Annotated in this window: 56 protein-coding genes, 3 tRNA genes and 1 riboswitch (1 of these 60 only partly in view); of the genes, 28 read left to right on the forward strand and 31 right to left on the reverse strand. The window is 50.8% G+C overall.

The features are described from left to right. Positions 1-69: 69 nt before the first annotated feature. Complete coding sequence (locus NeNHUV3_RS00005; protein ID WP_391481658.1) at positions 70-417, forward strand: hypothetical protein; 348 nt, start codon at positions 70-72, stop codon at positions 415-417. A 27-nt stretch (positions 418-444) separates the two neighbouring features. Here NeNHUV3_RS00005 and NeNHUV3_RS00010 read toward each other — a convergent pair whose 3' ends face one another. The 4 genes from NeNHUV3_RS00010 to NeNHUV3_RS00025 form a co-directional block, all read right to left on the reverse strand. Next, positions 445-825: a hypothetical protein gene (locus NeNHUV3_RS00010; protein WP_048599123.1), complete on the reverse strand. Its 381-nt coding sequence runs from the start codon at positions 823-825 to the stop codon at positions 445-447. A gap of 303 nt (positions 826-1,128) precedes the next feature. After that, on the reverse strand, positions 1,129-2,436 hold the full coding sequence (locus NeNHUV3_RS00015) for an HlyD family type I secretion periplasmic adaptor subunit (protein ID WP_391481660.1): 1,308 nt from the start codon (positions 2,434-2,436) through the stop codon (positions 1,129-1,131). 6 nt (positions 2,437-2,442) lie between these two features. Then, positions 2,443-4,686, reverse strand: coding sequence for a type I secretion system permease/ATPase (locus NeNHUV3_RS00020; protein ID WP_391481661.1), 2,244 nt, complete (start codon positions 4,684-4,686; stop codon positions 2,443-2,445). Then, on the reverse strand, positions 4,683-6,065 hold the full coding sequence (locus tag NeNHUV3_RS00025; protein WP_391481663.1) for a TolC family protein: 1,383 nt from the start codon (positions 6,063-6,065) through the stop codon (positions 4,683-4,685). Before NeNHUV3_RS00025 ends, NeNHUV3_RS00020 begins: the two co-directional genes overlap by 4 nt. Before the next feature lie 277 nt (positions 6,066-6,342). Here NeNHUV3_RS00025 and NeNHUV3_RS00030 point away from each other — a divergent pair, with 277 nt between their 5' ends. The 4 genes from NeNHUV3_RS00030 to NeNHUV3_RS00045 all read left to right on the forward strand — a co-directional run bounded on the left by NeNHUV3_RS00030 (position 6,343) and on the right by NeNHUV3_RS00045 (position 15,537). Next, the gene (locus NeNHUV3_RS00030; protein ID WP_391481664.1) at positions 6,343-9,567 is read left to right on the forward strand and encodes a beta strand repeat-containing protein; all 3,225 of its coding nucleotides are present in this window, start codon (positions 6,343-6,345) and stop codon (positions 9,565-9,567) included. Between the two features lie 64 nt (positions 9,568-9,631). Continuing rightward, complete coding sequence (locus tag NeNHUV3_RS00035) at positions 9,632-10,792, forward strand: glycosyltransferase (protein WP_391481666.1); 1,161 nt, start codon at positions 9,632-9,634, stop codon at positions 10,790-10,792. Positions 10,793-10,881: 89 nt separating this feature from the next. After that, positions 10,882-13,743, forward strand: coding sequence for an FkbM family methyltransferase (locus NeNHUV3_RS00040; protein ID WP_391481668.1), 2,862 nt, complete (start codon positions 10,882-10,884; stop codon positions 13,741-13,743). A gap of 489 nt (positions 13,744-14,232) precedes the next feature. Beyond that, on the forward strand, positions 14,233-15,537 hold the full coding sequence (locus NeNHUV3_RS00045; protein ID WP_391481669.1) for a UDP-glucose dehydrogenase family protein: 1,305 nt from the start codon (positions 14,233-14,235) through the stop codon (positions 15,535-15,537). Between the two features lie 25 nt (positions 15,538-15,562). Here NeNHUV3_RS00045 and NeNHUV3_RS00050 read toward each other — a convergent pair whose 3' ends face one another. Beyond that, the gene (locus NeNHUV3_RS00050) at positions 15,563-16,384 is read right to left on the reverse strand and encodes a UTP--glucose-1-phosphate uridylyltransferase (RefSeq protein ID WP_391481671.1); all 822 of its coding nucleotides are present in this window, start codon (positions 16,382-16,384) and stop codon (positions 15,563-15,565) included. A gap of 175 nt (positions 16,385-16,559) precedes the next feature. Next, the gene (locus NeNHUV3_RS00055) at positions 16,560-17,573 is read right to left on the reverse strand and encodes an NAD-dependent epimerase/dehydratase family protein (RefSeq protein ID WP_391481672.1); all 1,014 of its coding nucleotides are present in this window, start codon (positions 17,571-17,573) and stop codon (positions 16,560-16,562) included. 324 nt (positions 17,574-17,897) lie between these two features. Here NeNHUV3_RS00055 and NeNHUV3_RS00060 point away from each other — a divergent pair, with 324 nt between their 5' ends. After that, complete coding sequence (locus tag NeNHUV3_RS00060) at positions 17,898-18,164, forward strand: hypothetical protein (protein ID WP_391481674.1); 267 nt, start codon at positions 17,898-17,900, stop codon at positions 18,162-18,164. Positions 18,165-18,377: 213 nt separating this feature from the next. Here NeNHUV3_RS00060 and NeNHUV3_RS00065 read toward each other — a convergent pair whose 3' ends face one another. Together NeNHUV3_RS00065 and NeNHUV3_RS00070 are read right to left on the reverse strand one after the other, a co-directional pair. Then, entirely contained in the window at positions 18,378-19,049 is a 672-nt protein-coding gene (locus NeNHUV3_RS00065; protein ID WP_391481676.1) for an ATP-binding protein, read from the reverse strand. Further along, positions 19,049-19,780 carry a hypothetical protein gene (locus tag NeNHUV3_RS00070; RefSeq protein ID WP_391481677.1) on the reverse strand — a complete coding sequence of 244 codons (732 nt, stop codon included), beginning with the start codon at positions 19,778-19,780 and terminating at the stop codon, positions 19,049-19,051. Before NeNHUV3_RS00070 ends, NeNHUV3_RS00065 begins: the two co-directional genes overlap by 1 nt. Before the next feature lie 123 nt (positions 19,781-19,903). Between NeNHUV3_RS00070 and NeNHUV3_RS00075 the strand changes: the two genes are divergently transcribed. The 3 genes from NeNHUV3_RS00075 (at position 19,904) to NeNHUV3_RS00085 (ending at position 21,339) form a co-directional block, all read left to right on the forward strand. After that, entirely contained in the window at positions 19,904-20,734 is an 831-nt protein-coding gene (locus tag NeNHUV3_RS00075; RefSeq protein ID WP_391481678.1) for a hypothetical protein, read from the forward strand. A gap of 66 nt (positions 20,735-20,800) precedes the next feature. Beyond that, complete coding sequence (locus NeNHUV3_RS00080) at positions 20,801-21,040, forward strand: type II toxin-antitoxin system ParD family antitoxin (protein WP_391481680.1); 240 nt, start codon at positions 20,801-20,803, stop codon at positions 21,038-21,040. After that, on the forward strand, positions 21,037-21,339 hold the full coding sequence (locus tag NeNHUV3_RS00085) for a type II toxin-antitoxin system RelE/ParE family toxin (RefSeq protein WP_391481681.1): 303 nt from the start codon (positions 21,037-21,039) through the stop codon (positions 21,337-21,339). The genes NeNHUV3_RS00080 and NeNHUV3_RS00085 overlap by 4 nt, the downstream gene beginning before the upstream one ends. A gap of 610 nt (positions 21,340-21,949) precedes the next feature. Here the strand turns inward: NeNHUV3_RS00085 and NeNHUV3_RS00090 are convergent. Both NeNHUV3_RS00090 and NeNHUV3_RS00095 read right to left on the reverse strand, forming a co-directional pair. Beyond that, positions 21,950-22,264 (reverse strand): DUF6626 family protein, encoded by a 315-nt coding sequence (locus tag NeNHUV3_RS00090; RefSeq protein WP_391481683.1) that lies wholly within the window; start codon positions 22,262-22,264, stop codon positions 21,950-21,952. A 758-nt stretch (positions 22,265-23,022) separates the two neighbouring features. Beyond that, a complete protein-coding gene (locus NeNHUV3_RS00095; protein ID WP_391481685.1) occupies positions 23,023-23,742 on the reverse strand; it encodes a hypothetical protein in 720 nt (239 codons plus the stop codon). Positions 23,743-23,956: 214 nt separating this feature from the next. Here NeNHUV3_RS00095 and NeNHUV3_RS00100 point away from each other — a divergent pair, with 214 nt between their 5' ends. The 3 genes from NeNHUV3_RS00100 to NeNHUV3_RS00110 all read left to right on the forward strand — a co-directional run bounded on the left by NeNHUV3_RS00100 (position 23,957) and on the right by NeNHUV3_RS00110 (position 25,102). After that, complete coding sequence (locus tag NeNHUV3_RS00100; protein WP_391481686.1) at positions 23,957-24,523, forward strand: tyrosine-type recombinase/integrase; 567 nt, start codon at positions 23,957-23,959, stop codon at positions 24,521-24,523. Between the two features lie 73 nt (positions 24,524-24,596). Beyond that, entirely contained in the window at positions 24,597-24,839 is a 243-nt protein-coding gene (locus NeNHUV3_RS00105) for a type II toxin-antitoxin system Phd/YefM family antitoxin (protein WP_391483261.1), read from the forward strand. Then, positions 24,836-25,102, forward strand: a complete 267-nt coding sequence (locus NeNHUV3_RS00110; RefSeq protein WP_391481688.1) for a Txe/YoeB family addiction module toxin — start codon at positions 24,836-24,838, stop codon at positions 25,100-25,102. Before NeNHUV3_RS00105 ends, NeNHUV3_RS00110 begins: the two co-directional genes overlap by 4 nt. Before the next feature lie 75 nt (positions 25,103-25,177). Here NeNHUV3_RS00110 and NeNHUV3_RS00115 read toward each other — a convergent pair whose 3' ends face one another. The 6 genes from NeNHUV3_RS00115 to NeNHUV3_RS00140 all read right to left on the reverse strand — a co-directional run bounded on the left by NeNHUV3_RS00115 (position 25,178) and on the right by NeNHUV3_RS00140 (position 28,227). Continuing rightward, complete coding sequence (locus tag NeNHUV3_RS00115) at positions 25,178-25,480, reverse strand: type II toxin-antitoxin system RelE/ParE family toxin (protein ID WP_391481690.1); 303 nt, start codon at positions 25,478-25,480, stop codon at positions 25,178-25,180. Beyond that, positions 25,480-25,719, reverse strand: coding sequence for a type II toxin-antitoxin system ParD family antitoxin (locus tag NeNHUV3_RS00120; RefSeq protein ID WP_391481691.1), 240 nt, complete (start codon positions 25,717-25,719; stop codon positions 25,480-25,482). Before NeNHUV3_RS00120 ends, NeNHUV3_RS00115 begins: the two co-directional genes overlap by 1 nt. A 272-nt stretch (positions 25,720-25,991) precedes the next feature. Further along, complete coding sequence (locus NeNHUV3_RS00125; RefSeq protein ID WP_391481693.1) at positions 25,992-26,216, reverse strand: toxin-antitoxin system HicB family antitoxin; 225 nt, start codon at positions 26,214-26,216, stop codon at positions 25,992-25,994. A 163-nt stretch (positions 26,217-26,379) separates the two neighbouring features. Beyond that, positions 26,380-26,721 carry a helix-turn-helix transcriptional regulator gene (locus tag NeNHUV3_RS00130; RefSeq protein WP_391481694.1) on the reverse strand — a complete coding sequence of 114 codons (342 nt, stop codon included), beginning with the start codon at positions 26,719-26,721 and terminating at the stop codon, positions 26,380-26,382. A gap of 11 nt (positions 26,722-26,732) precedes the next feature. Continuing rightward, positions 26,733-26,984: a type II toxin-antitoxin system RelE/ParE family toxin gene (locus NeNHUV3_RS00135; RefSeq protein ID WP_391481696.1), complete on the reverse strand. Its 252-nt coding sequence runs from the start codon at positions 26,982-26,984 to the stop codon at positions 26,733-26,735. An 88-nt stretch (positions 26,985-27,072) separates the two neighbouring features. Next, the gene (locus NeNHUV3_RS00140) at positions 27,073-28,227 is read right to left on the reverse strand and encodes a tyrosine-type recombinase/integrase (RefSeq protein ID WP_391481697.1); all 1,155 of its coding nucleotides are present in this window, start codon (positions 28,225-28,227) and stop codon (positions 27,073-27,075) included. Between the two features lie 265 nt (positions 28,228-28,492). Here NeNHUV3_RS00140 and NeNHUV3_RS00145 point away from each other — a divergent pair, with 265 nt between their 5' ends. Beyond that, positions 28,493-30,271, forward strand: coding sequence for a hypothetical protein (locus NeNHUV3_RS00145; RefSeq protein WP_391481699.1), 1,779 nt, complete (start codon positions 28,493-28,495; stop codon positions 30,269-30,271). After that, positions 30,237-30,728, forward strand: coding sequence for a hypothetical protein (locus tag NeNHUV3_RS00150; RefSeq protein ID WP_391481701.1), 492 nt, complete (start codon positions 30,237-30,239; stop codon positions 30,726-30,728). Before NeNHUV3_RS00145 ends, NeNHUV3_RS00150 begins: the two co-directional genes overlap by 35 nt. A gap of 533 nt (positions 30,729-31,261) precedes the next feature. Here the strand turns inward: NeNHUV3_RS00150 and NeNHUV3_RS00155 are convergent. Next, positions 31,262-33,049 carry a M10 family metallopeptidase C-terminal domain-containing protein gene (locus NeNHUV3_RS00155; RefSeq protein ID WP_391481702.1) on the reverse strand — a complete coding sequence of 596 codons (1,788 nt, stop codon included), beginning with the start codon at positions 33,047-33,049 and terminating at the stop codon, positions 31,262-31,264. Positions 33,050-33,708: 659 nt separating this feature from the next. On the opposite strand from NeNHUV3_RS00155, the gene NeNHUV3_RS00160 reads away from it, so the two are divergent. From NeNHUV3_RS00160 to NeNHUV3_RS00170, 3 genes are read left to right on the forward strand one after another with little or no spacing between them, the layout of a single operon-like run. Then, complete coding sequence (locus NeNHUV3_RS00160) at positions 33,709-33,924, forward strand: DUF6447 family protein (RefSeq protein ID WP_391481704.1); 216 nt, start codon at positions 33,709-33,711, stop codon at positions 33,922-33,924. Positions 33,925-33,932: 8 nt separating this feature from the next. Further along, positions 33,933-34,151 (forward strand): hypothetical protein, encoded by a 219-nt coding sequence (locus NeNHUV3_RS00165; protein WP_391481705.1) that lies wholly within the window; start codon positions 33,933-33,935, stop codon positions 34,149-34,151. A gap of 21 nt (positions 34,152-34,172) precedes the next feature. Continuing rightward, positions 34,173-34,364, forward strand: a complete 192-nt coding sequence (locus tag NeNHUV3_RS00170; protein WP_391481707.1) for a hypothetical protein — start codon at positions 34,173-34,175, stop codon at positions 34,362-34,364. A gap of 78 nt (positions 34,365-34,442) precedes the next feature. Here NeNHUV3_RS00170 and NeNHUV3_RS00175 read toward each other — a convergent pair whose 3' ends face one another. The 10 genes from NeNHUV3_RS00175 to thiD all read right to left on the reverse strand — a co-directional run bounded on the left by NeNHUV3_RS00175 (position 34,443) and on the right by thiD (position 42,076). Beyond that, a complete protein-coding gene (locus NeNHUV3_RS00175) occupies positions 34,443-35,180 on the reverse strand; it encodes an ABC transporter permease (protein ID WP_391481708.1) in 738 nt (245 codons plus the stop codon). Then, positions 35,177-35,971: an ABC transporter ATP-binding protein gene (locus NeNHUV3_RS00180; protein ID WP_391481710.1), complete on the reverse strand. Its 795-nt coding sequence runs from the start codon at positions 35,969-35,971 to the stop codon at positions 35,177-35,179. Before NeNHUV3_RS00180 ends, NeNHUV3_RS00175 begins: the two co-directional genes overlap by 4 nt. Next, a complete protein-coding gene (tenA, locus tag NeNHUV3_RS00185; protein ID WP_391481712.1) occupies positions 35,968-36,660 on the reverse strand; it encodes a thiaminase II in 693 nt (230 codons plus the stop codon). Before tenA ends, NeNHUV3_RS00180 begins: the two co-directional genes overlap by 4 nt. After that, entirely contained in the window at positions 36,657-37,595 is a 939-nt protein-coding gene (locus NeNHUV3_RS00190) for an ABC transporter substrate-binding protein (protein ID WP_391481714.1), read from the reverse strand. Before NeNHUV3_RS00190 ends, tenA begins: the two co-directional genes overlap by 4 nt. A 64-nt stretch (positions 37,596-37,659) precedes the next feature. Continuing rightward, on the reverse strand, positions 37,660-38,655 hold the full coding sequence (locus NeNHUV3_RS00195) for a ThiF family adenylyltransferase (RefSeq protein ID WP_391481716.1): 996 nt from the start codon (positions 38,653-38,655) through the stop codon (positions 37,660-37,662). Continuing rightward, positions 38,652-39,281 carry a thiamine phosphate synthase gene (locus NeNHUV3_RS00200; RefSeq protein WP_391481718.1) on the reverse strand — a complete coding sequence of 210 codons (630 nt, stop codon included), beginning with the start codon at positions 39,279-39,281 and terminating at the stop codon, positions 38,652-38,654. The genes NeNHUV3_RS00195 and NeNHUV3_RS00200 overlap by 4 nt, the downstream gene beginning before the upstream one ends. Then, the gene (locus NeNHUV3_RS00205; protein WP_391481720.1) at positions 39,278-40,051 is read right to left on the reverse strand and encodes a thiazole synthase; all 774 of its coding nucleotides are present in this window, start codon (positions 40,049-40,051) and stop codon (positions 39,278-39,280) included. Before NeNHUV3_RS00205 ends, NeNHUV3_RS00200 begins: the two co-directional genes overlap by 4 nt. Positions 40,052-40,054: 3 nt before the next feature. Beyond that, positions 40,055-40,252 (reverse strand): sulfur carrier protein ThiS, encoded by a 198-nt coding sequence (thiS, locus tag NeNHUV3_RS00210; RefSeq protein WP_391481722.1) that lies wholly within the window; start codon positions 40,250-40,252, stop codon positions 40,055-40,057. Next, positions 40,242-41,225, reverse strand: coding sequence for an FAD-dependent oxidoreductase (locus tag NeNHUV3_RS00215; protein ID WP_391481723.1), 984 nt, complete (start codon positions 41,223-41,225; stop codon positions 40,242-40,244). Before NeNHUV3_RS00215 ends, thiS begins: the two co-directional genes overlap by 11 nt. Then, positions 41,222-42,076 carry a bifunctional hydroxymethylpyrimidine kinase/phosphomethylpyrimidine kinase gene (gene thiD / locus NeNHUV3_RS00220; protein ID WP_391481725.1) on the reverse strand — a complete coding sequence of 285 codons (855 nt, stop codon included), beginning with the start codon at positions 42,074-42,076 and terminating at the stop codon, positions 41,222-41,224. The genes NeNHUV3_RS00215 and thiD overlap by 4 nt, the downstream gene beginning before the upstream one ends. Positions 42,077-42,140: 64 nt before the next feature. Continuing rightward, positions 42,141-42,243, reverse strand: a riboswitch (TPP riboswitch). 152 nt (positions 42,244-42,395) lie between these two features. Here thiD and NeNHUV3_RS00225 point away from each other — a divergent pair. Beyond that, a complete protein-coding gene (locus tag NeNHUV3_RS00225; RefSeq protein ID WP_391483151.1) occupies positions 42,396-43,217 on the forward strand; it encodes an NAD-dependent epimerase/dehydratase family protein in 822 nt (273 codons plus the stop codon). Between the two features lie 104 nt (positions 43,218-43,321). Here the strand turns inward: NeNHUV3_RS00225 and NeNHUV3_RS00230 are convergent, their stop codons facing one another. After that, positions 43,322-44,335 (reverse strand): nuclear transport factor 2 family protein, encoded by a 1,014-nt coding sequence (locus NeNHUV3_RS00230; RefSeq protein WP_391481726.1) that lies wholly within the window; start codon positions 44,333-44,335, stop codon positions 43,322-43,324. Further along, positions 44,328-45,599, reverse strand: coding sequence for a cytochrome-c peroxidase (locus NeNHUV3_RS00235; protein WP_391481728.1), 1,272 nt, complete (start codon positions 45,597-45,599; stop codon positions 44,328-44,330). The genes NeNHUV3_RS00230 and NeNHUV3_RS00235 overlap by 8 nt, the downstream gene beginning before the upstream one ends. 117 nt (positions 45,600-45,716) lie before the next feature. Between NeNHUV3_RS00235 and NeNHUV3_RS00240 the strand changes: the two genes are divergently transcribed. Both NeNHUV3_RS00240 and lon read left to right on the forward strand, forming a co-directional pair. After that, entirely contained in the window at positions 45,717-46,112 is a 396-nt protein-coding gene (locus NeNHUV3_RS00240; protein ID WP_341247188.1) for a tetratricopeptide repeat protein, read from the forward strand. A gap of 277 nt (positions 46,113-46,389) precedes the next feature. After that, positions 46,390-48,795 (forward strand): endopeptidase La, encoded by a 2,406-nt coding sequence (lon, locus tag NeNHUV3_RS00245; protein WP_391481730.1) that lies wholly within the window; start codon positions 46,390-46,392, stop codon positions 48,793-48,795. A 200-nt stretch (positions 48,796-48,995) separates the two neighbouring features. Here the strand turns inward: lon and NeNHUV3_RS00250 are convergent, their stop codons facing one another. After that, the gene (locus NeNHUV3_RS00250) at positions 48,996-49,175 is read right to left on the reverse strand and encodes a hypothetical protein (protein WP_143081941.1); all 180 of its coding nucleotides are present in this window, start codon (positions 49,173-49,175) and stop codon (positions 48,996-48,998) included. Positions 49,176-49,424: 249 nt separating this feature from the next. On the opposite strand from NeNHUV3_RS00250, the gene NeNHUV3_RS00255 reads away from it, so the two are divergent. The 5 genes from NeNHUV3_RS00255 (at position 49,425) to NeNHUV3_RS00275 (ending at position 50,973) form a co-directional block, all read left to right on the forward strand. Beyond that, positions 49,425-49,811 carry an HU family DNA-binding protein gene (locus tag NeNHUV3_RS00255; protein WP_391481731.1) on the forward strand — a complete coding sequence of 129 codons (387 nt, stop codon included), beginning with the start codon at positions 49,425-49,427 and terminating at the stop codon, positions 49,809-49,811. A gap of 60 nt (positions 49,812-49,871) precedes the next feature. Continuing rightward, a complete protein-coding gene (locus NeNHUV3_RS00260; protein WP_391481732.1) occupies positions 49,872-50,459 on the forward strand; it encodes a histidine phosphatase family protein in 588 nt (195 codons plus the stop codon). 55 nt (positions 50,460-50,514) lie between these two features. Beyond that, positions 50,515-50,590: transfer RNA gene (locus tag NeNHUV3_RS00265), tRNA-Val, on the forward strand. A gap of 195 nt (positions 50,591-50,785) precedes the next feature. Continuing rightward, positions 50,786-50,862: transfer RNA gene (locus NeNHUV3_RS00270), tRNA-Asp, on the forward strand. 34 nt (positions 50,863-50,896) lie between these two features. Next, positions 50,897-50,973: transfer RNA gene (locus NeNHUV3_RS00275), tRNA-Asp, on the forward strand. Positions 50,974-51,118: 145 nt separating this feature from the next. Here the strand turns inward: NeNHUV3_RS00275 and NeNHUV3_RS00280 are convergent. Further along, positions 51,119-52,495: a M20/M25/M40 family metallo-hydrolase gene (locus tag NeNHUV3_RS00280; RefSeq protein ID WP_391481734.1), complete on the reverse strand. Its 1,377-nt coding sequence runs from the start codon at positions 52,493-52,495 to the stop codon at positions 51,119-51,121. A 109-nt stretch (positions 52,496-52,604) separates the two neighbouring features. Here NeNHUV3_RS00280 and NeNHUV3_RS00285 point away from each other — a divergent pair, with 109 nt between their 5' ends. The 3 genes from NeNHUV3_RS00285 to NeNHUV3_RS00295 all read left to right on the forward strand — a co-directional run. Then, positions 52,605-53,183, forward strand: a complete 579-nt coding sequence (locus NeNHUV3_RS00285) for a 5-aminolevulic acid synthase (RefSeq protein ID WP_391481735.1) — start codon at positions 52,605-52,607, stop codon at positions 53,181-53,183. Between the two features lie 85 nt (positions 53,184-53,268). Further along, positions 53,269-54,492, forward strand: a complete 1,224-nt coding sequence (gene hemA / locus NeNHUV3_RS00290; RefSeq protein ID WP_391481737.1) for a 5-aminolevulinate synthase — start codon at positions 53,269-53,271, stop codon at positions 54,490-54,492. A gap of 105 nt (positions 54,493-54,597) precedes the next feature. Beyond that, positions 54,598-55,869, forward strand: partial view of a helix-turn-helix domain-containing protein gene (locus tag NeNHUV3_RS00295; protein ID WP_391481739.1) — the 5' portion only. Its footprint extends 270 nt past the window's final position; 1,272 of the gene's 1,542 nt are visible here — the first part of the coding sequence; its start codon is at positions 54,598-54,600; its stop codon lies beyond the right edge, outside the window.

The raw sequence follows: 55,869 nt of genomic DNA on the forward strand, positions 1-55,869 counted from the left end.
ATTCTGGCGATCTACACTCTTGGCTGGCGGGGCTTTTTGTATCTGCTTCCCGTTGCTGTGGGGCACTTCATGACGCTCAGTGATTGGAACAGTAACTTTGACGAATTAATCACGATGGCTGTGCTATCGCTTTTGGCGCCGTTTGTTTCATTCAATATATTGCGTTGGTCACGGGTGATCGCGCCACAGCCTCCGACATTGCGTCTTAATTGGCGCGAGCTTTTGTGTGTGGGGCTGCTGTCAGGCTTCTTGAACTCGATCCTGCTGACCATCGGTTTTGACCAAGGTCTGGAAGAGGTCGCGTTCATCACGATCGGGGATGTATTGGGCTTCTTGGTTGTGTTGCTTGCGGCGATGTTGGCGATGCGCTGGATGCGCTTTGCGCGCCATCAATCAAAGCGCGGTTGGTTGGCATAGTAACGTGGGCTTAGCAGGGGAGTGCCCTTAAGCGCTCATCGCCATGAGTTCTGAACGCAACTGCTCTGAACGCTGCAGCGTGTGTTCCGTACGGGCAGCCAGATATGTCATCAATTCTTCACGCAACTGAGGTGACAGAGCGAGGGTCTTGCGGCTTTTCTTTTCACCGGGGACGACAACAAAACTTCCGTTTTCAATGCGCGACTTGATGAACGTGTAAATGGTCATCGAGTTTTCAGTCCGCGTTTTCAAACTGTCGATGTAGTTCCAAATCCCATACTCGGTGTTGCCGTTCAGCTTAGCCACCAGCAAAAGAAGTTCCCATTTGACAATACTTTTTGAGAAGTCAGCCAGCGCTGATTTTGGCGGTAAGCTCTCCAGAACTTCCAATTCCAATTCCACTAGCATCTTAGAACTCCTGTCTTGAAACTTAATTCGCGATCTTGTTCGTCCTATTGGTTTATTTTTATAGCAAAAGCGGATTCGCTGTTTCTATAAAAATGGCCAATAAAGTATTATTTAGATACTTTAGTGTGTTAAATTCATGTGAAAAGATTGAATCGATACCCTGATACCAAAGAGAGGCTGGGTATCATATGATACTGATAGGCGTCCTGTAGTCCCTTGGTGACACTAATAACGGGCGAATAAGAAAAAGCCCGCCAAACCAAAGGCTTGACGGGCTTTAAGCTGTTGAGTGTGGCGCTGACACTAGTCGCGCAGGGCCAGCTCCTGAATACGCGCAACCGGCGACCAGAAGTACTCAAGGATAGTTCGCTTGCCAGAAACCACATCTACCGTAGCAGTCATGCCTGGCAGCAGCGAAACGGCAGTCCCATCGTTAAGTACCATATCGCCAGACATTGCGACGTCCACAATGTAGAACGACTGTGTCTCGCCCTCGCGGACAGGGGTCGCATCTGGGCTGATGTTGGTGACGAAACCATCCAGCGTGCCGTAGCGAGCGGAGTCGTAGGCTGACAGACGGATGCGCGCCAAATCATCAACCTTAATATTAGAGATGTCCTTGGGCGCGATGCGCGTCTCAATTTTTAGCGCATCGTTCGTTGGCACCAGTTCAAGCACCGCGTCACCCGCCTTTACGAAAGCGCCGACTGTGCGAAAATTCAGACGGTTTACGATGCCATCTACAGGGGCGGCAATCACAGTACGCTCAATCCGGTCTGATAGGGCAGGGAGGGCCTTCTCAAGTTCTGCGCGTTCCGCCACTGTCTGCGCAAGCTCTTCCATGGCTTGGCGCAGGTATGTGTCTTTGCGGTTGGCAATCTCGCTTGTAATCTCTTGGATCGAGGATTGTGCGGCAAGGACAGAGGCCTCAGCATCACTGAGCGAGCCAATCGCTTGTTCGCGTTCACGCTTAAGCGCGAGCAGGCGAGTTTCTGGGGCAATATTTTCGCGGACCAGCGGCTCGACCACAGCGATCTCATCTTTAATGAGCGCCAACAGGTTAGTGGCAGTTCCAACAGATTGGCGAGACGAGTTAAGCGTGGTCTCTTTTTGCGCACGGCGTTCTTCCAAGATCGTGATCGCGCCCTGAAGTTCGCGTTTGCGCGCTTCAAAAAGGCTCAGCTCATTGGCGCCAATCTGAACAGATGACCCGACTATATCCGTAGAAGGGGTGAAATCTGTGCCTGCGATTTCAGCTTCAAGGCGGGCGACCTTGATCTTGAGGGTATCAAGACGCTGGAACATCCGATCGTATTCGGCTTGCGCTTCAATCGGGTCGATCTCAAACAAGATCTGACCTGCTGTAACGCGGTCGTTTTCAAGCACGTTACGGCGCAACACGACGCCAGATTCTGCAGATTGCACCAATTGGTTTTGCATCTGCGAAACAATTTTGCCTTCACCGCGAGTGACGTTGTCAATTTCAGTCACTGCGGCCCAAGTCAGGGCGATCCCGAGAAAACCTGCAATGGAGAAGAGAACCACTGAGTTGCTGGCGCTGTTGCGGCCGGACATCTCGCGGGAGAGTTTTTTGAAATCAGTACTGCTCATGTCGGATCACTTCTGTGCGGCTTTAAGTTGGGAGGGGGGGCTATCGAGCATGATCGCACCACGATCAATCACCAGAACGCGGTCCACCATTTTCAGCATTGAGTTGCGGTGGGTAACAGCAAGCATCGTTTTGCCGTCCATTGCAGCGCTGAGGCGTTCAATCGTTGCTGCCTCTGATGCGGTATCCATAGAGCTGGTCGGCTCATCAAGGATCAAAATGTTGGGATCATGCAAAATGGCGCGGGCCAGATTGATAGTCTGCTTTTGACCACCAGACAGACCCACACCGTGCTCACGGATCATCAGGTCATAGCCGGACGGGTGGCTGCCGATAAAATCATCAACACCTGAAATTTTTGCCACCTTAAGGATATGCTCGTCGTCGTATTCAAAGTAGCCCATTTGCAGGTTTTCACGCACCGTACCGGAGAAAAGCCACGTTTCTTGAAGCATGACACCGACGTTGCGCAAAAGGTCTGTTTTGTCGATTTGTCGAATATCAACGCCGTCGATCAAAACCGCACCTTCGCTTGGAGTGAGAAGTCCTGCAGCAAGGCCTGAGAACGTGGATTTGCCCGAGCCCATTTTGCCAACAAGTGCAACTTTCTGACCCGCCGGAATTTTCACCGACAGGTTGCGGATGATTGGCTCATTGGCGCCCGGGAAGCTGTAGCTTACGTTGCGAAACTCGATTTCTCCGCGCAGAACCGGACGGCTGAGGCGTTGTTGAATCTCATCCTCGGGAGAGGTTTCGGTCATCAACGAGCCGAGTGAGCGGTAGGCTTGGCGTGCAGAGTTTGCACGCGCAAGTGCTGCAGCCAGTTGCGACAGCGGTGCAAGCGTACGGCCTGCCAAGATAACTGACGCAATCAAGCCACCCATCGTTGTGCTGCCCTCACGGATCAGGAACACGCCGTAGAAGATAAGCGCGATCTGGGCAAACTGCTGAACGGACGCGGCGGAGTTGATCGCAAATTGCGAGAACATCCGGCTTTTTAGTCCCAATTCTGACTGGTTTGCCGAGGCTTCTTCAAAGCGCTGACGCATAAAACGGCCTGCGCCTGTTGCGCGGATCGTGTTCAAGCCGCTCAGGGTTTCAACAAGAACAGATTGCTTGGACATACCTGTTTCCATGGCACCGGAGGCAAGCTTTGCCAAAGCAGGCTGCACGGCAAGGCCAAGGATGATCACGATAGGAACTGCCAGCAAAGGCACAATCGCCAAGTTGCCACCGATCAAATAGATCACGAAAATAAAGAAAAAGATAAACGGCAAATCAACGATAGCGATCAGGGTGGCAGAGGTGAAGAAGTCGCGCAGCGTATCGAATTCGCGCACAACGCTTGCTACAGCACCTGATTTCCGGCCCTTTGCATCAAGGCGTAGATGCAAAATCTTGTCAAAGATCATCCGCGCCATAGTGACATCAGCGCGCTTGCCAGCGCGGTCAATGAAGTTGGCGCGCAATGACTTGATCACGAAGTCGAACGTCAGCGCGATCATCACACCTAAAGTCAGCGCAAATAGGGACTCAATCGCCTCGTTCGGGACAACGCGGTCGTAAACGACCATGATAAACAGTGAGGTCGACAGTCCAAGAAAGTTTGAAAACGCTGCGGCCAGAATAACCTGACCGTAGATCCACTTGCTTTTGGAAAAGGCGCTCCAAAACCAGTGACCGCCTTGGCCATTTTGTTTTGACTGCGCAGACTGCCGATACAGAAGTGTAAAGCCTGCGTATACCTCGGCGAACTCGTCGGCGCTGATGTCACGTGAGGTGAAATTGTCCTCAATAGACTGAACTGTGAGCGTGCCGTCCGGGTTTTTCTGCGTCACCAGAAACGGATTGCCATCTTCTTGGAAGGCAATCATCGGCAGGTGGCTTTCTTTAATAGCTGAAGCCTTCAACTCGCCAAAACTGGCGTCAAAACCCAGCTCATTAAAGATATAGACAACATCTTTGGGTCCAAACGGTGTTTCGCTCATTGGCGCCATATCCCGCAGCGCCGCAGTACTAAATGTGAGTGAAACGGTTTTGAGTGCGATTTTCAGCGTCTCAACAAGTGTTGCAGCGGCCTCATCAGTGGCGGCACTGTCACCGTCTACTTCGTATTCTTGGGTTTCAACGTCGATGCGCGCAAGTTCGACAGAGCCAGACTGCTCATCTGGTTGCGTGTCTGTTGCCTGCTCGGCGCCCTCAACGGAAGATGCGTCATCTTGCGAAGCGGCCTTTGGTGTAAGTTCGTTCATTTGTCTAACGCTTTAGTAATGTTTGATTGGGGGGCAGGGATGCCGAAGCTGGATAGAAGACGCCCCGACTGGGCAGCAATGCTAACATCAAGCTTCATGATCTCTGCGTCGATCTCAATGGCGCGGTCGGCAGTGCGCAGCGCCTGAATTTCCGCGTCAATGACGCGCTTCAGATCGGCTTGACCGGTTGCCAGTTGCTTTTTGAGCGTATCGCGTGAGGCGAGCACCTCTGCGTTTTTGGCGCGTATAGAAGACTGGCTACTTAACAGTGAGGCGCGGGTCTTCATCATTTGAGACAGCATCGCAACGGTTTCGCGCTTCTGCGTATCAAACTGCTGTTTCTCACGGGTCAGGTTGGCTTTGCGCGCGGCTAGCTCCGCATCACGTCGCCCGCCGTCGCCCAATGTCCAGCTCAGCTGAAGCCCGAGGGCTACGTCAGTACTGCTTGTTTCGGACATTGGGCTATCCACGCCAGCGCGTAAACCAACGCTTGGCTTCTTTTGTGCCGCTGCAATCTGAACGTCTTGTTCCGCGACCACAATTGATGCGGCTGTGCCACGCAATGCAGGATTACCCTGCCACGCTGTTGCAGCGTTTTTGCCGGTGGGCAGCGAGATAATTTGAGAAGGGCGCGCAACGGCACCTCCATCGTGTTTGAGATATTTCGACAAGCGGCTTTGCGCATCACTTACGCGCTCGCTCAGCCGCAGTTCTTCAATGTCGAGATCGTGTATCTGGATCTTGGCGCTGGCGACTGATGATTTGTCTACCATGCCGCTGGCAACGAGGCGGTCCATCTGTTGCACAATGTCGCGCCCTTCCTGTGACCGTTCGGCCAACAGAGCGCTGCGTTGTTGATACTGCCACAGATCAATCCAGGCAGAGGCCATGTCGGCCACGATGCCCGTGATGGCTTCCTCGGCTTGGGCCTCAGCTGTGATGACACGGGCGAAAGCCGCGTTGATCCCAGAGACTGATGCTCCGCCGTCGTAAATGAGCTTATTGACGGCCAGGCTTGCGCTGACGCCGGTGGTGTTTTCGGTGCCGGTTGTGTCTTTCTCGGAGACACCGCCCAATTGCGATTGCAAAGATACTTGCGGGGCGAGGGCGCTGTTGGCGACAGTCACGCCTTGGGCGGCACCTTCGATGGCCGCTTGCGATCCGGCATAGGCGCTGCTTGAGAGAGCTGCTGCTTTAATGGATGGTTGGTAATCTGTAAGTTTCACCGTGATAGCAGAATTAACCACATCCGCCGGCCCACTACTTATTATGTCACCGACTGCGTCCGAAACATATGCGCCGTTTGTAGGGGCTTGCGCACATCCCGCTACAAGGCCTAAAGCCACCAGACATGATGTGATTTTGGGGCGGAATAGCATGTGGAATTCTCCGGTGCTTGGTTACTGCATTTAAACCCCAAATAGTTAAAGCACCGCTGACAAGCCACAGAAATGTATACAGCAATTTATTATGTAAATAACCTACATAAATTGACTATTATTATTTAATAACAGTAATTTAATTGGGAATTAATGTAATTGAAAGGCTGTTTGGAATTGTGTTTTTTGGGACCTGATCGACACTTCCTGGCGACGAATCTCGCTGGGATATCAATCTAAACCGAGCAAATGCTCACGCCTTATGAGGGAAAAACACATGCAGGCTCTAGATATTAACAGCACGATGAAAAACGCCGAGAAAGTTGGCGGTTCTAGTGCAACCAGCAAGCTGGCGAAGGCTTGGGAATCCAAAAACGCCAAGAACGCTGCAAAAGCGTCTGGTCTCACATTGATGGCATTGTCGCTGTCAGCTTGTGGTGGATCCGATTCAACTCCTGCAGAAGTAGAAGCAGGAGATTCGAGTGGTTCTACTGTCACTCCCATCACTTTGAAAGTCCAAACCTCGCCGGACTCGGTTACTTTGACGTCTGGCGACGACGTAGTAGACGGTAAAGTCGCCAACAGTTTTGGTGATAAGGCGGATGTCATTGTTGATGCGTCGACCACTGACTCTGATGTAGCGAACATTTTTGTAACTGCTGCTCCTACGACTGGTTCGCTCTTGCAGAATATCGAAACCGTAAATTTGACTTTGGGTGGTGATGTTACGGCAACTGGTATGATTCTGGGCGCCAATGAAATCAATGTGAGTTCGACTGCTGCTGCGCACACACTGACTATGGCAGATGTTGCGTCGGGCACATCGATTAACATCGTGGATACGTCAGTTTATGGTGCCACTTCCGCTGCTGCCAACTTGACAGTTGATGCGGCGACTGCTGCTGCAGAGCTGAATGTAGGCGTCTCTGCTGGTGGCTCTACCACCTTGGATTATGACGGCAGCGGCCAGGTTGAGTTTGCCACGTTAAATATCAATTCAACTGGCGGTGTGGCTAATACGGTTGTTCTTGCAGACATCTCGCGGGAGCAGGCTGGCGATAAAATCGTTGTCACTGGTGATACAGATATCACGATCACAGGCCGTTGGGCTGATTTTGGATCTGATACATCATCAAGTGTTGAAGCTACTATCGATGCTTCCGAAGCTACTGGTGTTGTTGCTTATTCAAGTAAAGGTGACCTCACAGCATCACATATCCTCGATGCGTCCAAAATGACCGGTGTTGACAAGTTCATTCTAACTCACTCAGGCACTAAGGGTCACTCAATCGATGGTACCGTCAAAATTGACGACATGACCTCCGGGCAGATTGTTGAAATGAATGGTTATTCATCTGGGGCGGCTGCTGATGACCTCGTTCTTGAGCTGGCAGATGCTACATCTGCATCTGACGCGATCACCTTTGTGATGAACGACAAATTGGGTACTGAAAGCCAAGAAATTGACGATTTGACAGTTACTGGCGTCAACAATGTGACCATTGAATCTACTGGCATATCCGCTACAACGGCTGGGGCAGCATTAACTAACAGCATTGCAGACATTATCACTACTACCTCGGGTTCAACGTTGAACTTAACTGGTGACAAAAAGCTTGTTGTCGACGGTACTGTCGATGAGCTGTTCACCACAATAAATGCTGCAGCTAATACTGGTGGCGTTGATCTGACGATGGCGGATGTCGCTGCAAACACAGCATTCACCGGTGGTACAGGTAATGATCGCATCGACGTGCATACGAAGCTTACTTACGAAGACAATCTTGTTGGCGGCGCTGGTGAAGATACTCTCGTAATTGAAGCTGGTACTGCTGCATCGACAGCTGTGTTATCGAACACAGGCACCACTGGGAACACTGCAGGCTTTTCGGGTTTTGAGATCCTTGAGATCAACAATGCACTGGACTTAGCTACCAGTGGTGGTGATGTCACTGTCGACCTAACCAAAGAAGCCGGAATGAACGAGCTGAAGTTGGCAGCCGCTGTTACAGTTGACTCCAATGATACCTTTACAGTGAAGGCGGCAAGTGGTTTCACCCTGGAGCTAGATGGCAGCGGTGATATTGCGGGTGCGACAGGTGAAACTAACTTCATCGTTAGTGTTACTGACGCGACTACGGCTGGAACTGATGACGTTGTAAACCTTGTTTTGGATCAAGGTACGAGCAGCTCAGATCTCACAGGCCTAAGTATTGATGGTGTTGAGACGCTAAACATCGTTGAAAACGACAACCATGCGTCTAATACTTCTACCATTGAAGATATCCACGGTTCTGTACTGCAAACTATCAACATTTCGGGCGCGAAAAACAGCTCAAACGTTGTTGCCAAAAAAGTAGTTTTGTCTGACTTGAACACTTCGAACCTAAGCACTCTGAATGCTGCTGAGCATACAGGTGCGTTAGATATCGATGGTCTCGACAATAACTTCTCTGCTCTTGGTGCAACGATCACTGGTGCTGCTGGTGTTAACAGTATCCGTGGTGGTACTGGTTCAGATAGTATCACTGGTGGTGCATCGGCTGATACAATTTTTGGTGCGGATGGCCTGGATACTATTGTTGGTGCCGCAGGTGGTGACGTTCTCATCGGTGACGGTGGCGGCTCCACTAAGGAAGCAATGACGACTGTGATTGGGTCAGGTGGTTTCACTGCTTCCAGCGATACTATTGCTGTAACTATGTTCGGTGCAACTGTCACAGTTGCGTCTGCCGGCACCACCGCCACTGATACTGGCGCCGAAATGGATGACATTCTTGCTGCCGCAATCAATGACCACGCCATTTTGGGTAACTTGGTCACTGCTACTGCCACATCGTCTGGTGATGACGGTGGTATCACCGTTACTGCCGAAGTTGATGGCAACTTTACTGATTTTGACTATGTTTCCGGTGGCGGAGCTGGTGCAGTTTCAGGTGAAGCTGCGACAAATGGTAGTGCGTCGTCTGACGGTGTTGATACTATTACTGCAGGCACAGGTGCTGACTTTATTGCTGGTGGTAAAGGCGCTGATGTCATTAACCTCGCGGTTGATCAGCAAGCTGATACTGTAGTGATCCTAGCTGGCGGTTTAGGCGATGTGATTACCGGTTTTGAAAGTGGTGCAAACGGTACTGATGTAATCGTTTTTGCTAATGATCTGACTAAAAACGGCACTGCATCAGCCACTCTTAAGTCCATTACTAATGAGGGCACAGTAGCTGCGAACGACAGTTATATTGAGATCACAACTGCAACTGTAGCAGGTGGCGCAGATACTGCCGCCGAGATCGCAACTTTCCTCGATGGCCTCACAATCACGAACGTCGATGATTCAGCAAACGATATCGTTATGTTTGCTGTCAATGATGGAACTGATACTTATATCTGGCAATGGACTGAAGACAGTACAAACGGCGTGCAGGCAGATGACTTGGCCTTGGGTGCTGTTTTGAAAGGCGTAACAGATCTTGAAAACGGAGATATTGGCTTTATTGCGTAAATATCTTTGACCAAATTAAAGGGCACTCATACTCTGAGTGCCCTTTTCTGTATGGAAAATAGTAATGAAAATTCTTTGGGCAAACCTACATTGCCTGAGCGATACAACAAACGGTGCGTGTCGTTCAATCTCGACAATACTAAATAAATTAGCTCAAAAAGATAATGAGATCATTGCAGTTACAGCTGCTAATTTTGATGTGCTTACAACCTGCCCAGTAACTCAATACTTTGCAAAAAAAACAGATAAACAGCTTGTAAGGTACGAGCATTCGAATTTTACAGAAATTGTAATGAAGTCTGGCTCTGCAAGATCAGATGATATGACGAACAAAGAGTTATGGGGCTGGTTAACACAGGTACAGAGAGTTTTTAACGAGTGGCAACCGGATATTGTTATGTCTTTTGGAGCTCGGGTCGCCGAACAATGGCTATATAGGGAAGCAAAGTTACTTAACATTCCCACGGTTGCTTATTTGGTCAACGAAAACTATAAAAACCCTAATTGCTTCAATTATGTTAGCAAGATTATCACTGACAGCCAGTTTACAGCTAACTTGTACCGCACACGCCACGATCTCACAGTTCACCCATTTGGAAAGTTTATTGATTATGAAATGCGCAGAGAGCCTTCATCAGGTCATTCGCTCACATTCATAAATCCAATACTTACAAAAGGTGCACTATTGTTTTCTCAGATTGTTCAAGTCCTTAGAGAAAGAGGATTTACAGGGAATATTAACTGTGTTTCTGGCAGAGCGTCGTTAGTTAACTTGAAAAATTATATGATTGAGAAAGGTTACTCTGTTGACCACCTCAATACAGTTACTCAAGTAGATCATACTGACGATGTGCGTTCAATTTATAGGGATACAAAACTACTAATTGTTCCAAGTCTGTGGAAAGAGAGTGGTGCCCGAGTAATTGCCGAGGCTCAATGTATGGGTATCCCAGTTTTGGGTACAGATATAGGGGGTAATAAAGAAATGATCGGCGACGGTGGAGCGGTATTCCAGATGCCCACAAAATTTCATGAGGAGCCTTACGACTTGGTGCCTAATAAAAATGATATTGAGCCATTCGTTGACTACATTGAAAATCTCTTTACTGATAGTTCGCTATTCAACGACATCGCAAATAAAGCAATACTTCATGCCGAAAGAACTCACTGTATCGAACGTAACACGGAACGTTTAAATAAGTTCCTTAACCAGGTACTTCGGTGATTTGTGTCAATTTTTCTAAAATAGTGACATAAATTTTTTCCTTATAAAGGTAGTGCATAGTGAGAAAAAAAATAAAACAGACGTTGAAGATGGCAATCTTAGCGCACCAGTCGGGGGACGTTAAACATGCTGCTCAATTATACAAAAAAGTTTTAAAAATTGACGCGCGACAGTGTCATGCGCACCATAACTTAGGCACGTTAAAGTGGGCTAGTGGTGATCGTGAGGCCGCACTAAGCCTATTTAATAAGGCTTTGTGGATTGATCAGTCGATTCCTCAGTTTTGGAATAGTGCCATTGAGGCCTTAATCGAATTACGTGATGTGGCACAAGCAAATGACTTGCTAGAGAAGGCAAAAAATTCTGGTATCGTTGGGGTTGATTTTCAGGGTTTAAGAGCACGAATTACGCTTGTAGCGAACGAAGATAAGAAAGTGTTTCGGTCTTCAGCTTCCGAAGATAAATTTAATGACTTTTCCCAAGAATATATAGATCAATATAATATTTTAGTGGATCTTTGTAGCCAAGGGAAATTCGAGTTAGCTATAGACATGTCAAATGCTCTAATTTCAAAGACTGGTGAAAAAGCTACTCTACTCAAGATGCAAGGAATTGCTTTTAATGGTTTAGGCGACTATCGACAGGCGATAGATGTACTTAGAAAAGCGACGCTAATCAATCCAGTTGATTGTCAAGCCTACTATTATTTAGGACACTCATTCCTGAAAATACAAAGCTTTGAGGAATCCCTAGAGGCGTATAACAAGGCGATCCAACTCAATCCAAATATTGATTATTATCTGGCGCAGGCGGTTACTCTATCCAAATGCCGAACTTTGCCGGACGTAGTACAGGCCTATGATACAGCTGCAGAACTTTTTAGTTCACTATTGAATAGTACAACCCCATACCAAACCGCTGAGATTTTAAGCGCCAGGCAGAATATTGTTATTAGAACTCCTAATGATCAATGTGTGAAGCGGATACGTGCGCTGAAAGAATTTTCTACAGAAGTTCAAAGCTTAGTGGATTTTGAGCGATCTTCATTTATGCCGCAATTAATTGATGTAAATTACGAAAAAAAGTTTTATGTAACACCCTGCTATAAAAAGTTTGACTTTCTATCGGTTGAAGACCGGTCTGTTGAATTAAAGAATACTCTGCAGGAAATGGAACGGCTGAATTTACGACATAACGACTTATCTTTGTTTGACGAACTTTTTTTGGATGATAACGGAAATATTAAAATTATTGATTGGCAGTATGGTACGATTGGGAATGTAAAAGCAAATAAAGCGCGTATTTACAACGATAGATGTTTATTTCACGCGTATTCTTTTCTTCGAAAGAGTGACTGGACGGGCTTTGAGCCCTTACTCTTATTTTCGCCTGTTGCAAGTGAGGTGTCATTTAACCCTAGTAATGCGTTTGTTGTAGCGTCTTATTCGTTTGATCTCATCGGTGGAGTAGTTCACGAGGAGATGACAAAATTAATAGACGAAATAAATGGTAAGCAATTAAGCGTTTCCGGTGAATTGTTCGTTAGCCTGATATTTAGGAATGCTTCGTTTGAAATTCCGCAGAACTCGGTTGCAGTTGTTGGTTTAAGTGAGATAAAGAAAGCTATAGTCTCCCAGGCTTTATTTCAAAATGATTACATGAGCCGAATTTGGCGCTTTTGGTGGCAGCGCGAATTTGGGACTGACGAATCTGACCCTGTATTTCAGTATCGTCGAGCTGGGGTGGAACTACGCTATAATTTGATTTGTGATGCATTGCAGGCCGTTTCTAAAGACGATGTTATCGTTGATGTAGGTTCAAATGCGGGTGAGGTCTGTAAATTTGTAGTTAACTGTGGCTTCAATGTAATTGGGTTTGAACCGGATCCTGAGGTTTGGGAAATTTCGCGTTCAAAAAGCTTAGTGAATTGCTCTATCTATAATTCAGAGTTTGATGAAAAGAGATTGACTCAAAAGCCCGTAGGCGCTGCTTTGCTTTTAAGTGTATTTCATCGTATCTGGGCTATAAAAGGTCCAAAGCTAGCCTGTGAGGAACTGAAGCGGATCTCAAAGTGTTCTAATTTGATACTTTTTGAGGGAAGCAGCCATTTGCAGCGTTATGGTGCAGCGCGGCCTAGGTTTGAAAGTAACGACTTGGAGGGGTGCCATAACTGGCATATGGCACTTTTCAAAAGCGTCTTAACTGATTGGGATGTGGAATTTGTTGGTTATGTACCGCATACTTCGACAGAGCCTATGCGGTTATTCTATAAATTAAAGTACGTCGAATTAAAAAAACTTTTTATAGACTGTGGTGGCTATGATGGATGTTCAGCGATTAAGTTTTTGTCATCGAATCCAGAGTTTGATGCTGTTTCCTTTGAACCCAATCCAGAGTTATGGCGGTATTATGTAGATGTTCCGACGACGCTCATAAAAAAAGCGGCCTGGATCACAAACGGGGAGGCAGATTTTGGTCTAGATGTGAGAGATGCAGATGGGTCATCGCTAATTGAATCTAAGACGCTGGACTTTTTTGCTCAAGACAGTGCTATGTATCCGGTTAGCAAGATCAATGTACAAACAGTGGATCTTTCAGAATTCATTAGTCTTGCCAGTAGTGTATATGATCGAATTTTTTTGAAGCTTGATGTTGAAGGTGCTGAGTACGAGATCTTAAATAGACTAATTGCTACTAACACGATATCGTTAATTGACTGTATTCAAGCTGAGTTTCATTGGAATAAAATGGGAATGCCGGAAGAACAGCACAATGTGTTAGTCAACAAAGTCAAAGCGGCCACTCGTTTGGTTGAAGAGGAGTGGGATGCTCTGGGGTTTAGTGTACATTTGCGCGGCGTAGATATTCAAGAAAAACGTGCAATGGTTGTGCGCCAGAAGTTTGTAGACTTAAATAGGCGAACAAATCTCGATTTTTTCTTGGAAAGGTAAGTTACATTACCACAATTTTCCACCTGAAAATACGCTGGATTGCCTCGATCAGATGATGCTCGTTGATAATAGCAAATGAAAGATCAAAAATGGTGCGCAGGAGATGGAGGCGGTCAACTATTATCTCGAAATAGGATCAAGTTGAGGAGTTAGTGGAACAAGATATACTTAATTTGATTGTAACAACTTGAGCGACAAGTCGTTAGCAAATATATCACATTGGACCATATATTACGGCTGCGTAGGCGGTTTAGGATTTGATTTAAATACGTCGTTTTCATGGTGCGAAACGGAGCTTCAAAAGTGTGATTTATCCCCATAACTACGTTGACGGTATACGTTGAAAAATAAGTGGGGTACGAGGAGCATGGCTGATATCTTTCGCGCAGAGTAAAGACTTATGATGCCAGTCAATTCAACTTGTTAGGCTTAGACAAAGAAAGTCGTAAGGGCGCATAGGGCGTTCGATCACATATTTAAGGATAACTCATGCGCATTGCGATGATTGGAACCGGCTATGTCGGGCTTGTTTCGGGGATTTGTTTCTCGGACTTTGGGCATGACGTAGTATGTGTTGATAAAGATCCCGCCAAGATTGAGCAGCTAAATGTGGGTCATGTCCCAATATTTGAGCCTGGCCTTGAAGCGCTGATGACGAAAAATGTTGGGGCAGGTCGGCTGTCGTTCACCCTTGATCTGGCCAGTGCCATGAAGGGCGCCGATGCGGTATTTATTGCTGTCGGCACACCGACACGTCGGGGCGACGGACACGCGGATCTTACATATGTATTTGCCGCTGCAGAAGAGGTTGCGCATCTAATCGACGACTACACAGTGGTGGTGACCAAATCGACAGTCCCCGTTGGCACAAATCGTCAGGTTAAACAGATTATCCGCAAAGCAAACAAAGGCGCGTTGTTCGATGTGGCATCAAACCCCGAGTTCTTGCGTGAGGGGGCGGCAATAGATGATTTTATGCGCCCAGATCGAGTGGTGGTTGGGGTGCAAAACGAACGTGCCGCAGACGTGATGGCTGAAATCTACCGCCCCCTTTTTCTGAGGGATTTTCCAATTGTGACCACGGATTTGGAAAGTGCAGAGATGATCAAATACGCCGCCAACGCATTTCTCGCCACCAAGATCACATTCATCAATGAGATTGCTGCGCTGTGTGAAAAAGTTGGTGCGGATGTGAAGGAGGTCTCGAAAGGCATGGGCCTTGATGGGCGGATCGGCAATAAATTCCTACACGCAGGGCCGGGCTATGGCGGATCTTGTTTCCCCAAAGATACCAAAGCCTTGGCGCGTATTGGCCAAGAACATGCTGTGCCCATGCAGATCACGGAAACGGTCATCAAGGTAAACGAAGAGATCAAGCGCGGCATGATTGAGAAGCTTCTCACCCTTTGTGATGGCAGCTTTAACGGCAAAACCATCGCCGTTCTTGGGGTCACGTTCAAACCCAATACAGATGACATGCGTGATGCGCCAAGCCTTACAATTGTGCCTGCCTTGGTGGGCGCGGGGGCGAAAGTAGTCGTTACTGATCCGCAAGGTAAACATGAGGGCGAAACGCTTTTGCCGGGTGTCGTCTGGGCTGAGGACGCATATAAGGCCGTGCAGAAAGCTGATTTGTGTGTTTTGTTAACCGAGTGGAACGAATTTCGTGCGCTTGATTTGAACCGGATTGCACGGCGGATGAACACGCCGCGGTTCGCAGATTTGCGCAATGTTTATTCGGAAAAAGATTTGAAACGGGCAGGATTTGAAAGTTATGCGTTCGTGGGTCGATAAAAAAACTAGAGAGAGTGACTTGGGGCTAATAACCCATCTCAAGAGCGACATGTCGTATCGCTTCAATATAACCTGTCACTGCCCCACAGTCAAAGCGCAGCGCTTTCAGCATTGTAGATTTGACATCACCCTGCAGTGCCATCGTGTTGATTGCATCGGCTAGCTGTATTTCCCCGCCGTGCCCATGCACTTGGTTTTGGAGTATCTGGAATATTTCAGGCTTTAGAATATATCTACCCACGCTGGCCAATTGGGACGGAGCTGTTTCAATACTTGGTTTTTCTATTAAGCCGAGAACGTCATTAGATTTCTTTCCAGGCCTGATAACACCATAGTTTGATATATTGGGACCTTTGATATGTTCTATTAGTAGTTGCGTTTTTTCTGTGCGCTCGAAGGCTTTGCAGAGCCTTGCCATATCGCTTTCGTTGGAGTGTACCAGAAAATCATCTGCCAGTAGCACCGCAAATGGTTCATTGCTAACTGCTTTTTTTGCACACAAAATTGCGTGACCTAGCCCTAGTTGTTCAGCTTGCCTGACAAATATGCAATCTACATTCGCCGGTAGTATTTGTTTGATTTGGTCAGCTTTTTCGTCGAGTCGCTTTGATCTAAGATGAGCATCCAGAGCTGAATTTACATCGAAGTGATCTTCGATAGCTCTTTTGTTGCGTCCAGTTACAAAAATTAATGTTTCAATGCCTGCACTTACGGCTTCTTCCGCCGCATATTGTATCAATGGCTTGTCAATAATAGGCAATAGTTCTTTTGGCATTGCTTTTGTCGCGGGTAGGAAACGGGTGCCAAAGCCTGCAACGGGAAAAACTGCCTTTGTTATACGTGTCAACTTCGCACCCTCACATTTAATTTGGTTAGCAACGATTATCAATTTCACGGTTAGTGAGTGTCTTCCAGCCTGTATTATTTGCTTTGCTATAAATAGAGTTCAGTTGGTTAGAGCGATCGACTCATAATCGATAGGTCGGGAGTTCAAGTCTCCCCCGCGCCACCATTTTTACTCATTATGTCTGGTAATAGTCGCGGTACCAGCGCACGAATTCCTCAACGCCCTGTGCAACGCTTGTTTGAGGTTGGTATCCGGTCAGGTCTTTTAGCAATTGCGCGTTTGCCCATGTCGCGGGCACGTCGCCGGCTTGCATGTCCATCATGTTGAGTTTTGCGGTTTTTCCAGTGGCTTTTTCAATGGCCGCTATAAAATCCATCAGTTTGACCGGCTCCGAGTTGCCTACATTCACCGCACGCCATGGCGCAACTGGTGACAGGCTATCATTCGGGGCGATATCTTCGCTACGTTCAGGGACTGCTTCAATAAGTAAGCGGATCGCTTCGACCAGATCGCTCACATAGGTGAAGTCTCGGCTCATTTCGCCGTGGTTGTACACATCAATCGGCTCACCGGCCAAAATGTTGCGTGTGAACTTGTACAACGCCATGTCTGGCCGCCCCCAAGGACCGTAAACGGTGAAAAAGCGGAACATTGTGATGGGCAGGTTAAACAGATGAGCGTAGCTGTGGGCCATCGCTTCGTTTGCCTTTTTAGTGGCCGCATAGAATGACATCTGCGTATCTGCCTTGTCGGTCTCTGAATAAGGCATTTGCGTGTTGGCACCGTAGACGGAACTGGTGGAGGCAAGCAGCATATGTGCGGGCGGAAAGGCGCGGCCCGCTTCCAACAGCTCGTGAGTGCCGATTAGATTGGACTGAACATAACTGCGCGGATTGTCGATTGAATAGCGAACACCTGCTTGAGCCGCGAGATGCACGACCACATCGGGGCGGTACTTTTCAAAAAGGTTATGCAGCACCTGTTCGCCTTCCAGCCTGTCTTCACAGGCTGTGAACCCTTCGCTTTGAAGTAAAATCTGATGTCTGCGCTGCTTCAGGGCAACGTCATAGTAATCAGTCATGGCGTCTAGACCGATCACACGGAACCCGTCGCACAGCAGTCTTTGGCACAGGTGAAACCCGATGAAGCCCGCCGAGCCAGTTACCAAAGCGGTTCTTTGTTCAGTCATCTAAGTGCCTCACTCTTGTCATTATCGCTGAGTATCGTGCTAATTTACATATAGCCATAAAGTCTGTAAGCAGCTTATTGAAAAGTAACTTAACGCTTCTAGCCATTTCATTAGTTAGTTTCCGACCTTTTTTGTGGTAAAATGTTAAAAAGTAGTTTTTTGAGACTTTCATCATATGAGCGTGCTTGTATGCTAATGCGAGATGCTAGGTTTTGGTGGCGCCCCTCATGTTGCTCGAACGATTAGCTAAGACTGAGCTCCCCTTGGAAACTTGGGGGGCTTTTTCACGTGCTGCGCACAGATTTTAACAACAGGAAAACTATCATGCAACATGCACTCTCAGCCTCAGCATTCATCGCACTTGGCATAACAATCGGTACGCTGCTTACGGACAATACCAGCACAGCCAACACTCAGTTCGCCCCACCCAGTGGACAAAGTGGTGATGCGCTTTGGCACTTGCCCAAGTTTGGCGAAAGTGGATGGTTCTTACACGCCAACCGTGGACGGGTACGTGCCTGCAACATGGATAAAGTAAGTGTAGTGGGCGAGCGAACAGCGCCACGTTGTAGTTTGTGGACTGTTGAATAACTCGGCACACAGCCCTCAACTCCCATACACCGCACCCTGTGCCAGTCACAGGGGATGGTTGGTGCCGTGTTGAAGCTCGTTGAGGGGTGGTTTGACGCCAGTGTGCACAAAAAAACGAGCAGCTGAGTAGCTGCCCGTTTGTTGTTGTCGAACCTAGAGTTTCAAAACAGTGGGTTTCAAACCTACATTTTCGAACCTACGCTTTTGGCACCTCTACTTGATAACTCGCAGTTTAGTCGCACTAACCTGCAGCGCCAGCTTGTCACACAGCCGTCCAACAGTGCGCAAACTCAGCAAAGCATCCTCTGAACTCAGCTCCAGCTGTGCCTGCTGTTCGATGCGTGACACAGCAATTTTTATATCGTGCTGTGCTAGAACTTGATGAATGAGTTGTGCTGCTTGTAGTGCAGTGAAACCGCGCACTTCCAAGCAATCACATCTGTCGCGTATGCTGCCATCCAAGTTGCCAATGTAGTTGGTTGTAAGCAGTATCAGTGCGCGATGCTGCCAGTCGTCGATGAATGAACGCAACCACAGCTGATTTTCTTTGGACAGCACATCTACTTCATCCACTATCAACACGGGTGTTTGATGATTGATAACGCCCCATTGCATTGCATTTAGCAGCAAGCTGCTTTTGCGAAGTTCGCCGAACTGACTACCATTAGCGTGTACATAGTGAATGTCTGACTTTGCAGCTCCTCTGTCATGTGCAATCAACTCGACTGCGGTGCTTTTGCCCGTACCGTATGCTCCATAGAGGAGCACACAGCCGTTGAGTGGATTATTTGCGTAGCTTGAAAGTTCTTGTTTGATTGCAGGTTCAGCAAAGTAGCAGTCGTTGAAGTGCACGGGCTTGTTCGCGTAAAAAATGTTCACACTCATTATGCTGCCTCCTCTGTGGCGGTTTGCTGAGTGATTTGCTTGCGAGCTTCAATCTTTGTGACGTTGCTCACAGGTTCAGCTGAGCTGTTTGACTTGGATTGCTCCTCCAGTTCAGCAAACGCTTTTGCCAGTGCTTCTTTCACCAATGTGTTGTTGTTGAGCAGTGCGACGATACGCTTGTCACCGCCTGTGTGTGCTACAACAGCCAAGCTGTACTCGTAGTTTTGTGCAGGTGTGCTCAGCAGCAAGTCTTGTGCGCTTTGTGTAGCAAGCTGTTCGTGTGCGCTTAGTGCACGTTCTGTTTTGATTTGAGCAGCAGTTTTGCCTTTGTTTTGTTTGCGTACTGCTTCGACACCACCTTGTGTTGTGAGCCATTTGACAAAGTTTTCTCGGGTGATTTTTTCCTCGTGTGCTGCTGTGAGCACTTTGGAGTATATGGCACCGCGACTGCGTCCGATTGCGCCTGTGAACACTTCGCCAAACACCACACGCACCACTTTGGTTTCGATGCGTGTGCCTTCATTGAAAGAGTGCTTTGCGTCGCGCAGCAGTTGATTGAGTTGTAGTTTGAAGCTGATGTCTGCGGAACGATAGAACTGAGTGTGTGCGTAGCATTCAGCCAACAGCTCATACAGTTCCGTGCTTGCTGTGCGATATGCGTTTTTTGTCCACTTGTTTGCAGTCTTCTGTGTAGCAACCATATTCTTCATAAGTGTGTTTGCAGTAGTCATAGTGTGTCCTCTCGGGATTAAAGTTTGTTTGTCATCATTGACTATTCCACTATGCCACATAATTTGTACGCCAAATGATGAGCGTTACGATGATAGTATAGCGGCGTAGAAATAGATTTTGATATGAACGAACGAAGCAATTGGTATTTTTCTGGCAAACTCTTTTATGTGTATGCGCCGCCCATCAAAGGAAGACGCAACAAGCACGGCGAGCTAATCAGCAAACGTGTTCAGCCAAATGCGCCGTTTCGAGGGGCAGAGCCTTGGCAGTGCAGTGTGTATTACTTCTGGTGGGAATATTTACGCAGACACATGGGGTACAAACGCTGCTGTGAGCAGAGGGGCAAAGGCAAATACAGCAGCGTGTATGCGGACTTTGGAAATGTGCACGCAACGGATGACTTTTGGGCATGGTGGAGGGGGCACAATCATCTTTTTGCGGAACCACCAGCGAGGCAGTTGCGTGAACTTGATGAGCTTGATGTTCGCACTGCTCAACCTGATACTCTGCACATCCAAGTGCCGCTGGAAGTGCGTATGCCCTATTTAGTGGATGCGTTTCGCAAGCTGCTGCAGGCGAATTCCGAAGCAGTAAGGCGTGCAAAGAGTGTGAGCAGAGCGGCATACCCAGTGTGTGCAAAGCCCAATTTGGGCAGCTTGTATCAAACACTGGTGTTTTGGGACACGTATGTAGAACAACCCAAACTCAAGCTGCACGAACTTTTCGATGTGTGTGCTGATAGACTGGCAGCTGCTGGTAACGGCATATGGGTAGATGAAACGGTTGAAGGAGAAACTGTTGCAGAACTCAAGCGTTTGGATTTGCCATATGCCGATGTTGAACGAGTGATTAAACGCCGTAAAACCAACACCGCCAAGCGTCATATTACTATTGCTGAGCAGTATATTGAGAATGCAGCACTGGGTAAATTTCCCAAAAAGACACGTAGGTGATGCCTTTTCTCGTGTTGCTTTGTAGCGTATATCTTTATACGATTAACTAGTATTGGGAGCATATACATGAGCAAAACAACATCATTTATTCTTGGTAATCACTTTGAAGAGTTCATTGCCAGCCAAGTGCAGGGTGGGCGTTATGCCTCTGCAAGTGAAGTGATACGTGATGGATTGCGTTTGGTTGAAGAGCGCACAGAAGCTCTCGCTGCACTTAAAGCACAACTTGATGCTGGTGTTGAAAGTGGCATTGCAGATGATTTTAGCTGGGATGCAGTGCGACGCAGAGGCAGTGCTGACACGTGAGCAAGCGCCTTTCTGTTAGTCGAGCCGCTCAATCAGACATCGAAGACATCTACGATTACACCCTGGCGACATGGGGACGCTCGCAGGCGGATGACTATGTTACGCAGCTTGAACGCAGTTTGACAGCTGCAGCTGCGGGCGAGAAGGTTCTCCTACCTTTCGCGGAATGGCGGAAAAATTCTGGCTATATGTTCGTGGGAAAGCATACGGTGTTTGTGCTGCAAGAGGCGGAACAGCTGTTAGTTGTGCGTGTGCTTCATCAAAGCAGCGATTACGTCCGCCACTTGTCCAGCAGCTGAAAACGAGTGCAGGTTCAGCACTTCAGTTTCAAAACAGTGGGTTTGAAACCTACACTCTCAACACTGCGATGCTGAACCCACTTAATAGTATTTGCGCTATGTCTGCCTCGTGTTGCGTCAATTGTTCTATGCAGCACTAGAGCAGCACCGAACTTCACAGAAACAGCCAAGAACTTGGCAGTGTTGAACAACACTGTGTGTGCATCAACTCTTAGGCGCTTGTGGTTTTACGGCTCGGAGGCGGTTGAGCCGAGTGTTTAAGCTGGGTTCCGGCTTGGGTTTAGGTTTGGGTTTGGCTGTTGTGGATTTGGCAGGCTTGGGTATTGGCAGGGGCGGTGGTTTGCGTGGCTGTGTATCGCTGTTGTTGGTGCCTGGCTCTGCACTGATTGACTTGAGCTGTGAGATTGACGCCTGCAACATCAACTCGAGTATTCGCTGCTGTACCCGTGCGTCCTCATCTGCACTCAGCGCACGAATTGTATTCAGTGAATGTTGTACGTCTTGGACAGCACTCATTGCTGAGTAGGGGGTGTAAAATCACCACCCCGCTTTGATAAGTACTCCACCATAAGAAACTGCGCAGTTTGATATTTTGAGTGCAGAACCCCTTTCACGCCACAGCTGCCCACTTGCGCCGTGCTGTGGTTTGGATGCTTGTCCAACACGCCTCAGCCAATCGTTCAAATTCCACACCTAAATCCTTCAGGCGTTGGGCTTCTTTACTGTGCATCTGCTCTGCATAGTATTTGAGTTTGTTGCTCACAGTTGCCAGTGCGTCTGCACTTGGCTCTATTTTGCTGAACCTTAATGTGCGCATATAACATTCGCTTTTGCCCAACCAACGTTCACAAAACTCGCGTTCACTCGCAATCGCATCTGCTGCTCTCAATACATCACGCACTTCGTGCAATAGTTGTCTGCTCATAGTTACTCCTTGTTGATGTAAGTATTTATCAACTCGAAGTGGAACAGCTTGGATTGTGTTTGGATGCATCAACATATCTGCTTGCGCATCTATGTGCTGTTTGAGCTGTTCACGCTCGCTCAGCTTCGCATCACAGCTCTGCACTGCGTATCTTTTCGTTCGAATAATCACTTCAGCTCAAACACATCGAATGAATATATATGATGAATGATTAAGTATTATGAGGCATTGCAAGGAGTAGTCAGATCAACGCCTAGTAAGGCGTCAATCCGAACCAAGTGCATTGCACATCGTTTGCAGGCTGTATCACCAAACCATATTTGGAAGAGCAGGTTTTGCTATCATCTCTATTACTGGCGCATCACGCACACACAGGAGCCATACAGCGAGCTTTTCCCGTGTGCTAACGGTTCTCGTTTCCGAGGTTGTCATCCGTTTCACTTTTAGAAGGCGTTCCTTCTCAACCATTACGACTTGCGCAAACGTTAACGTCACTTCCGATTTTTCAGGATAAAAGGATGTCTCTCCAGTGGGACTTCGTTTTAGGCATCCCACCGACGAGGATGGGGTAGTGCGAAGAAGCAGATTACGAGCACTCTGTTTGCTCACCGTCTCACATCAGAACGGGTTTGCAGCACTATAACAATCGGCGTGCCAGCCTTGATCTCGTTTGGTTTGCCTGTGCTCGCCTGTACTGTTTTGCCTTACTAGTTTATTTATCACTTTGATAAAACTTCACTGCAGAAATGGCTCGTAGCTTACCACGTGTCTATTTCGTCAATACGTTCCTGGATGGCTTCGGAGTCAGTCCACGTTTCGCCGTTGCGCTCAAACCAACAGATTTCGTTTGAACCGCCTTCATCTTCGCCACCGAAGAATTCGAAAAATTTACCCTTGTATTTTATTCCGAATGCCTGCTTTTCAAGCCTCGTATAGGCATAAAGCTTTTGTGTAATTGAGCCAGTGTCGCCTGAGTCAACATCAAGTAGAACCAACCTCAAGTCCGATAGTTTGAAATTGTCATCAACTTCAATGCTAATGTTGTTAGGCGATTTATAACATTCTACTGTTTCAAGAGAACAATACTTGTACTCGCTCGCATCGGCAAAAAAATGGTTGTCGGCATCCAAGCAGTCGCTCTGCCTTGCAACTAAACATTCCTCATATTTTTCATCGTCACCATAATCTGCTTGGAATTGTTCTTTGATTTGTTCAATAGGAGCATTTTCATAATCAATTAGGTATACGCCGCCGTGAAATAACTCTTCGTCATCAACGCTCACCTCGAGCCAAAGGCTTCCATCTTCACAAAAGCCTCTGCCTAGAAAGACACTTTTCTTTTCATGCGAACCGCTAAAATCAATGAAATCATATTCGCCCTCGTCCATTTCATTGAGCTTCGTGAGGATATCGTCGTTATAAAATGTGACGTATGCTAATAGCGAATTACCAGTGATGTTGATTTGAACATTTTTCATTTGAGCGCTCCTGAGCAAATTGTCGACGGCATTTGTGATATGTAGATTATGTGAAAACTTCTGCCATCAATAATCTCAGAGAATATACAAACTCTTATATTATAGCGTAACCAACTGCTTTTATTGAATAATCATCCACCACCTAAATCGGTTGTCCACCTAAAATATCAGACTTTAGTGTGTGCGTATGAAACTATTAGATTTGAGGTGATGAATGGCACAAGCGCAAACACTGAATGACGCTCAACTGCGACGCTGCTTGAAGTGGTGTCAAACACGCAGACACAGCACACGTGACACAACTATCTTCTATGTCAGCTACTACGCAGGACTCCGTGCCAAAGAAATTGCAGCACTCATTGTTGGCGATGTGTATGATGAAGGGGGTGCTGTGCGTGAACAGTTTGTACTAGACGCTGTTCAAACCAAAGGTGCAAAGACACGCACTGTATGGATAAACGCTAAACTGCGTCGTCAACTGGAGCAGTATCGCAGCAGCCTGTTGTTCAAAGATCCAAGCAGAGCACTGTTCGCCAGTCAAAAGGGTGGGGCGTTCAGCGCAAATACAATGACGCAGCTGTTCCTCAACATCTATCGTGCTGCAGGATTTGAGAACGCCAGCTCACACAGCGGCAGACGCACCTTCATTACAGAACTGGCAAGCAAGGGTGTAAGTGTGCGTGTGTTGGCAGAACTGGCAGGGCACAGCAGCATTCAAACCACGCAACGTTACATAGATGTAAACCCACAGCAGATGAGTGCCGCAGTGGAATTATTGTAAACCTTCAGCCTTGACTTGTACGGTTTATTGTACAATTAATGCCGCCTGGAGTAAGGAGATTGTTATGGATGTCATGACGTACACAGATGCAAGAGCGCAGTTAAAAGGCGTTATGGATCGAGCAATAGTGGACGGACAAGAAGTCGTGGTGACGCGGAAGAAGGGCGAGGCAGTTGTTGTCGTGTCGTTGGATGCGTGGAACGAGATTAATGAAACGCTCCATCTTTTGTCTACTCCACTCAATGCGGCTCGGTTGCGTAGTTCTATTGCGGAACTTGATGCTAATGGTGGGCAAGAGCGTGAGCTGACAGAGTGAAGCTGGTATTCTCTTCAACGGCATGGGAAGATTATCAGTTTTGGTCAAACAATAACCCAAAAATCCATACTCGAATAAACGAATTAATCAAGCAATGCACACGCACACCATTTACCGGTGTTGGAAAACCAGAACCTTTGCGAGGCGACTTGAGTGGGTGGTGGTCCCGGCGTATTTCGCGTGAGGACAGAATGGTTTACCGGGTTGTTGGTAGCGATGAAGCACAGTCTCTGGAAATAGCACAGCTGCGTTTTCATTACTGAATGTTCATCGATGAACATGCGAACACTCATTCATAAGCCTTGTCTATTAAGCTGGCTGCCAGCTGTAGAGTTGCTTTAATTGTCCAACTTAAGGTGATGAGGAATATCCATAGCTTCGTGCAATATGCGAACGATTAGAACCTTGTCGCCCCTGCGTTCAAATACAAAGATGTGTTTTCGGCAATGCGATTGATGAACGTCAGAGGAGGAGCCGAGTACTGTTTTGCTGTGTGCTCTAAACTCTCCAATTGCGATTGTGTGTTGCTTTAGCTGTTCAGAGTACTGCCTTGCTTGAGCTATGCCCCAGGTTCTCGTTGTATAAGTAAAGATTTCACGCAAGTCTTTGCGAGCTGCATTTGTAAACTGAACAGCGGACATTAAGCTTCTGCAGCCGTTTTCTCAAAAAGTTCGTCCCAATCAAAAGCATCGCTTATGCCGCTGGCATAGCCCTCTTCGATAGCATCGTTCAGACGTTTCATAGCGGTTTGTTGCTCTTCGAAGATGCGCAATGCATCCCTTACCACTTCGCTAGCAGACGCATACCGTCCGCTACCTACCTGTTGATTGATAAGCCGTTCAAAATGTTCGCCAAGCACAAAAGACGTAGTTTTTCCCATGATAAACTCCTATTTGCTATTTAATAGTAGTTCTAGTGTTGTTGTTTATCAAGTTTTCATCAATGAACACGCCACTTTCACTCAAACGGTTTGTCTATAAGCTGTTGCAGGCGATGATCGGCAAGATGTGCATAATGCTCAGTGGTTGCGGAACGTGAGTGTGAGTGTGTTGGCGGAACTGGCAGGGCACAGCAGCATTCAAACTACACAACGCTATATTGATGTTAATCCGCAGCAGATGAGCGCCGCTGTGGAGTTGCTTTAATGCAGTCCTAGTGTTTAGCGTCCAGCCCCTGTAATTTGTCCAAGAGCTCGATCCCTCGTTTTGCTGAGCCACTTGCTGCCAGTCGTCTGTAACGTAATTCAATATCGTTTTCTGTTAGCGCCTGCGCCGTAAGTGTCTCAAACAATTTGTTAAGGCTCACGCCACGTGCTTGTGCCATTGCTTTCAGCCTTTTATGCTGATCGTCTGGTAAACGAAGTGTTACAACACTCATAGTGTCCTCCACATTTTTAAAAACTCAGCTGCGTTGACGATTTCCAAGTTAGGGAAGAGAAGGCTCATTTTCTGAAAGTCCCGCTCATTCTGCGTGATTATATAGCTAGCGTTTCCTGCTATCCACGGCAGATGAGTGCTGCTGTGGAGTTGCTTTAATCGCGTTAAACCAAGTCATCGATCGTTATATTTAGCGCAGTAGCCAAACGTCCCAACGTAGCAACAGAACCCTGTTTTCTGCCAATTTCAATTTCACCAATGGTAGTTCGGTTCACATCAGCCAGTTCTGCTAACTGAGCTTGGGTGTGTCCTTGTATTTCGCGGTACACTTTGAGCGGGTTATCGCCATTGAGAAGCCGGTTCACAAATTCGGCAGGGATAAGTTCCTCGTCCCCGTTAGCCAGCATTGAGTTTACCGTATCATATGCTTTGAGATCCTCTAAGTCCTCTGCTGCAGTGCACAGAGCTTCATATTCGGCTTTTGAGATTGTAACCATGTCATTCATAACTCTCTCCTTCATTCATATATGCTGCTGCGATGGCCAATGTCTAAAACCGCTAAAACATTACCGTCATCATCCATAATCACTCGCCAGCTTCCAACTCTCAGCCTGAACCCTTGCCGCCCTTTCAATGCCTTGACGTTGTTATTCTGTGCTTCTGGCTCATTCGCATAAGCTTCTATCTTTGAAATAATCAAATTCGCGGTGTTAGCCGGCATCTTTCGCAACGAGCGGATAGCGGATTTTGTATACTTCAGCTCTCTCATTCAGTAGCTTTTAGCTACTTTTGAGGTTCAGTCAAGCTGTTGGTAGCTGAAAGCTACGATAATATGTTCATCAATGAACAGGCCACTTTCACTCAAACGCTTTGTCTATCAGCCCAGCTGCCTGTTGCAGGCGATGATTAGCAAGATGTGCATAACGCTCAGTGGTTGCGGAACGTGAGTGTCCCAGCAGCTTCTGCACTTCGTAGAGTGTAGCGCCATTGTTCACCAATGTGCTGGCAAAGCTGTGGCGCAAGTCGTGTATGCGCACATCATCTAATCCAAGTTCTGTGCGGATGCGGCTCCATTTGCTGAACACACAGCGATAGGGTTTATGCGTTCGTGGGTTGATGAACACCCATTGAGGTTTGTGGCTGTACCGCTGTGCTTGTAGTTCACGTGCATACTCGATGATTTGTTGGGCGCTGCGGTTCAACATCACGTAGCGTGGTTTACCGTTCTTTGTGACAGGCACATACCAGCTGCCATTCGCCAAATTGATGTGCTGCCACTCAGCTGCAAACACTTCATGCCTGCGTGCGCCTGTGTACATCAGTAGCCCTAGTAATAGACACACTGCATCTCTGCGATGTGCGTCTATATAGTCCCGTAGCCGCGTTGATTCAGCTGCATCCAAATAGCGTTCTTTACGGTTTACAGTTCTCAGCTGCGTGAATGATTTGCGAATGCTAGCATGTGTATCGGCACCGCATAGCTCTTCTGCTCTATTGAGGGCGCTGCGCAGATGTTGAACGCACTTATTGATGAAGCCGTTATTGTAGCCACGTGCTGAAAGATCGTTAACGAAGGCAAATATGTATGGAGTGGATAAATCGCTGAGTATAATTTTACCGAACCGCTTCTTTAAGTGGTTCTTGTACATACTCTGATGCGATGAATAAGTGCGTTTGTAGACTTTACACCAAGGCAAGAAGTGCTGCTCGTAGTAAATGTCAAACCGCATATCCACGTTTGTATTGAGCACACCTTCGTGGACTTGGATAATAAATTGACGCTTGTGCTCGGCGCATAGTTTCCGAGCATCTGCTACGCTCAATACAGGAAACTTGCCTAATGTGATACGTTTAGAACGCTTCTGATACGCTGTGCGTAGATAGAAGGTTGCGCTGCTTCGGCGCACCTCCACGCTCAAACCCTGTACCTTTTTGTCGGTGAGGCTTATTCGGCTATCGTTGCATTTTTTGATATAATTGCGTATGATGTTGTCAGTGAGGTTGATCTGCACTTTGAGGTTCCTTTTACTCAAAATACAGTCTGACAACAGTTGTCGTCTATCTAGTTAAGTTGATGAAAATAAACAGTTTATTCGGCTGAGTCGGTATTTGAAGTTGTTGTCATGATGTAGTCTGGGTGTAAATTTTCCCTTTAAGTATTTGTGAGTAAAAGATAATTTTTTGCCGATGTAGGCAGCTAGTGCAACCAGCAAGCTGGCGAAGGCTTGGGAATCCAAAAACGCCAAGAACGCTGCCAAAGCGTCTGGTTTCACATTGATGGCACTGTCGCTGTCAGCTTGTGGTGGATCAAGCGATACGGCAACTACAACTGAAGCAGCTGATACAACACCAGTCAGCTCGAACTTCACTTCCGACATCGACAATCTAGTCGGCGGCGCTGGTGCAGACACTTTTATCGGTGATGCAAACACTACATCTGAAGCTGACCAAGTCGCTGGTGGTGACGGTGCGGATACTTTGAAGCTATACGGCGGCGCTGCGCTACCGACTATCTCAGGTGTCGAAAGCCTATACATTAAAGATCAAGCTGGCGATCTTGATGTGTCTGAAGTAACTGGTTTGACTTCAGTTGAGTTAGATGAATTTAGCTTGGCTGCTGCACGTGACGTTAACCTTACCACAGGTGCAAGCCTGACGTTGACTGATACAACAGGTACTGCAAACACAATCACGTTGTCTAATAACACAGCGACAGCTCAGACGATTAATGTATCTGGTTCAGGCGACGCAACAAACGCTATTGATTTTGACCTAGATGGCGATGCGGTTGCCACATTGAACTTGGTGTCAGGCGCTAAAGCGTCATTTGTAGACGTTGATAACACAGGTGCTTCACTTGCAACTGTTAACGTTTCAGGTGCTGGTGACCTCACAATCGAGGATGTTGAAGTAGCGACAGCTATCAACATCACACCTACTGGTAAGACTGTTGTTGATACAGCTGTTGCTAAAGTGGTTGTAACTGGTGGTGCTGGTGAAAAGACAGTAACATTGGATCACGCTACGGGTACTGCTCGTGAGTTCTCAGTGTCTACAGGCGCTGGCGACGATAAGATCGACTTGGGCGCAATGGTTGCTGCTGCAGATCTGACAGACGACAAGATCACTATTTCTGGTGGTGAGGGTACAGATACTCTCGCAATGAAATCAGCTATGGGTCACGTATTCTCAGACCTGAGTGCTGCAGCTTTCGCCAAAAAAGGTATCGCTAACGACTTCGAAGTTCTGGAAATCACTGACCAGGCTGGTGCGGCTGATCCTGTTGGCATTGCACGTATCGGTAACAACATCACAACTGTGGACTATGCCGCTGGTCTGGGTAATGCTGGTCAGACACTTACGGGTCTTGCGTCTGGTGGAACGGTTGTATTGGGTGCAGCTGCTGCTGGCGGGTCAAACAAACTAGCAGTAACAGTTCTTGATGCCGATGCGGCTGGGGCGATTTCTGACGTCTTGAATGTGACACTAGATTCAGTTCATGCTGGTGGGACAAAAGTCCTTGGAATTTTGCAAGCTGCAGCTGTTGAGACCGTCAATATCAACTCAACATCTACCAAAGCCACAGACTTGGTAGCAGCCGACAAAAACGACCTAAATTTGATCGTTGCAGATGCTACTACCGTAAACATCACCGGTAACGTGTATCTTGATTTGGGCAACGATGCGCTCGACGGTGGTGTGCAGGTGGTAGACGCTTCCGCTAACACAGCCGGCGTAGATATTGCAATTGACTCTAACACAGCCGTTGCAATCACTGGTACAGCAAAAGCTGATACTCTTACAGGTGGTGCAGGTGCTGATGCTATCACCGCAGGTGCCGGTGACGACGTTATCGTTGGTGCAGCTGGAGCTGACATCATTGATGGTGGTGCTGGCGTTGATACCATTACCGGCGGAGTTGGCGCTGACACAATCACTACTGGTGCAGGCGCAGATAACGTAGTCATCTCTAGCGGTCTGACAATGGATACCGTGAAAGACTTTACAGTTGGTACAGGTGGTGATCGAGCTCGATCTCGATATCAGTGCCCTTGAGGGTGCAGCTGCTAACATTGCAGCTACGACAATGAACTTCGTAACATTTAAAGCTGGTGCTGCCGGTGATGATGTTACAACAACTAGCACAAATAAAATTGTGACTATTTCAACCGACTCGACAACTGCGTCAGATATTGAAGGAGCCGACATTATCGTGCTTGGCGGTAATACTTATGCCAACAATGCAGCGGCACTTGATGCTATGGAGGCGAATGGTGATCGTACAATTACGCACACAAATAACTTCTCTGCAGATGACTCTTTCTTCTTCGTATACAGCAACTCCACTACTGGTGATGTGACGCTAGCTGCGGCAAACGTATCATCTGCTGACAACCATGCCAGCGGTACCGCTACGTTCTCTGCAGGCTTGCTTGAAGGTATAGATCTGGCTGGATTGGATGGGGTCACAGACCTCTCATCCTTGGTGTTGGCCAACATCGATATCGTTTGATACAACTGACGCTCTCAAGAGCCGCTCATTTCTTGAGGGACGTTAGCTAAGACTGAGCCCCCCTTGGAAACTTGGGGGGCTTTTCACGTTCAACGCACAGCCATCAACAACAGGGCAACTTCAATGAAACACGCACTCTCAGCCGCAGTACTGCTCGGACTTGGCATCACAATCGGTACGCTGCTGACTGACAATACCAGCACAGCCAACGCTTAGTTTGCTCCGCCCAGTAGTCCGAGTGGTGATGCGCTATGGCACCTGCCTAAGTTCGGTGAAAGTGGATGGTTTCTGCACGCCAACAACGGACGGGTACGTGCTTGCAACATGGACAAAGTGAGTGTGGTGGGCGAGTGAACAGCGCCACGTTGTAGTTTGTGGGCTGCGGAGTAGGGCGGCTAAGCTGAAAACAGTGCGGCGATATTAAGACCGTGCGGCACCAAAACAGGTAAGGGCGCCAAAATGACGCCCTTAAACAGAATATTTACATGGTTTAATGAAAACCTGATAGCAACTAAGGCGTGTCTAATGCACTCTTAAGCAACAAGTTCGTAGACCAGTTCAAGAGACGAGCCATCGGACAGGCTATACGTCGCGCCGGTCGATGTTTCTTCGTAGCTGTACCCAAGCAAGCCGTAGGCCAAGACGACTTCGTCGCCTTCGGTTTCGTTAAAGTCCGTGACCCGGTCGTCGCCCATGCCGAGATAAAGTAGAAAGTCGTCGGCGCCGTCCCCGCCCACCAAGGTATCATTACCAGATGATCCGGAGATCACGTTATCAAGTCCGTTTCCTGTAACCGAAAGCCCACCTTGTGTGCCGTATCCAATCACATTTTCAACATTGGAGGGCAGGGTGTAACTCGTTTGGGTATAGACCGTGTCTGTGCCCTCGCTCACCAGCTCAATGACAACGTCGCTTGCGTTCAGAAGGTAGTAAGTATCGTCGCCCGTACCGCCGTACATGGTGTCGACACCGCCACGACTGGTTGCGGATGAATTGAATACGTCATTTCCTGCTCGGCCATACAGTGTGTCATTGCCGTTATTGCCGAAAATTTCATTGTTCAGCTCATTGCCCGTAATGGTGTCATTCGCCTGTGAACCTGAAACATTTTCGATGTATGTGTTAAAAGCAATTCCGAAGTTTTCACTTGGGTTCCAAGACGCGTACCTGATCGTCGAATAGCTTCCGTCGTTTAGGTCAATGATGCACGCCTGCGAAAAATTGGAGAAATCCAAAAGGTCTTCTCCACCTGCATCCCAAATTGTCAGCGAAGTTGGCGTGGCGGGATCAAACTGATATTTTGTGTTACCCGCATTGTGTGTGCTGTTTGCGCCATACAAATGTTGAAGCGCCTGAATATCATATACCATGAGGCTTTCTGAAATGGTGAAATAGCGATCTGCACCAGAGCCAAAGTACGCCCAAGTAGGTTGTTCGTAACTCATCAAAGTGTAGTTGGTTCGATCAAGCGTGCTATCCAATGTCACCGCTCCGCCTTCATGCGGGTGTGACAGCCCCATTGAGTGCCCTATTTCGTGGAGGACGACATGATAGAACCAGGTTCCACTGGAAATATCTTCGTCTTTGAAGCTCGAGTTAAACCAAACATCTCCGTTTGATGCCCAGTAGTCGCCAGGTGTTTGAGCGAAGGCTACTGTATCGCCAGCTAATGCGCTCTGTGACATGCCAAAGCGGATCGTCCCGACTTCGTTGTTTTGCTCCGTCACTTCAACGAATTGAACATCGAGCACTTTTTCAAATTCATTGAGCGCGCTACGGACGGCTTCTTTCTGCGTGTCGCTGAATGTGTGAAATCCGTTTTCATAGACTTCACGGGTCAGGGGGTCCGCCTCATATGCGGTTTGATCGAGGAGTTTCAGATCGGTATCGAAGAAACTAAATGATATCGTGTCTTGGGCGCTCTGGTTTTTCCAATACTCAGTCTTTGTCGGAGTGGTGTCGTTTGCAATCAAAAGGCCATCGATGGAATTTTTGTTTGCCAGATCAGTGAGTGCCGTTTTTCCCTTAAATGCGGTCAAATAGCTTTCTGCTCGGGACTGATCGGTTGACGGCGCAGATAATGAGACGGGGTTTGCATATGTTTGGCTAAATACCGTCGATACTGGCGTCGTGAAAGAAGTCAGGCTTTGTGAGTTGGAACCAAACGACTGATTTTGTGACGGGTTGGTGCTTGCTCCGTCTGAACCGCCACCGCACCCTGCGAGAAGTAGCCCCATGGGAAGTGTCGAAGTGACCGGCTTGATGCCGCTATTAAGTTTTGGTTTAGCAGCATTTCGTTTGAGGCCTGTTGACACGGTCATATCTCCGCAAGTTTTGTGTTTATCAGTGTCGTGAGCCACGGTCTTTTATTTGGTGGTGCTCAATCTCTTGCGATATAATGTGCCAAAGTGATACTAGCTGTCTACTGAAATTAGTTAATTTTAGTATTTTGTTAATTGTGTTTGCGGCGATGATGGCGGCGATGAGTGGTCCAGGACTAAGTTTCTTTTTTTGTTTTTTTAATATTAAGCTTCAGCTCCGCAGATTTGTTTAAGGTGTATGTAATATATCATATTTTTTCTGATTTTGCGATGCGTGTAAAACTTAGGTGCCCGAAGTTGAGTGTTTCGGAGGGGGGCGTAGGGTGAACTTTTAGTTTCCAGGTCGCGCCCCCAAATGTATCGATTTCAATGGTCGTCATGAGGCGTACTGTACCAATAGACGATTTGACGTCTCGGAAGTCCTAGAGCTTAAAAAGAGTCATAATGATACTTATGTGGTGTGTTTGGAGTGCTTGAAATTAGGGCCGTTTCCACTGAGAATGAAAGGGTTGGATGTAATTGCGATTAAGGGTTTCCGACCCCAGATCGATTGCACAGGGCTATGGTTTTTCGTTGTCGGTAGTAGTGCCTAAGAATTCACCATTGAACATTAGTTTCAAAATAGTACTGTGACCGCGAAATTAGATAAGAGGCGAGTCATGGCTAAGCAGGCTAAAACAAAAGAAAAAGCACCTACTATCACCATCGATGGTACTGAATATGATGTGTCTAACATGAGCGATGCTGCCAAAGAGACACTGGCCAGCATTCAATTTGTAGAGGCTCAGGTTCAGCAGCTGAACAACGAGTGGGCCATCGCTGACACGGCTCGCATGGCATATCTTGGCGCGTTAAAGCGCGAGATGGCAGAGTAGGGCAGGCAATGTCGCAAAAGGTCACTCTTGATGGTGTCGAATATGACCTCGATGCCATGTCGGACGCCGCGCGCAGCCAGTTGGCCAGCTTGCAATATGTGACCGAGCAGATGCAGGAGGCGATCAACATGCAGGCGCTCTTGACCAAGGCCAAAAACGCATATGTCGCAGAGCTTAAAGCCGAGATGGTCCAAAGCCGCGCCGGCTTTCTCTTCGACGACGATTAATCACACCAAAGGACGAAACACATGCCCAAAATCACCGTAGATGGCATCGAATACAACACTGAAGACCTCAGCGATAACGGCAAAGCACAGCTTGCCTCATTGCAGTTTTTGGAAGTGCAGATGACAAAACTGAAGAACGAAATTGCCGTGTATAACACAGCAAAGAACGGTTACATTGCTGCGTTGAAAGCTGAGCTTTCAAAAGAAGGCTAAGTCTTCGTAGACTGGTAAGCTCAAAAGGCCCCACCGGTTTGGTGGGGCCTTTTTGTTTGAGGCGCCGCTGCTTTCACCTCAGCCTTGGGCATAGGCGTCCAGCCGCGCGGCCAGTTTTCCGATTGCCCAATGCAGCGCCACAGTCATGATTGCCAGCGTAATGAGTGCTGCAAACATCAAGTCAATCTTGGCCCGTCCGTTTGCCAAAAGCATCAGGTATCCAAGCCCCTTTGATGCGCCAACCCATTCTCCGATGACGGCACCGATGGGCGCGTAAACAGCGGCCAGCCTTAGACCTGTTCCAAGGCTGGGCAGGGCGTGTGGGATGCGTAGCCGCCACAGTGATTGGCGTGGTGTAGCCCCCATGGTTTTGGCCAGATCAAGCAAAGCGGGGGGCGTGTGCGACAGCCCGTCATGAAACGCGGATGTGACGGGAAAGTAGATGATCAACACTGCCATGATAACTTTTGAGCCGATCCCATAGCCGAACCATAGCGTCAGGATGGGGGCCAGCGCAAAGACAGGCACTGCTTGGGTGAAAACCAACATGGGCAACATGATGCGGCGGGCCAGTGCCGAAGTGGTCAAGTGGATCGCAGTCGCCACCCCAAGGGCAGTTCCCAACACTAGGCCAAGCCCCACTTCAAGGGCGGTGACCCATGCGTTGCTTAGGATAATCTCATAGCTTTTGATCGCCGTGCTCGCCACGCGCAGGGGCGAGGGCAGGATAAAATGTGGCGCACCTGTAATCATCACAAGCGCTTGCCACGCGGCAATTCCAGCCAGCAGGGCCCACAGTGCATCAAGTCGCTTCATCGCGCGCCCTCCTGTGGTCTCTGATTGGTTATGGCGGTACCGGCGCGCAAATGATCCAGCAACGCTGCCTGACAGCTGATGGTATCGGGGGCGTGTATGTCGCGAATAGGGGGGCTGGCTGGTGAGGGCCATGTGGTGGCACCGCCTGCGGACAAAAGAATGATCTGATGGGCAAGGCGCGCAGCCTCGGCAGGGTCGTGGGTGACAAGTAAGACCGTTTTGCCCCACAGCGCTTTGGCGGCCAGCTCCTGCATATCGGCGCGTGTGCCCGCATCAAGGGCCGAGAACGGCTCATCAAGCAACACAATGTCGCGGTCCTCCATCAAGGTCCGCGCAAGAGCAGCCCGTTGGCGCATCCCCCCGGACAAGGAGGCGGGTCGTTTATCGAGATGCGCCCCAAGACCCACGCGGTGCAAAAGGCTGTGCGCGCGTTCTGTATCAGGTGTTTGACCGCGAAGACGCGCCCCAAGGCAGGTATTTTCAAGCACGTTGAGCCATGGAAGCAGCAGGTCTGACTGCGCCATATAGCTGACGCGGTTGGTTAGCGCTGCGCCGTCATCTGCTGTGATTTCTCCGTCAAAATGCCCATCTGTTTGCAGACCCAAGATAAGCCGCAGAATTGTCGACTTCCCAACGCCTGATGGCCCCAAAAGGCAATTCCATTCACCGCCGCCAAGACGCAGTGAGACATCCTCAAAAAGAGGGCCGGTGGAAAAGGTAAAGCTACCTTCAAAGTGGATGCTTGGACCGGTGGACGAAGTCGCGGAGGATGTAGCGGCGGGACGGGTCATGATGCGCCGTCTAGCCCCATTTGCCAGAACCCGATCTCAAGTGCAGTGGCCTTGGTGAACCGCGCTTGTAGCTGTGCCCATCGGGGGCTATTTTGCAGGTTTGTTCCCAATCTATGGGCCACAGCACCGTCAAGCATTGCGCCCGCATTCGTACACACAGCCTGATATTCGGGGTCGGCGTAGGTGTTGATCCAGTCGCGATATGGCGAGGTTTCTGCTTGTGCGGCCAAAGACAAGCCAATCTCGCCATACCCCATAACGCAGGGCATCAGGGCCGCCATCAAGTCAAGAAAGTCGCCTTGCAGACCAGCATCCATTACATAGCGGGTGTAGGCGATGTTTTCTGTGGCCTCCGTGGCGGCAAAAAGCTCTGTCTCACTGATGCCTTCTGCGGCACAGGTTTTTACGTGCAGCGCCATTTCATGATTAACCAACGCGTCCACTGTGCTGGCGCAGGTCTTCATTTCCGCAAGTGTTTCCGATTTGACCACGCCAAGGGACCAAGCCCGTGAGAAATGGACTAAGAACACATAATCTTGCACCAGATAATGCACAAATGCCGCGCGTGGCAGGCTGCCATCCCCAAGCCCTTTGACAAAGGCGTGGCGGGTATAGGCGGCCCATTCATCCGGTGCGCCAAGGCGCCACGCATCAAACGTGGCGCCGTAGCTTGGCAATTGGCTGTTCATCGGGCCGTCACGTCGATGGCCAGTTTCTCAACCGGGTTCACAGATGGGATCAGACCGGCCTCAAACAAGAACTGCTCATAGGCTGCGTAGCGGCCCGCATCGAATGCCGCAGGGCGCAGGGCAAATCGTGGAATTGTGTCGTCCCACGCGCGGTCATTCAGCTCGTCTTGCAACTCTGTTGAGGTGGCTGAGAAGATCTCCCAGCTGTCTTCGGGGTGGTTCACGATGTATTGGGTCGCTTTTTCTGTGGCGGCTAAGAAGCGGGCGATCATGTCTGCGTCCATTTTGTCTGGATTTGCCACATAGATCAGCTCGTCATAGGGGGGCAGACCTTCTTCTTCGACGAAGAAGCACTTGCCCGCCACGCCTTCGATATCCATTTGGTTCAACTCAAAGTTACGGAACGCGCCGATAACCGCGTCCACTTGGCCGGACATAAGCGAGGGCGAGAGCGAGAAATTGACGTTCACCAACTCTACGTCGTCCAAGCCAACCCCGTGGGTGCCCAACACGCTTTGCAGCACGGCTTCTTCAACGCCGCCCACGGAAAAGCCGATCTTTTTACCTTTCAGATCAGCAGGGGTCTCAATTGGTCCGTCCTCAAGAACCAACAGACAATTGAGCGGTGTCGCGACCAATGTGCCCACACGCTTAAGCGGCAGGCCTTCGTGTACTTGAAGGTGCAACTGCGGCTGATACGAGATGGCCAATTCGGCACGCCCTGCCGCCACCAGCTTGGGTGGGTCAGACGGATCAGCGGGTGCGATGACTTCAACTTCAAGGTCTTGCTCAGCAAAGTAGCCTTTTTCCTGCGCCACAATAATGGGCCCATGATCGGGATTAACGAACCAGTCGAGAAGCAAAGTCATTTTGTCTTGCGAAAATGCGGGCGCAGCGGCGAGGATCAGTGCCGCGGTGGTAGAGAGAAGTTTCATCAGGTGTGTCCTTTTTTAGGGGGAAGAGGTGTTTGTAATTGCGTTTATGACTGTTGGCGTTGTGTCATGGATCGGTCAGCAGTGATGGGGCATCGCCCATGGCAATAAGGGCAAAATCCGCCTGTCCGCGCGCTTGTAGTGCGCGTGCAGCTTGCCAGGCACGCAGACCAGATCGACAGGTCAGGACCGTGCGTGCCGTCGGGGACGTCAGTGTAATGTGGCTCATATCCGGCACCAAATGGCGCTCTGCGCGCGGGATGACGGGGTTTTGAGCCTCTGCCTCAGGGCGCAGTTCAATCACGCGGTCTGCGGCTGTGATCTGATGCGGGGCAATAAAGCGAAGCGCATCGGCGGCGTCAGGCTCGGGGGCGCCATCAAAGCGAAACCCGCCTGTGCTGAAATCACTCAAGTTCAGGGTCATCAATTGACCAAGCGGGCTTGGCTGGGTGCCTAGCAAAACGCACAGCGCCATCTGGGCCTGTAGCGCGCCTATGGTGCCCACGACAGGTCCCATGACGCCAGCGGTGGCACAATTTGCGGCCGTTTGGGGTAGTTCGGGAAAGACGGCACGCAAAGAAGGGGCAGCCGCGCAAAACCCGCCGACATAACCTGTGGTCTCCAATGCTGACGCGCTGATCAGTGGGGTTTGTGCGGCCAGGCAGGCATCTGACAAGATGTAACTGGCCGCAAAGCTGTCAGCGCAATCAAGGGCGATTGTGACGCTTTGCAATAGATTATCCACGTTAGCGGGGGTGAGTGGCTCTGTAACGGTGGTGATCTGACAGACAGGGTTTAGCGCGGCCATTGCTGTGGCTGCCGCTTTTGCCTTCGGCGCGCCGATGTCATCCATCCGGTAGAGAATTTGACGGTGCAAGTTGCTTTCGCTGACCACGTCGCCGTCCACCAAGGTGATCCGCCCAACGCCAGCTCCCACAAGATATTGCAAAACAGGACAGCCAAGCCCGCCCGCACCGATCACAAGCACATGCGCGGCCTCAAGGGCGCGCTGTCCTGCCTCGCCGATTTGGGGCAGGATCATCTGACGCGCGTAGCGGCTCATGCGTCACCGCGCGGTGAGGCGGAATGTGGCGTGCGCGTTGCGTGCAGCCACGCTTTGACCTGCGCTTCAGGGTCCGCATTAAGGGTGATATCTGTGACGGCAGACACAACGTCTGCGCCCGCGTCATAAGCACCTGCCGCGCGCTGAATTGTCATTCCGCCGATGGCAATCAGAGGGGTGTCACCGATTTCTGCCCGCCATTTGCTAAGTTTCTCAACGCCTTGCTCGTGCCATTTCATTTGCTTGAGGATCGTCGGGTAAATAGGCCCCAGGGCTACATAATCCGGTTTCAAAGCCATGGCGCGGGCCAGCTCAGCGCGGTCGTGGGTGCTGATGCCCAGCTTTATGCCCGCAGCGCGGATAGCATCCGTGTCAGCATCATCCAGATCCTCCTGCCCAAGGTGGATCCAGTCGCATCCCAGATCAATTGCCGCCTGCCAGTAGTCGTTGATCACAAGTGTGGTCCCTGTGCGGGCGCAAACTTCTTTGGCGGCAAAAATCTCGTTGCGGATTGTTTGATCATCGGCATCTTTGATGCGCAGCTGCACCAATTTGATCCCAAGCGGAACAAGCCGCTCGATCCAGGCCGCACTGTCAAAAATAGGGTAGAAGCGATCAAGGCTCATGACAAAAACGCCTTTCCAATTAGCGGTGTTGAGGGGGCGGCCATGTCCCGTGGCTCCATCGGGTCTGCGGTGGCGGCCAATGTTCCGGCCTCCACGGCTTTGGCGAATGCGCAGGCCATGCCAACGGGATCACCGGCTTTGGCCACAGCGGTGTTGAGCAACACTGCATCATAGCCCAACTCCATGGCGGCTGCGGCTTGGGACGGAAGGCCAAGGCCTGCGTCGACCACCAAAGGCACATCGGGAAAATGAGCCCGCATTGAACGCAGTGCGTAGATGTTGTTGAGGCCAAGTCCCGAACCGATTGGCGCGCCCCAAGGCATCAAAACTTCGCAGCCCGCGTGCAACAGCTTATCCGCCACCACCAAATCGTCCGTAGTATAAGGGAACACCTCAAACCCGTCTTCCGCCAAGATGCGAGCAGCCTCGACCAATGCAAACACGTCCGGCTGTAGGGTGTCTTGATCTCCGATGACCTCAAGCTTGATCCACTTGGTGTCAAAGACTTCACGCGCCATGTGGGCGGTGGTCACGGCTTCTTTGACTGTGTGGCATCCGGCGGTGTTGGGTAGCACGTGCACACCAAGCTCGCGGATGATGCCCCAAAAATCCTGTCCCTCGCGCGCTTGCCCGCTTTCGCGGCGCAGTGAGACGGTCGCAACAGATGCTCCACTTTGGCGAAAGGCTTGCTCAAGAATGGCGGGGGACGGGTAAAGTGCCGTCCCAAGCATAAACCCGTTAGCCAGCTCTGTTCCGTAAAACTGCCGCATCGGTTAGCCCCCCTGCATTGGTGCAAGGATTTCTAACTGATCGCCAGCCGCCAGTTGTGTGCTGTCGCGCGCTGTTTTGGCCACAAACGCGCCGTTGACAGCCGTGGCTACAACCGCGCCTTCAAAGCCGTGCTTTGCCAAAAAGTCGGCCAATGTGGTGGCGTCGGTTTCGGTGGGCTCTCCGTTTACGTTAAGCAACATCGTAAAACTCCGGTTTTTCATCTTTTGTAATCACATCCGCCACCATGCGCGCCAAAGCGGGCGAGAGCAGAAAGCCATGTCGGTAAAGACCATTGGCGCGGATGATGTTTCCCTGCCTGCGAATGCGGGGCAGGTTGTCGGCAAAGGCGGGGCGGCTATCAACGCCAATTTCCAGAACTTCAGCTTCACCAAAGGCGGGGTTAAGCGCGTAGGCGGCAGACAACAGTTCCAGCATGGCGCGGGCCGTGGGGTGCGCTGAGGCGCTGCTTTCAATCATTGTGGCGCCGAGCATAAAGATACCGTCGCCGCGTGGGACCACGTAAAGCGGAATGCGCGGATGCAGCAGACGCACGGGCCGTGACAGGTTGACGTCATCACATTTCAGGATGAGCATCTCGCCTTTGACACCGCGCAGATCGGGCAGGGCGGGTTTGGCGGCAAAGCCACGTGTATCTACCACAAGGCCCGTAAGCTGATCGGGGTCTGCCTCACCAATCTCAAACGTTGCGCCATCCTCAATCAGACCTGCACGCAGTTTTTGCAGCGCTTTGCGGGGTGCAAGATGGGCCTCGGTTTCGAACAAAAGCCCGTTGCTGAACCGTCCGGCCAAATCTGGCTCAAGTTTGGCGATTTCCTCGGCGCCGATCTCGCGGAATTCTGTGGTGCGCCGTGCAAAGCGGCGCATATCGGCGCGGTCACGGGCGGGGCTAACAACGAGCGATCCTGCCTGCGTGACCAACCCAGTGTGATTTTGCCACCATGCCGCAGCACCAGCACCAAGACGCACAACCGGTTCTTCCGCGCTTTCGCCCTCACAAAACGGCGCAAGCATTCCGCCGGCCCACCATGAGCATTGATGCGGCCCGATACCTTCGTGGCGGTCAATCAACGTCACTTTAAGGCCGCGGTCCAGCACCTCACGCGCAATGGTTAGCCCTGCAACACCGGCACCGATGATTGTGACTTGGCTCATGACTGTGTGCCCTGCCAGCTTTGATAGAAATGATGCACGGGGCCGTGGCCTGAACCAATTTGTAGGGTGTCAGCGGCCTGAATAGCTCCTTGCAGATACGTATGAGCGGCTTTTGTGGCCTCAGGCAGTGCCATGCCACGCGCGACATAGGCGGCAATACTGGCTGAATAGGTGCAGCCCGTGCCGTGGGTATTATTTGTGGGAAGGCGGGGGGCCTCAAAGCGATCGGTGCGACGCGCGCCGTTCTGATCCGTAATCAGCAGGTCCGTGCAAATGTCGCCCGCGCTGTGCCCGCCTTTCATCAAAACCGCACGCGGGCCAAGGTCCAAAAGTGCTGCCCCTTGGGATTGTACTTCGGTCAGGTCTTGCGCCTCGGCCGTGCCAAGCAGGCCTGCTGCCTCAGGCAGGTTTGGCGTCAAGAGGTCCGCGCGCGGCAGCATGTGTGTTTTCATCGCCTCGACTGCGTCTGCTAGCAGCAATGCATCGCCGGATTTGGCGATCATCACGGGATCAAGGATTACTGTGCCTTTGAAGGCATCAAGACATTCGGCCACGACTTTGATGATGGGGACGGAAAAGAGCATCCCGATTTTGATGCTGTCTACATCCAGATCGCCCAATACTGCGGTGATCTGTGCGCCAACGATATCTGCGGGAACTTCGTGAACTGCGCTGACTGTCACTGTATTCTGTGCAGTGATCGCCGTTAGCACGCTGGCACCGTATACCCCCAAAGCGGAAAATGCCTTTAGGTCCGCTTGAACGCCTGCGCCGCCTCCGCTGTCTGAACCAGCGATGGTCAGGGCAATCGGTGTTTTCGCGGCTTGGCTCGCGTCTGTGTGCTGGCTCATGAAGCCCTCGTTCAAGTTGGGGACATCAGCTGGCGGGAAGGGGATTGGGTTTTTGCATGCGCTTAGACGCGTGTCACCCGTTCCCTACGCCGGCATTGTCCGGATCAGGTTCGACGGGTCAGTGCGCTGCACCTCTCAGCCTGCAATAGGCCCCCCGACGGATTGAGTAGTAGCTAAGTCATCGGATGCGCAGCGGCAAGGGGATAGAGTGCAGAATTTACATTGAGCCATCTCAACTGCTCCGCTAGGCTTGGATTGAAAGGCGTGAAGTGGCGCCAAAAAGTACGATATCGCAAATAGATAGGGGATGTATCTCATGTTGAAAAAACTGGTTCTGACAGGGGCCGCAGGACGGCTTGGATCAAGGTTGCGCGCGCCTCTTTCTGCGATGTGTGAAACGCTTGTGAGTACAGATATCGTCCAAAGCATTGAAAGTTTGGCCAACAACGAGACATATGTAGCCGCTGATTTGGCAGATCTTGCGGCGATGACGCAGTTGTTAAAAGACGCGGATATGGTGGTGCATTTTGGTGCTATCGGTGATGAAGCGCCTTGGGAGCAGATCCATTCAGCAAATATCATGGGGGCCTACAATGTGTGGGAGGCCGCTTATCAAAACGGTGTGCGCCGTGTTGTCTATGCGTCATCTATCCATGCGGTTGGAATGCACCCCAAGTCGGAGTGTATCGGTACCGATGTCCCGCACCGCCCTGATACGTTCTACGGTCTTGCCAAGTGCTTTGCAGAGGATCTTGGCTCGCTTTACTGGGATAAACGCGGGATTGAGGCGGTCTGTATGCGCATTTATTCTTGTGCGGAAGTAGCCAACCCCCGCGCCGTTGGTTCTTGGCTAAGCTATGACGATCTTATCCAGTTGGTGACCCGCGCCATTGATACGCCAGTCACTGGATTTGCGGTTGTGTACGGTATTTCCGACAATGATCGCGCACCCGTAGATAATTCAAAGGCGCAGTTCCTTGGATACCGCCCGAAGGACAATGCAGAGCAATTTGCCGAGAAAATATTTGCTGAGCACCCGCCGCTTGATCCACAGAATCCTGCGGATATGTGTCATGGGGGGCCATTTGCGACTGTAGAGCTTGGCAATTCTGGCGTGGCCGGACTGGGACTGAAGGACTAAATAGGCCGCCGACACGAGGTTAAGCTTACCTTTGGCGCTGATTACGTTTTGCAGCGCCAAAGGGATATGGGAACGAGTAGGGCGTAAAGCCTATACCGCGCCCGTCATATAGCGCCTGTCGCTAGCAAGATTTGTTTCCAAATCGCGGTTTCATCAATCAGCGCATATTCACGGCGGATGCCGCGTGGGCCGAACTCGGCCTGTGCAAGGCCCATGATGAACACGTCAGCACCAGTAGGACGGCCAAACGTACCCCAACCGTCATGACGCCCCGATAGGGAAAAGAGCACAGAAGCACGCGGCCCAATTAGATCGTTGTCCATACCGATAACTTGCATCACGTCAAATTGCGCCGAAGGAAATGCCGCGCGAAGGCCCATCCATGTCTTGTCGACAAACGGCGTGCCGTGCCCGTCAGAGTGACGCCAGTAGTGCCCTTCCACGGCGCGGTCCATGTTGCGGGTAACCGTCCCAAAGTCTGCCTGCATTAAAGCGGTCAGATGTTCTGCGTATTGCGCGCCCCATGGGTTTTCGTTGCCGTGTCCTGTGTAGGGGCCTTGGCTATCAATCGCAGGCGTGAAGGGGCGTACGCAAGCATCAGGGCCACCTTCGCGACTGATCAGGTCACGGGTCCAATCCACAATGTCTTGGCCCATCTGCTCAACAATTGCGCTTTGATCGCGCACTAGCCATTCGTCATCGATCTGATTTGCCTGTGCGTGACAGTTGGCAATGATCCGGTAGCTTAGATTGCGCCCCGTGGGATTGCCGTACATGCCTGCACCTTCGTGGGTGGCAGTGCAAAGTAGCCTATGAGACGACAAAAGCGCATCGTTGGGCGCGTCGCACCAGATGACGTCTTCGCCGTAAAGCTGACGGTTGGGAAATTCGGACAGCGTTGCCATGGTTGCGGGGATAACGCCCGCGTTGCCAATCACCATTGAGGCAGGAGAGCGTACATGGATGGTATCGCTGTAATAGTGGTTAAGCGTGTGGATACCGCGGTCTTCCCAAATGTCTTTGGTGCATCCCAGAATATAATCAGGCGCATCACGCCAACGGGGGTCAAACCCAGGTTTAAACGGGGTGTTGGCGGTGGTTTGTTTGGTTTCAGTCAACGGGAAGTCCTGATGGTACTGTTTCCGGCCGTCCCAATGGTCGATCATATGGGGAAGGGTCGGTGAGGGTTTCGAGAAAAGCGATGATTTGTTCAATCTCTGTCTGAGTTCGCGAGGGGATGTCAATATCAAGGACGCTACTCTGTCGCGCCATCTCGCGGGTGTCGGACTGTATGACAAAATCAATGGCAGCAATATGGGGCGCTGGGGGCAGAGCTGCATCGCGGCGCCTCCACGCGTTGCGTTCGGCCAACGGATCAAGGTGGTGTCTGATCATACGCTCCAAGGTGGGGTAGGCCCCGTTATGACCGTAGGGCGCTGTTACAGCGACATTGCGCAAAGAGGGCGTTTTGAACCGGTAGGCATCCTCAAGACGGTCGCTTTTGCCCATTCGTCCCACATCGCGGGGGATGGGATCAAATCTGCGCGTACGGCCAGGCCCAAAAGCGGGCAGGCCAAGGGCACGGAACGCACGGTCTGAAAACAGAGGGCCTGAGTGGCATGCTGAGCAGCCAGCATCACCGAAGAAGAGCTCTTTGCCTGCGGCGGCTGTGGGCGGCAGCGGGGTGCCATTGCGCAAATGCTGATCATAGATCGTGTCGATGCTGGTCCATTCCGAGATGATGAATGCCCCAAGTGCGTTGCCGATGTGCACGATAGTAATGTCGCGGGGGGACGACACATCTGCAAACGCTTGGGCAAACATATCAACATACTCAGGGATAGCGGCCACGCGCTCTGCGATTAGCGGCCATGCACGATCTATGCGGATTTGTGTGGCATGTGTAATGTCATTCTCACCCAAATTGCCCGCCATTTCAAACTGGGCTGTCATGGGGAACAGCGCTTGAGCCGCCACAATATTATCAAGGCCGCTGGGCAGCCATTCCTCTGCGGGGGAGTTGAAACCATTGCCGTAAAGATCGCTGACTGAGAGCCGACCATCGTGAAACAGCACTTTCACGTCGCGGTGCCCTATGTTCCAAAGTGCGGGTGCATTGCGCGGGATGCGCTTGCGGATCAGGTCTTTGCCTTGCCCAATTGTACGATTTGGGCCTACGCCCATACCGCCTTCACCAATGCCAAGACTAAGCCCATCAGTGCCTGCGTGGTCATGGTGATGGCACGTCCCGCAACTGATGTTGCGATTTCCCGACAGCACTTTATCGTAAAACAATAGCTGGCCGATTTGTACCTGTGCCGGATCTGCAGGCAAAAAATCATCAGCTGACAGTGGCGTCTGCGCACATGCAGGTGCGGCCACGAAGCCAAGGAGAGTAACGAGATGGGCAAGTTTTTGTGTGCAGGTATCATAAGTATTGCGTGTGTTTTTGCCTCTGCTCCGGCGGCTGTGGCCGATATTGAACATGCGCGTGATCTGATGGAGGCCGGAGAGTATGAGCGCGCAATGGAGGCTTTTTGGCCCGCAGCGCGGTCTGGTAATGCCGATGCCGAGGAGCTGATCGGTGTGATGTACGCCCTTGGATTGGGGGTTGAGCAAGACAGTGCCCGCGCATTTGATTGGTACCTGCGCAGCGCCATGAAGGGCCACCCGGGCGCGCAAAGCGGTGTTGCTTGGTACTACGAGGTTGGCCTTGGCATGCCCCAGCCTGACTTGATGCGGGCCTACATGTGGTACGTGCTTAGCGCGATCGGCGGCGATCCGGACGCGGCTATTTCGCAAGACGAGGTGGTGAAAAAAATGACGCAAGCGCAAATTGAAAAGGCCCATGAGTTAATCGATGACTACCGCGTGTGGATGTATCCGTTCCGGTGAGCCAAAAACTTAACGCAAGCTTACCGGTTAACGTAGCGTAGTCTGGCTTGGCTGTTTTTCGCAAGGCTGCATATTTACCAATAAATCTTGAATAAGAGCCTCATTCGCGCCTTGTGCGTGCCGCACGCTCGGGGCAAACTACCCGACGACATGACAGCACGGGCTTGAAAACGGCGGCAGAACGCCCCATTTCAAACCCTGATCGGAGACGGTCGAATGTGTTGGATTGCTGCATCTGCGGGGTCCCTGCCGTCTGCCAGCCAAAAGGAAAATTTTCATGCAAGATCCGTTGAATTCATCTTATCCCGTTTTGCCGTTGCGCGACATTGTTGTGTTTCCGCATATGATCGTGCCGCTCTTTGTGGGCCGCGATAAATCTGTCCGTGCCTTGGAAGAGGTGATGGCCGACGACAAACAAATCTTGCTCGCCAGCCAAGTTGACCCGTCCGCCGATGATCCTGACACGGATGGCATCTACAAAGCGGGTGTTTTGGCGAATGTCTTGCAGCTGCTGAAATTGCCTGATGGCACCGTAAAAGTGCTGGTTGAGGGCGTCGCACGTGTGCGCATTTCAGAATACCTTGAAAACGACAGCTTCTTTGAAGCCAGTGCGGAGTATTTGACTGAGCTGCCCGGGGATGCGGACACCGTTGAGGCGCTTGTGCGTACTGTGGGCGAGGAATTTGCACGCTATGCCAAAGTCAAAAAGAACGTCCCCGAGGAGGCGCTTACAGCCGTTGAGGAGGCCGAGGAGCCTGCGAAGCTGGCTGATTTGGTTGCGGGTCACTTGGGCATTGAAGTTGATGAAAAGCAAAAGCTTCTCGAAACCCTGAACATTGCCGAACGTCTGGAACAGATTTTTGCGCTGATGCAGGGCGAGATGTCTGTTTTGCAGGTCGAAAAGAAGATCAAGACCCGTGTGAAGTCCCAAATGGAACGGACACAGCGCGAGTATTATTTGAATGAGCAAATGAAAGCCATTCAGAAAGAGCTTGGTGACGGCGAAGAGGGCGCTGGCGAAGTGGCCGAGTTGGAAGCAAAAGTCATTGCGACCAAGCTGTCCAAGGAAGCGCGTGAAAAAGCTGATGCCGAGATCAAAAAGCTCAAGAATATGTCACCCATGTCCGCCGAAGCGACCGTGGTGCGCAACTATCTTGACTGGATGCTGTCGATTCCGTGGGGCAAGAAATCCCGCGTGAAAAAAGACCTTGGCCATGCGCAAAAGGTTTTGGACACGGATCACTACGGTTTGGACAAAGTAAAGGAGCGTATTGTTGAATATCTAGCGGTGCAACAACGCTCGGCCAAGCTGAAGGGGCCGATCATGTGCCTTGTAGGCCCTCCCGGTGTGGGCAAAACCTCGCTTGGTAAATCTGTGGCACGCGCGACGGGCCGCGAGTTTATCCGCATCTCTCTTGGGGGGGTGCGGGATGAATCCGAGATCCGTGGACACCGTCGGACGTATATTGGCTCAATGCCGGGTAAGATCATTCAGGCGTTGAAAAAGGCGAAAACCACCAATCCGCTTATTTTGCTCGATGAGATCGACAAGATGGGGCAGGACTTCCGTGGTGATCCGGCCTCTGCGATGCTTGAAGTGCTTGATCCAGAGCAAAACGGCACATTTGTCGATCACTACCTTGAGGTGGAGTACGACTTGTCTAACGTGATGTTCCTGACAACGGCGAACTCTTACAACATGCCGGGTCCGCTTTTGGACCGGATGGAGATCATTAGCCTTTCGGGATACACCGAGGACGAAAAAGCCGAGATTGCCAAACAGCATCTGATTGAGAAGCAGAAAAAGAACCACGGTCTGCGCAAGGGTGAGTTCGAGCTGAGCGATGATGGTCTGACGGGCGTGATTCAAACCTATACCCGTGAGGCGGGCGTGCGGAACCTTGAGCGTGAGTTGGCCAAGATTGCCCGTAAAGCAGTCACGAAGATCATTAAGAAAGAGGCGGAGACTGTAAAAGTTACCGCTGATAACCTTGATGAGTTCTTAGGCGTGCCGAAGTACAAACACGGTCTTGCGGAAAAAGAGGACCAGATCGGTGTCGTCACAGGTCTTGCCTACACGTCCGTTGGGGGTGAGCTGCTGTCAATCGAAGCGCTGAGCCTGCCGGGCAAAGGCCGCATGAAGACCACGGGTAAGCTTGGCGATGTGATGAAGGAATCCATCGATGCGGCGTCGTCGTACGTACGCTCGGTTAGCCCTGCGATTGGTGTGAAGCCGACGAAGTTTGATGCGGTCGATATCCACGTACACGTCCCCGACGGTGCGACGCCCAAAGACGGGCCAAGCGCGGGTCTGGCGATGGTGACGTCGATTGTATCTGTGCTGACCAAAATTCCAGTGCGTAAAGATATCGCAATGACTGGTGAGGTATCGCTGCGCGGGAACGCCATGCCGATTGGTGGGCTGAAAGAAAAACTTTTGGCGGCGCTGCGTGGGGGCATCAAAACTGTGCTTATCCCGCAAGAAAACCTAAAGGACCTGCCGGACATCCCCGACAACGTCAAAGAGGGCCTTGAGATTATCGCAGTGTCCCACGTGACAGAAGTTCTTGAGCACGCGCTGATCCGCCAACCCGAGGCGATTGAGTGGGATGAAGCGGCAGAAGAGGCGGCAGCAGCAGCTTTAGCGGCAAAAGCCTCTGCAACAGGTGCGACAGCACATTAGGCAATTGCTTGTGTAGTTGAGCGATGGAATACGAAAGGGCCGCAGGTTTTCTGCGGCCTTTTTGTTTGTGCAGTTTACGCTCGGGCGGTGCCTAGGCGGGGACCCTTACTTTGGATCCACCGCACACCCTTGGTTATAAACGAAAAAGGCCCGCCAAAATGGCAGGCCTTTTCCCAATTCTTTTTTCTAAGCGGTTAGGCTTAGTTTGCAGCTGCGAGCAACAAAAGCGCCATGATTGGAACCAGGATGCCTTGTGAGCTGCTTGATGTTGTATCAGCAGCGATAACTTCTGGAGCAACCATTGCGTCGGACAAGCCGCCAGCGAATGTTGGTGTTGCGAATGCCAGTACTGCACATGTTGTGATAAGTGTTTTTTTCATTTTGTAAGCTTTCATAGACCGCAAGTTTATAACTATGCCCCGTCATATCATCTTGGTGGTCATGGTCAATTATTGTGTAAAATATGACTTAATTCGCCGCAAAACCGCCCAAAAGTGGTGCGCAGACACAACAGGTGGGTGCGCGGCGGGCCCAATTAACCCTTTGTCCATGTCGGGTGTAGCTGGTCTGCGGGCTTTGCGCTAGCCTGCTAGTGTATTGGAAACGTTTAATAAGTAGGAGGCCGCATTATGGCCAAGACACCTAAATCACCGGTTCAAGCGGCTGTATCCACAGCAAAGAGCAAAACATCAGGCACAACTGCTGGATCAAACGTTGTGGCGGTGAAAACGGGGATAGGCTCTGCACCGGTTGAGGTGACGCCTAGCCTTCGCAAAAAAGAGTTGATCGACCGTGTCGTCCGTAAAAGCGGCGCAAAGCGCAAAGATGCCAAACCTGTTGTCGAGGCGATGCTTGATGTGCTCGGAGATGCGTTGGCACAGGGCGAAGAACTCAATCTGCAGCCTTTTGGTAAGCTAAAGATCAATCGACAAAAAGAAATGGCTGGTGCAAAAGTGTTTGTCTGCAAAATCCGGCAACGCAAAACGGTGCATGGAGCTGGCGCAGACACCGAATAACAGCCGGATCGTGATAGGGACCAACCCAGCCTGATCCAATATAATCGAGGTAAAGCTGGGATGAACAAAACTTATCCGGACCTATTGATCATGCGCCACGGCGAAACTGAATGGAACCGTGAAGGGCGGATGCAGGGTGCCCTTGATAGCAACCTGACGCCACTTGGCCGTCAGCAGGCCGCAGCGCAACACGCGATACTCAAACGTATTGGGATCAACGGGTGGCACGTGCTGAGCAGCCCCCAAGGCCGGGCTTTGCAAACTGCTGAAATTGCAGTGGCGGGTTTCGGCGAAATAGAGACAGATGACCGTCTTGCGGAAATCACCGTTGGCACATGGTCAGGACGCCTGCGTCAGGACTGCCTTGCGGAGCTGCCAAGCGATGCAGTGGTTGAAGATACGCCGGACGGGGCGATCGCGCTTTACGAATTCGCACCACAGGGCGAGGGGTTTGAGGCCCTTCGTATCCGTGCGCAATCATTACTCGATAGTTTGACAGGGCCGACCGTGCTTATCACCCACGGGATTACCAGTCGAATGTTGCGGGCGGTCGTTTTGGGGCAACCCACAGAAAACCTTGGGAAATTGCCGGGCGGGCAGGGTGTTGTGTACCGTCTGAGCGGTGGTGTTCAGACAAAACTCGAATAAGGGTGAAAAAGGGGGTTGCAGCGCCCAAAGGTTTGGCGCTAATACACCGCTCATCGGGTCGTTAGCTCAGTTGGTAGAGCGCTTCCTTTACACGGAAGATGTCGGGAGTTCGAGCCTCTCACGACCCACCATTTCCCTCCCGATGTTGTTGTCCACGCCGCAAACGCACTGTGCTTAAGTTGCGTTTTTAGAAGCGTTTTTATGACTTCAACTGCCGCCATCGAAATAATTGAATTTTTGTTACAAAATGCCGCGACTTCCGCTTGACGGGGTGGCGGTGCGTGGGTATCTGCACGGAACGCGTCAGGTTTGGCGTGTAGCAGTGGGCGGTTGTAGCTCAGTTGGTTAGAGTACCGGCCTGTCACGCCGGGGGTCGCGGGTTCGAGCCCCGTCAACCGCGCCACCGCTGCTAAGTCCAAACCAAACGTGTGAGATGCGCGGTTGTAGCTCAGCTGGTTAGAGTACCGGCCTGTCACGCCGGGGGTCGCGGGTTCGAGCCCCGTCAACCGCGCCACTCTCACCCTGGTTCACATATAAATTGTTTCGATTGAACGACCATTGTTTGGTGGCTTCAGTGCGAGCGCTATTCACCGTTTATAAAAAAGCGCGACGATTTTTCACCACCGCGCTTTGATTTGTTTTTGCAGATAATTAATCAACTATCGTGAGAGCGCGTCCAGCACCCGTGCCCAACTGCGCATCCCTTTGTGGAAACTCTCGAGGTCATATTTTTCGTTGGGTGAGTGGATTGCATCATCATCGCGGCCAAAGCCAATCAGCATCGCGTCTGTGTCCAATTCGGTTTTGAAGTGTCCCGCGATCGGAATTGAGCCTCCGCAGCCCACAAACGCTGCAGGGTTTGGCCACTCATCCGACAGCGCAAGACGCGCTTTTTCAAACGCCGGATCAGCCGTGGACATTTGCACGGCTGATGAATTTCCGTGGCCTTTGAATTCAACGCTACAATCAGCAGGTAAGGCGTCTTGTACCATTTGGCGGAACGCAGCACGGATCGCGTGGGGATCTTGAGTGCCAACAAGGCGGAAGCTGATCTTTGCGCTGGCTTTCGATGGCAGCACAGTCTTGAACCCGTCGCCAGTGTAGCCCGCGTTGATGCCGTTCACCTCACAGGTCGGGCGCGCCCATAACATTTCGAGGGCCGTTTTGCCGTGCTCACCCGCCAGTTCAGACAAGCCAACCGCTTCAAGAAACGCCGCATCATCAAAGTTCAAATCTTCCCACTGCTTTTGAAGTTCAGGCGACATTTCGGGCACGCCCTCATAAAAGCCGGGGACAGTCACACGTCCTTCAGCGTCATGCAGGGAGGCAATGATTTTTGACAGCACGCGAATAGGGTTAATGGCTGCCCCGCCGTACATGCCAGAATGAAGGTCAATCCGTGGTCCGGTGATGGTGAGCTCTTCGCCCAAAAGGCCGCGCAACTGTGTTGAGATAGCGGGTGTTTTGGGGTCGAACATGCCTGTATCGCAGATCAGCGCCAGATCAGATGACAGTTCGTCTTTGTTTTCGCGCATAAACGGGATCAAAGAGGGCGAGCCGCTTTCTTCTTCGCCTTCAAAGAAAAAGCTGACGTTGATGGGCAGGTTGCCGTGCACAGCGATCCACGCGCGACACGCCTCCACAAAGGTCATCAACTGGCCTTTGTCGTCTGCCGCACCACGCCCGCGAATGACTTTGCCCGCGTCCGTGTCTTCAAGCGCGGGAGCGAAGGGGTCACTTTGCCAAAGATCAAGCGGATCAACGGGTTGCACGTCATAATGGCCATAAAATGTGACGTGTTTTCCCGTCCCATTTGTATGACCAACCACCATTGGATGGCCCGGTGTTGCGCGTTTTGTTGCGGTCACACCCATTGAAGCCAAATCACTTACCAGCCAATCTGCGGCTGCGTCACAGTGTTTTTTGAAAGCGGGGTCTGTTGAGATCGACTGGATGCGCATCAATTCGAAAAGGCGCTCGGTCGCGGCGCTGAGGTTTTCGTCGATATGTGACAGGACGGGATCGAGATTGGACATGCTAGCGCCTTATTTTTAGCTAAGTTTTGCCGCACCCTAGGAGCCTTTGGTGGACCTGTCCAGAAACAGGATATAGGTTAACAGAAATTGAGAACAAAGGGGCGAAATCATGCGTATTGTTGGGGCGATTGGGGTGTTTTCGCTGTGTGTATTTGGGGTAGTTGCAGGCGCAGAGCCGGTCAGCAACGCTGAGGCAAAAGCGCAATTGTTCAGCCTGAAGGGCCGTGAAGTTGAGTTGATCCCCCGTGACTGGCTGACACCTGACAATGCGGCGTTGGTTGAACAAGTAGCCGAACAGCAGCTGTATTACGCAGCAATTGCCGCATCACCAGATGATGGGATCTTGAACCCAGCTACCATCGCCGCGGCCAACGATCACACGATGGACGTTGCCCGCGCCAAAGCGCTGTCAGCCTGTGACGCGGCCAAAAGGGGGCAAACCGCCTGCGAGATTGTTGCAATGGTGCGCCCGCGAAACTTTGAGCCGGTTGAGCTGACTTTATCGCATGGTGCTACAGAAGCCTGGCGCAAATCGTACCGCCGTGTGCGCGGTGAAAAGGCGTTTGCGATCTCTCCAACAGTGGGGACTTTTATCGTTGCAACTGGTGAAGGGGCCGCGTCTGCGGCGCTGAGTGCATGTGCTGAGCAGGCCCAAACGGACGACTGTCTCATCGCTGTTCAGGATTGATCTGGCGCAAAGTGACAAAATGTAGCGTGTGCTAGTGGATTTCTGGACCCTATATACCCTATAAGCGCCCCATCGGGAGAGACACATGACGTTTGACACACAGCTAGATGCAGCCCTGCAACGCCTTCACGACGAAGGTCGTTACCGTACGTTTATTGATATTGAACGGACGCGGGGGCAATATCCGCACGCTGAGTGGACACATCCCGACGGTAGCCGCAAACCTGTCACCGTGTGGTGCGGCAACGATTATTTGGGCATGGGGCAGAACGAGGAAGTACTGACCGCAATGCACGAAGCGCTTGATGCGACAGGCGCGGGCTCTGGCGGGACGCGCAATATTTCTGGCACGACGGTGTATCACAAACGCCTTGAGGCGGAATTGGCGGATCTTCACGGCAAAGAAGCCGCGCTGCTGTTCACGTCCGCCTACATCGCGAATGACGCCACACTTTCAACGCTGCCCAAGCTGTTCCCTGGATTGGTGATTTTGTCTGATGCGTTGAACCACGCGTCTATGATCGAGGGTATTCGTCGCAATGGTGGCGACAAACGTATTTTCAAGCATAATGATTTGGATGATTTACGTGCGCAACTGACTGCGCTGCCTGCGAACACACCAAAACTGATCGCGTTCGAATCAATTTACTCAATGGATGGCGATTTCGCACCAATCGAGGCAATCTGCGACATTGCCGACGAATTTGGCGCGCTGACCTACATCGACGAAGTGCACGCCGTTGGCATGTACGGACCACGCGGTGGCGGTGTGGCAGAACGTGACGGGTTGATGGGCCGGATCGATATTATCAACGGCACGTTGGCTAAGGCGTACGGCGTGATGGGCGGCTATATCGCGACCTCTGCAAAGATGGCGGATGCGGTACGCTCCTATGCGCCGGGCTTTATTTTCACGACATCACTGCCGCCAGCGGTTGCGGCGGGTGCGGCGAAGTCAGTGGAAGTTCTGAAGCGTCGCCAAGACCTGCGCGATGCCCATCAGACGCAAGCAGCTATTTTGAAGACACGCTTCAAGGCGCTTGGCCTGCCGGTAATTGACCACGGAAGCCATATTGTGCCGCTGATCGTGGGTGATCCGGTGCATACGAAAGTTCTGTCTGATCACTTGTTGCAAGACCATGGCATCTACGTGCAGCCCATCAATTTCCCAACCGTTCCGCGCGGTACCGAGCGTCTGCGCTTTACGCCGTCGCCGGTTCATGGGTGTTCAGAAATTGATGCATTGGTAGGCGCATTGGACAGTCTGTGGTCTCATTGTGCGCTGAATCGTGCTGACTTAACCGGTTAGAACCATACTGCTGTAATCCTGTTTGTTATGTGTTATTAAGTTGTAAATGGCGTGGGGACGCCTCGAATCGCGCGTGCGATTTCGGTAATTGTGGTAGGGCAGTGTATGATCGGGCGCATTTTTGCACCGCAGGATGTCGAGGAAGAAATCGTCGCCCCAAAAGGGTTTGATGATTTTGAGCTGCAGCTCGGCGACATGATGCGCGGCGAGCGGGCTACCCTTGGAAAATCTCTTCTTGATGTACAGCGTGAGCTTAAGATCAAAGCAGGATATATTTCGGCAATCGAAAACTCTGATCCCACCGAGTTTGATAGCCCCGGTTTCATCGCAGGCTATGTGCGTTCCTACGCACGCTATTTACAGATGGACCCCGAGTGGGCCTTTCAGAAGTTCTGTGAGGAAAGCGGTTTTGCGACAGCGCATGGCATGTCGTCTGAGGCGTCAAGCCCGCGTCCCGTAGCCCCCTTGGCAGCCTCGGCACACCGTAATGTATTCAACGACTCTGCTACGCCGTTTGTGCCCAAAGCTGACCCGTTTTTTGCGCGCATAGATGCGGGTGCCATTGGTACTGTCGCCGTTATGATTGCGCTAATTGGTGGCATGGGGTTTGGTGGCATGTCCATTTTGCGCCAAGTCCAGCAGGTTGAATTCACACCGGTTGAACAGACCCCCGTGGTTGCCTCAAGCATCGACCCTCTTGCGCCTGTGCCCCAGCTAAATACTGGCGCGTCGGGCTCTGGCGCCCAAACCGCTGCACTTGCGCCGACGCGCAACAACGATGCGTTAGACCGACTGTACCGCCCCGAGGCGCTTGATGTGCCAGTCTTCACCCCGCGTGACGCGCCGATTGCTACCATTGATCCAGGCACAGTCGGAACATTTGCCACAGGTGGTGTTGATTTTGCCGCTTTGAATGTGCCCGCCGAGGCTCCGCAGGTTCAAGTCGTAGACGGCCCCGCGCCGGAAGTGGTTCTGTTTGCCGTGAACCCGACATGGGTGCGCGTGCGAAGCGCCGACGGTTCTATCTTGTTTGAGAAAGTCCTCGAAAAAGGTGAAAACTATGCGCTTCCAGTCACCGAAGAGACACCCGTTTTGCGGGCAGGCAATTCAGGATCGCTCTATTTCAAGGTTAACGGACAAATCGTTGGGCCCGCAGGGCAGGGCGCAACGACTGTAAATAATGTGCAGCTTGCGTCTGCTGACCTGAGTGCGGCTTATTCTGTTGCTGATCCTCTGGAAGATAATGAGCTATTTGCGCTGCTGGAAAACCTTGATGCCCCGGATGTTTTGCCGCGCCCACGCACCCGCCCTATTGAGAGCATCGCTGCGTCAAAAGGCAGTGTAAGCCTTGTTGCATCGCAACCTTCGTGGGTTCGC

Origin of the sequence: Nereida sp. NH-UV-3 (assembly GCF_042939535.1) — a bacterium.
Classification (GTDB): domain Bacteria; phylum Pseudomonadota; class Alphaproteobacteria; order Rhodobacterales; family Rhodobacteraceae; genus Nereida; species Nereida ignava.

Bases quoted from the DNA above. Each gene is read 5' to 3' on its own strand.
- NeNHUV3_RS00005 (WP_391481658.1), top strand. From the start codon at position 70: ATGACGCTCAGTGATTGGAACAGTAACTTTGACGAATTAATCACGATG.
- NeNHUV3_RS00010 (WP_048599123.1), bottom strand. From the start codon at position 825: ATGCTAGTGGAATTGGAATTGGAAGTTCTGGAGAGCTTACCGCCAAAA.
- NeNHUV3_RS00015 (WP_391481660.1), bottom strand. From the start codon at position 2,436: ATGAGCAGTACTGATTTCAAAAAACTCTCCCGCGAGATGTCCGGCCGC.
- NeNHUV3_RS00020 (WP_391481661.1), bottom strand. From the start codon at position 4,686: ATGAACGAACTTACACCAAAGGCCGCTTCGCAAGATGACGCATCTTCC.
- NeNHUV3_RS00025 (WP_391481663.1), bottom strand. From the start codon at position 6,065: ATGCTATTCCGCCCCAAAATCACATCATGTCTGGTGGCTTTAGGCCTT.
- NeNHUV3_RS00030 (WP_391481664.1), top strand. From the start codon at position 6,343: ATGCAGGCTCTAGATATTAACAGCACGATGAAAAACGCCGAGAAAGTT.
- NeNHUV3_RS00035 (WP_391481666.1), top strand. From the start codon at position 9,632: ATGAAAATTCTTTGGGCAAACCTACATTGCCTGAGCGATACAACAAAC.
- NeNHUV3_RS00040 (WP_391481668.1), top strand. From the start codon at position 10,882: ATGGCAATCTTAGCGCACCAGTCGGGGGACGTTAAACATGCTGCTCAA.
- NeNHUV3_RS00045 (WP_391481669.1), top strand. From the start codon at position 14,233: ATGCGCATTGCGATGATTGGAACCGGCTATGTCGGGCTTGTTTCGGGG.
- NeNHUV3_RS00055 (WP_391481672.1), bottom strand. From the start codon at position 17,573: ATGACTGAACAAAGAACCGCTTTGGTAACTGGCTCGGCGGGCTTCATC.
- NeNHUV3_RS00060 (WP_391481674.1), top strand. From the start codon at position 17,898: ATGCAACATGCACTCTCAGCCTCAGCATTCATCGCACTTGGCATAACA.
- NeNHUV3_RS00065 (WP_391481676.1), bottom strand. From the start codon at position 19,049: ATGAGTGTGAACATTTTTTACGCGAACAAGCCCGTGCACTTCAACGAC.
- NeNHUV3_RS00070 (WP_391481677.1), bottom strand. From the start codon at position 19,780: ATGACTACTGCAAACACACTTATGAAGAATATGGTTGCTACACAGAAG.
- NeNHUV3_RS00075 (WP_391481678.1), top strand. From the start codon at position 19,904: ATGAACGAACGAAGCAATTGGTATTTTTCTGGCAAACTCTTTTATGTG.
- NeNHUV3_RS00080 (WP_391481680.1), top strand. From the start codon at position 20,801: ATGAGCAAAACAACATCATTTATTCTTGGTAATCACTTTGAAGAGTTC.
- NeNHUV3_RS00090 (WP_391481683.1), bottom strand. From the start codon at position 22,264: ATGAGCAGACAACTATTGCACGAAGTGCGTGATGTATTGAGAGCAGCA.
- NeNHUV3_RS00095 (WP_391481685.1), bottom strand. From the start codon at position 23,742: ATGAAAAATGTTCAAATCAACATCACTGGTAATTCGCTATTAGCATAC.
- NeNHUV3_RS00100 (WP_391481686.1), top strand. From the start codon at position 23,957: ATGGCACAAGCGCAAACACTGAATGACGCTCAACTGCGACGCTGCTTG.
- NeNHUV3_RS00105 (WP_391483261.1), top strand. From the start codon at position 24,597: ATGACGTACACAGATGCAAGAGCGCAGTTAAAAGGCGTTATGGATCGA.
- NeNHUV3_RS00115 (WP_391481690.1), bottom strand. From the start codon at position 25,480: ATGTCCGCTGTTCAGTTTACAAATGCAGCTCGCAAAGACTTGCGTGAA.
- NeNHUV3_RS00120 (WP_391481691.1), bottom strand. From the start codon at position 25,719: ATGGGAAAAACTACGTCTTTTGTGCTTGGCGAACATTTTGAACGGCTT.
- NeNHUV3_RS00125 (WP_391481693.1), bottom strand. From the start codon at position 26,216: ATGAGTGTTGTAACACTTCGTTTACCAGACGATCAGCATAAAAGGCTG.
- NeNHUV3_RS00130 (WP_391481694.1), bottom strand. From the start codon at position 26,721: ATGAATGACATGGTTACAATCTCAAAAGCCGAATATGAAGCTCTGTGC.
- NeNHUV3_RS00135 (WP_391481696.1), bottom strand. From the start codon at position 26,984: ATGAGAGAGCTGAAGTATACAAAATCCGCTATCCGCTCGTTGCGAAAG.
- NeNHUV3_RS00145 (WP_391481699.1), top strand. From the start codon at position 28,493: ATGGCACTGTCGCTGTCAGCTTGTGGTGGATCAAGCGATACGGCAACT.
- NeNHUV3_RS00155 (WP_391481702.1), bottom strand. From the start codon at position 33,049: ATGACCGTGTCAACAGGCCTCAAACGAAATGCTGCTAAACCAAAACTT.
- NeNHUV3_RS00160 (WP_391481704.1), top strand. From the start codon at position 33,709: ATGGCTAAGCAGGCTAAAACAAAAGAAAAAGCACCTACTATCACCATC.
- NeNHUV3_RS00165 (WP_391481705.1), top strand. From the start codon at position 33,933: ATGTCGCAAAAGGTCACTCTTGATGGTGTCGAATATGACCTCGATGCC.
- NeNHUV3_RS00170 (WP_391481707.1), top strand. From the start codon at position 34,173: ATGCCCAAAATCACCGTAGATGGCATCGAATACAACACTGAAGACCTC.
- NeNHUV3_RS00175 (WP_391481708.1), bottom strand. From the start codon at position 35,180: ATGAAGCGACTTGATGCACTGTGGGCCCTGCTGGCTGGAATTGCCGCG.
- NeNHUV3_RS00180 (WP_391481710.1), bottom strand. From the start codon at position 35,971: ATGACCCGTCCCGCCGCTACATCCTCCGCGACTTCGTCCACCGGTCCA.
- tenA (WP_391481712.1), bottom strand. From the start codon at position 36,660: ATGAACAGCCAATTGCCAAGCTACGGCGCCACGTTTGATGCGTGGCGC.
- NeNHUV3_RS00190 (WP_391481714.1), bottom strand. From the start codon at position 37,595: ATGAAACTTCTCTCTACCACCGCGGCACTGATCCTCGCCGCTGCGCCC.
- NeNHUV3_RS00195 (WP_391481716.1), bottom strand. From the start codon at position 38,655: ATGAGCCGCTACGCGCGTCAGATGATCCTGCCCCAAATCGGCGAGGCA.
- NeNHUV3_RS00200 (WP_391481718.1), bottom strand. From the start codon at position 39,281: ATGAGCCTTGATCGCTTCTACCCTATTTTTGACAGTGCGGCCTGGATC.
- NeNHUV3_RS00205 (WP_391481720.1), bottom strand. From the start codon at position 40,051: ATGCGGCAGTTTTACGGAACAGAGCTGGCTAACGGGTTTATGCTTGGG.
- thiS (WP_391481722.1), bottom strand. From the start codon at position 40,252: ATGTTGCTTAACGTAAACGGAGAGCCCACCGAAACCGACGCCACCACA.
- NeNHUV3_RS00215 (WP_391481723.1), bottom strand. From the start codon at position 41,225: ATGAGCCAAGTCACAATCATCGGTGCCGGTGTTGCAGGGCTAACCATT.
- thiD (WP_391481725.1), bottom strand. From the start codon at position 42,076: ATGAGCCAGCACACAGACGCGAGCCAAGCCGCGAAAACACCGATTGCC.
- NeNHUV3_RS00240 (WP_341247188.1), top strand. From the start codon at position 45,717: ATGGAGGCCGGAGAGTATGAGCGCGCAATGGAGGCTTTTTGGCCCGCA.
- lon (WP_391481730.1), top strand. From the start codon at position 46,390: ATGCAAGATCCGTTGAATTCATCTTATCCCGTTTTGCCGTTGCGCGAC.
- NeNHUV3_RS00250 (WP_143081941.1), bottom strand. From the start codon at position 49,175: ATGAAAAAAACACTTATCACAACATGTGCAGTACTGGCATTCGCAACA.
- NeNHUV3_RS00255 (WP_391481731.1), top strand. From the start codon at position 49,425: ATGGCCAAGACACCTAAATCACCGGTTCAAGCGGCTGTATCCACAGCA.
- NeNHUV3_RS00260 (WP_391481732.1), top strand. From the start codon at position 49,872: ATGAACAAAACTTATCCGGACCTATTGATCATGCGCCACGGCGAAACT.
- NeNHUV3_RS00280 (WP_391481734.1), bottom strand. From the start codon at position 52,495: ATGTCCAATCTCGATCCCGTCCTGTCACATATCGACGAAAACCTCAGC.
- NeNHUV3_RS00285 (WP_391481735.1), top strand. From the start codon at position 52,605: ATGCGTATTGTTGGGGCGATTGGGGTGTTTTCGCTGTGTGTATTTGGG.
- hemA (WP_391481737.1), top strand. From the start codon at position 53,269: ATGACGTTTGACACACAGCTAGATGCAGCCCTGCAACGCCTTCACGAC.